The following is a 54,951-nucleotide window of genomic DNA, read 5'->3' on the forward strand; positions in this document are numbered from 1 at the left end:
AACCTACGCCCACCCCCGGCCGGCCGGGGGTGCGGGACCAGGGGTTTCGGCGGCCGGCCGGGGGTGGGCGTAGGTTCGTGTGGCCGTTGGGGAGCCCAGGCGTCCCATTCGTCGATGAGGGCTGGCCGGCGCTGTTCCCGACGTGGCGGGTCGGAGTGGGGGCGGGAGAAGCGGCGGCCTCGGGGCGCCTCCAATACCGCGCGCATCTCGGAGGAGATCGGGTCGGCGTTCACCGGTCGGCGCCCGTGGTGGTGAGGGTGAATTCAGCCCATACGAGGGTGCCCAGCCCGGCGCAGAATGGGAAGTCCACCACCGGTCGGCTCCCCCAGCGGGTAGCCAGGTGCTCGATGAGCAACAGACCTCGGCCGCGTTCGGCCTCCTCCCATTCGATGGCGGTGCGCTGGTGCGGGATGTGCGGGAGGGTGGGGGCTTCTTCGCGGGCACCGTCGTCGATGGTGGACACGCACAGGGTGTGGGCGGTGGGCATGGACAGGGTGCGCAGCACCCGACCGTCGTGTTGGCCGGAGCGGGAGTGATCGCAAGCGTTGGCGAACATTTCGCTCGCACAGAGAACGATGGTCTCGGACTGGTCAGGGCACAGACCTTCGAGGCGGTGCAGGTCGGCGCGCAGGTCTTCTCGAACCCAAGCGGCTTGGGCCAAGTCACCGGAGTAGACGCGACCGGCCCACCTTCGCCCGGCGAAGGGCGGGGTGGGGGTGTGGAAGGGCGCACGGGAACGCGGCACAATGGGCATGACGCACTTCTCCTCAGGCAAGAGGGACTGGTGTTGTCACTGGGCTCTGGAGGCGCTGCTATCGCCCCCAGAGCCCGTTTTCATGCGGTCACCTTGATCAACAACCGGCAGAGTTCCCAGCTCTGGTGAGCCGAGCCCCTTCCGTACCTGGTGACTACGGCCGCGACTGAGCCAGGTGACGCTTCTCAGTCATGACGAATCCTCCGGCACGGCGCTGCGCCACCAAAGGACTCAGCGAGCCACTGGATAGACTCATCCTCAACTATGAACTTCCTACTTTCAAGTCCAAAGTTGCTTTGTGTGGAATGTCGGATTCTGCGATCGGAAGTTCGTACTAGGATCAGCGACATGTCCCATTGCCCCCAGCCCCAGGAGGAACACTTTGGCCGCAAAGCCACCACCCCTTCCCACTGTCGGCAAGCGGCAGTTGGCTCGCGAGCTTCGGCAGAGGCGTGAAGCAGCCGGGCTGACACTCGACCAAGTGGCGACTGAGCTCGACTGGGCCAAGACAAAGGTCCACAACTACGAGAACGGGCGCTGGACCAGGGGAAACCTCACCGACCTCAGGGCGCTCTTGGATCTTTTCGGTGTCACAGATGCTGATCGCCGGGAATCTCTGGAGACCCTCATGCGCGACGCGAAGAAGAAGGGATGGTGGGTCGCCTACGGAGATGCGTTCGAGGGATCGCTTCCGGCCTTCGAAGACGAATCCGCCCAGATCAGCAGCTACGAACCGGTCTTCATCCCCGGACTACTCCAAACACCTGAATACACGGGCCGGCTCATGCGCGCCTACTCCTTCCTCACGCCAGACGACATCGAGCGTAGGGTCGAAGCCCGCATGCGACGCCAGGAGATCCTGAAGCGCAGCACCCCTCCAATCCTCTCGTTCGTCATCGAAGAGGCAGCTGTGCAGCGTCTCGTCGGCTCTCTGCGCGTGTTCGAGCCACAGATACAGCACCTGATCGACGTGGCAGAGAGTTCTGCCCAAGCTTCCATCCAGATCATGCCACTACGGTCAGGGCTCCACGGGACCTTGGGGTCTTCGTTCATGATCTTGGACTTCGACGGCGACTTCGATTTGTCGATCGTCCACTCTGAGACCGCCACACGCAGCGCTTATATTGAAAGCAAGGAGGAAGTAGCACTTCACCGAAACATGTTCACCCAAGCCTGCGGGAATGCTCTCTCCCAGAGCAGCTCATCCACGCTACTCAAGACCCTCCTCAAACAGCACAAATAATGGAACTAGGACTTGACAATGGACTCATCTGCCGCCACCTACTATCATCCCTTTCGCACCTCCAGCTATTCCTCGGCCTCCGACAACTGCGTTGAGGTAGCGGGCGGAGCGGCAGGCACAGCTGTGCGGGACACCAAGCACCGTGAGTTGGGCGCGCTCTCCTTCAACGCAAGTGAGTGGCAGGCCTTCCTCGGGACGGCGCGACACGATGTGGACTGAACGAAACGGATCCAGCGCCAACTGGCGTAAGTCCAGCTACAGCGGTTCGCACGGAGAATGCGTCGAAGTAGCCGGTCTAGGGCAAGAGAGAGCTATACGGGACACCACCCACCGTGAACTCGGCGCGCTCCTCTTCGACGTCCACGAGTGGCGAACCTTCATCGACTCCACCAAAGCACGACCCTGAGGGTCGGCCGCACCAACAGATCAGGCCCCACCCGCCTTCGGCGAGTGGGGCCTGATGCTCATCGATCCAGCAGGGTCCGCTATTCGGCGGCCTGCAACAGCACGTCCACCAAGCGCTCGGCGGCGTCCGGACGACCATGAGCGCGGGCGTTGGTGGCGATCTGCTCGCGCCGGGCGGGGTCCGTGAGCAACGGCTCGACCGCGCCCTGGAGGCTCTCGGGGGTGATCTCACCCAGCAGCGCCACCGCCGCGTTGGTCTCTTGCAGGTGGCGGGCGTTGTGGGCCTGCTCGTTACCGGCCGACGAAGCCAAGGGGATGAACACCGCCGCCTTACCGAGTGCGGTGAGTTCGGCGATGGTTCCGGCACCGCTGCGGGAGATCACCACGTCGGCCAACGCCAGCACGTCGGGCAGTTCGGGGCCGACGAAATCCGTCAGGTGGTATCGCTCGGCCAGACCGGGCGGAAGCTGCTGAGCGCTCTCGCGCAGGATGGCGACGTTGGCCGCTCCGCACTGATGAACCACGTTCGCCCGCGCCAGCAACCAGGGCAGGATCGCGCGGACGTTGTCGTTGATCTGGGCCGAACCCTGCGCCCCACCGGTGACGTAGACGGTGGGCAGCTCGGCGTCGTAGCCCTCGAAGCCCAGGCCCTTGGCGCCGAGTTCGGCCCGGCCGGTGAGGACCTCGGGGCGAACGGGGTTGCCGGTGACGACGGCGTCGTCCTGGGAGGAGTCGGGCAGCAGCTCCACGGAGGATTCCGCAGAGACCGCGATCTGGGCGCCGGCGCGGGCCAGGACCTTGTTGGCGAGCCCCAGGCGCACGGTCTGCTCGTGCACGACGAGGGGCTTGCGGCACATGCGTGCGGCCAGGCCGACGGGCACGGCGACGTAGCCGCCGGTGGCCAGCACGACGTCGGGTTCGAAGTCGGACACGAGCTTGCAGGCCTGGGCCACGCCCCGGGGCACGTTGGTCATGTCCTTGATGTTGGCCGGGGAAGCCAGTTTGAGGGGGTTCTTGGACCGGCGGATCTTACCGGTGGCCACCGCTTCGAACGCGATCCCGTTGGCGGTCGCCACCCTCTTCTCCAGGCTGCCCGCGGCGCCCACCCACAGCACCTCCAGAGAGTTTCCGGTCGTCTCCAGGCGCTTGCGCAGTGCGTTGATCGCGGTCAGCGCGGGGTAGGTGTGTCCGCCCGTGCCGCCGCCGGTGACGATCAGGCGCAGGTCTCGGTGGTCAGGGGTGCTGTTCACGCGGTTCCCATCCGGGTGGGTGATGAGGTGGTAGGGCCATGGTCGGTCGGCCCCTGAGCACGTTAGCCGGGTCCAAAGGCCACCGAGGCCTGGTATCGGGGCGAATCCGGCTTGAATCACCCGGGTGCCCGAACTACTGGGACGGGCGTCCGCCGGGTTCGGTTCACGGGTTCGTGGAGGGGAACGGGCGGACGCTCTGGGCGGTGTGGGGGTCACTCCCGGGTGAGGGCCGGTTCGAAGTCGACGCGGTCATCGTACAGCCACGTGTGCCCGCCGAACCTGGCGCTCAGCGCGAACACCACCCGCAGGACCGTATCCAGGTCAGCGGTGCAGCACCGGGTCCAGGCCGAAGAGCGGGAACAGGGTGGTGTCGAAGAAGAGCGAGCAGCGCCCGATCCCCTCGCCCTCCAACGAGAGCACGTGGATGCCGAAGGCCCGGTAGGCGCCGTCCTCGCCCCGCAGGTACATGGCGAAGGCGGGCTGTCCGTTGGCGGTGGTGGGCACCAGGGCGAGGTCTCCGGGCGCCTTGGCCGGGCACTGGGCGTGGATGAGCCGCACGATGTTCTCGGGTCCGCGCACCCAGGTGGCGAACGGTGGCATCTCGAAGGCCGCCTCGGCGGTGAAAAGTTCGGTGAGCGCACCGATGTCGTAGCTCTCGAACGCGGTGACGTAGCGCTCCAACAGCTCGCGCTGGTCGGCCCTGGGCGCGGGGACCTTCTCCTCCTGTGGCAGCTCCTTGGCCAGCTGGGCACGGGCCCGCTGCAACAGACTGTTGACGGCCGGGACGGAGGTGTCCAGGGTCTGGGCGACCTCGGCGGCGCTGAACCGCAGTACCTCGCGCAGGATCAGCACGGCGCGCTGTTTGACCGGTAGGTACTGCAAGGCGGCGACCAGGGCCAGACGGACGCTCTCGCGGCCGGCCACGACGGTGCCCGGGTCATCGGCGCCCAGCCCGAGGCGGTCCGGCATCGGCTCCAACCAGGGAACCTCGGAACCGTCGGCCAGGTCGGACTCCGGGCTGGTGGTCGGCCCGCCCAGGCCGGTGGGCAGGGGTCTGCGGCCACGTTTGTCCAGGGCCGTCAGGCACGCCGTGGTGGCGATGCGGTGCAGCCAGGTGCGCAGGCTGGAGCGACCCTCGAAGCGGTCGTAGCCCTTCCAGGCGCGTAGACAGGTTTCCTGGACCAGGTCCTCGGCGTCGTGCGCCGAACCGAGCATGCGGTAGCAGTGCGCGTACAACTCTCGGCGATAGGGACCGATGAGCCGGGCGAAGTCCTGGTCGATCGTCGTCTGCTCAACCATGATCGCCACGCTAGGCCGCACCTACGACAAAACGGCTCGGACGTGGTCGTTCCTTTACCGGATCTTCTTCCGGTGGGCACGCACGGACCCACAAGGGGCCGGTGGACGGCACCCCTCAACGAGCGCCGACCACCGGTGACATGGGACTCTATCGTTCTCAGGCCTCTTGGGGCGTGCTCTCCATAGCGGCCAGGTGCTCGGGACTGAGCTGAACGATCTGCACGTAGTTGCCGTCGGGGTCCTGTGCGGTGGCGAACAGGCTCCCATCACGGTCTTCCAGCGGGGCGACCCACGGGGTGCCCCTCTCCTCCATTCGGGCGGCGACGTCGCGCGCGTCGGCGACGTCGAAGTTGAGGATCATCCGGGGCGCGTCGGTGGCCTTGGGCCCGATGTCGTCACGACGGTCGATCATCATGTAGAAGTCGCCGAACTTGAGCACCCGGTAGTCGTCCATGGTGTCGTTCAGGACCGGGTCGAGCACGGCGGCGTACCAGTCGCGCAGGCGGTCGGGGTCGGTGCTGGCCAGGAGCATGCTGTCGAGGACGGTGTTCTTCACTGGGTTCTCCCTGTGGTGTCGCCGGTCTGGTCGTTCACCCGTACCGACTCCGCGGGCGCGGCGGATTCATCGGTGGGTGCTTCGCGGAGCAGGATCAGGGCCAGGGCGCCGAAGACCACCATGACGACGATGCCCACGCCGGCGGCGAGGTTGAGCCCCACGGTGAACGCCTCGCGGGCGGAGGCGAGCAGTGCCTCGGCCTGGTCGGCGGGCAGTGCGCCGGCGCTGTCGACGGCGCCGGCCAGGGTCTGCCCGGCGGACTCGTCGACGCCCTCCGGGACCTGGACGCGGTCGCGGTAGACGGCCGCGGCGAGGCTGCCGAGCAGGGCCACCCCGATCGCGATGCCGAACTCCCCGCTGGTCTCCGACATGGAGGCGGCCGCCCCCGCTTTCTCCCGGGGCGCGGAGCCCACGACGATGTCGGCGATGAGGGCCGCGCCGGGGCCGAGCCCGATGGAGGTGAGGAGCAGCCCCAGGACCACGATGCCGGTGCCGCCGTCGGCGGGGGCGAAGGCCAGGACGAGGAACCCGGTGGCGCTGACGAACATGCCGCCACCGATCACGCCGGCCCGACCCACGCGCTGAGCGAGGGCCGGCGCGGCCATGGTGCTGACGATCATGGCCAGGGCCGGCGGTACCAGCCACAGTCCGGCCCGGAGCGGGGAGTTGTCGGCGACCATTTGCAGGTACTGGCTGAGCAACAGGAACGTGCCGCCCATGGCGACGGCGCCGACCATCATGGTGCCCAGTGCCGCGCCGAAGGAGCGTTCGCGGAACAGGCGCAGGTCCAACAGGGGGTGGGTCAGCCGCAGCTGCCTGCGCACGAACCACACGCCCATGGCCACGCCGACCAGGACGGGGAGCAGGGCCATCGTGGTCGATCCGCCCTCGGCGGCGGTCTTGAGCCCGAAGACCACCGGCAGGATGGCGGCCAGGGACAGGGCGACGCTGAACAGGTCGAGGCGGCCCGGGTTCGGGTCGCGGTGTTCGGGCAGGAGCAGGGGCGCGCAGACCAGGAGCAGCAGCATCACGGGGACGCCGAGGAGGAAGACCGATCCCCACCAGAACCATTGGAGGAGCAGCCCGCCGACCACGGGTCCGATGGCGGTGCCGCCCATGAAGCAGCTGGTCCACACCGCGATGGCGACCGCGCGTTGGGCCGGGTGGCGGAACATGTTACTGATCAGCGCCAGGGTGGAGGGCATGAGGGTGGCGCCGGCGACACCCATGAGGGTGCGGGTGGCGATGAGCATGGCGGCGCTGGTGGAGAACGCGGCGGCGACCGAGGCCAGTCCGAAGGCGGCGGCGCCGATCATCAGGAGTCGACGGCGGCCGATCCGGTCGCCGAGGGTGCCCATGGTGATGAGGAATCCGGCGATCATGAAGCCGTACACGTCCATGATCCACAGGGTCTGGGCCCCGGTGGGTCGCAGGTCGGCGGCCAGGTGCGGTAGCGCCAGGTAGAGCACGCTCATGTCCAGCGAGAGCAGCAGCGTGGGGAGGGCGAGTACGCCGAGCCCGAGCCAGGCGCGGCGGTCGGCCCGTTCCGGGGGCGCGGGTGACGGGGACGTGTTCATGGAGAGCCTCCTCGGTCCGTGATTCGTTCATGTGTACGGACACGAGGAGGCGGTGGAACTCATCGCGGGCGTCTCACTCCTGGATGAGGCCGATGACGTTGCCCGCGGGGTCGGTGAACCAGGCGACCAGGGGTCCCCCGCCCTCGCGGACGATCCCCTTGTCGTCGTGTCGGAACGCCTCGTAGCGCAGCATGCTGATCCCGCGGCGGACGAGTTCGTCGACGGCGGCGTCGATGTCGTCGACCGGCAGGTTGAGGACGGTGAACACGGCGGGCACATGGTCGGGTTTGGGGTAGACGAGCACGCCGTTCTCCCTCCCCATGTCGATCTGGAACAGGCCGTGTTCCTCCATGCCCGGCACCGGCAGGACGTCCAGACCCAGGGTGGTGCCGTAGAACTCTCGGGCGGTGTCGGGGTCGGGGACGGCGAAGGAGCCGAAGGCCCGGGTGGTGTCGAACATGTGGTCCTCCTCGAAGGTCGTGTCTCACCCGTGTGGACCCGGGCGACGGACCGAACTCATCGCCTCGGCGGGCGCGGGCGGGTCAAACAATGCGGACGATTCCGTGCGCGACTCTTGGGTGACCCACCGTGATCGCCGGTGTTACGTTCGCGTGGGCGAGACGGCGTCTCACGTGGCCCGGCTCGCCGGTGTCCGACGGCGGGCACCGATCCTCCGTCGAGGGAGTTGGCATATGCGCGCAGTGGTGTTCGAGAACTACCAGGAGTTCCCCTCGCTCACCGAGGTGCCCAAACCGGAGCCGGGACCGGGGGAAGTCCTCTTGCGGGTGGCCGGCGCCGGGGCGTGCCACTCCGACATCAGCGTCTACCGGGTGTTCGAGAAAGGGCAGACCGGCGCCCAGAAACCGCCGTTCGTCCTAGGGCACGAGAACGCCGGGTGGGTCGAGGCGCTCGGTCCGGGTGTGAGCGAGCGGATCCAGGTGGGCGGTGCGTACATGGTCTACGGTCCGATCGGCTGTGGGCAGTGTCGCCAGTGCGCCCAGGGGTTGGAGACCTACTGCGAGAACGCCGCGACCCTGCCCTACCTGGCGGTGGGGCTGGGGCGGGACGGCGGCATGGCCGAGTACATGACGGCGCCCGCCCACCACCTGATCCCGTTGGGCGAGGCCGATCCGGTGGCCGCCGCGCCGTTGGCCGACGCGGGTCTGACCCCCTATCACGCGATCAAGAAGGCGCTGCCCCATCTGGCCGGCGGAGGTCGGTACGCGCTGGCCATCGGTCTGGGCGGCCTCGGTCTGGTCGGGGTGCAGATCCTCCGTGCGCTGACCGGCGCCACGATCATCGCCACCGACGTCAAGGAGGCGGCGCGCGAACGCGCCGAGGCGGAGGGGGCGCTCACCGTCGGGGCCGGGGAGGACCAGGTGGAGAAGATCCTCGCGCTCACGGGCGGAAGGGGTGTGGACGCGGCCTTCGACTTCGTGGGCGCGGCTCCGACGGTGTCCACGGCGGCGGCCTCCATGGCACCGGGTGGTCGTTGCACCGTGGTGGGCATCTCGGGCGGCACCCACGAGTTCTCGTTCTTCACCACCCCGTACGAGTCCTACGTGACCAACACCTATTGGGGTTCGGTCACGGAACTGTGGGAGGTGGTGGACATGTACAAGGCCGGGCAGATCCGCCCGGACGTGGAGCGGTTCTCCATGGACAACGCGTTGGAGGCGTACCGGAAGCTGGAGGCGGGCGAGGTCAACGGTCGGGCGGTCGTGACCCCCGACCCGAGCTGACGTCCTCACCGAGGCCCGCCTTGCCGCCGGGGTCGGGGTACCTGCCAGGATGCGCAGGACATCGCCGGACCGCAGTGGAGGAGACGAGATGGATCTGGGAATCGCCGGCAGGGTCGCGCTGGTGACCGCCGCCAGTTCGGGGCTGGGCCGGGCCATGGCGCTCGCCCTGGCGGCGGAGGGGGTGAAGGTGGCCGTGACCGGCCGTGACTCCGAACGTCTCCGGGCCACCGTCGACGCCTGCCGGGCCACGGGTGTGGCGGCCATGGGCATCGAGTGGGACCTGGCCGAGCACGGACGCGCCGGTGAGGTCGCCGACCGGGTCGCCGCCGACCTGGGGCCGGTGGACATCCTGATCAACAACACCGGTGGGCCGCCGCCCACGACGGCGCTGGGCCAGGACCCCGCCCTGTGGCGGGACATGTACGCGGCGATGGTGCTGCCGGTGATCGAGCTGACCGACGCGGTCGTGGGCGGGATGCGCGAACGCGGTTGGGGACGGATCATCACCAGCACCTCGTCGGGGCCGATCACCCCCATCCCGAACCTGGGCGTGTCCAACACGCTGCGGGCCTCGCTGCACTCCTGGTCCAAGACCGTGGCCAACGAGGTCGCCGCGGACGGGGTGACCGCCAACGTCATCGTGCCGGGCCGGATCGCCACCCCGCGGGTGGACTCGCTGGACCGCGCCCGCGCCGAACGCGACGGGTCGTCGCTGGAGGAGGCTCAGGCCAAGGCCCGCGCCTCGATCCCCGCAGGGCGTTACGGCGACCCGGCCGAGTACGGCGCGGTGGCGGCCTTCCTCGCGAGCGGTCAGGCCGCGTACGTGACCGGTTCGGTCATCCGGGTCGACGGCGGTCAGGTCCCGTCGGTCTGAGCCGGTGATCCGAACCGCTGTCCGGGGCGTGCCCGTGGCCCGGCACGCCCCGGCCCCGTCCCTTCAGGAATGGGTGTGGCGCTTGGGCGGTAGGGGGAAGAAGGCGCTGGTGCGTTCGGTGTACTCGGCCCAGCCGGGACGACCGGCCATGTGCTCCTCCATGAGCCGCCGGCCCGAACCCCGGGTGAGCAGGTAGGTCATCACCAGTGGGGCGGGCAGGGTGAGCAGAACCCACCACGAACCCGCGGCGACCAGGAACAGGCCCCACCACACGCACGCGTCGCCGAAGTAGTTGGGGTGACGGGTCCACGCCCACAGGCCACGGTCCATGATCCGGCCCTTGTTGGCGGGATCGGCCTTGAACCGGGCGAGCTGGGCGTCGCCCACGGACTCGAACAGGAACCCGATCAGCCACAGCAGCACGCCGAGCGCGGCCACCCACCCGAAGGCTCCGGAGGTGAACGCGCCCACCTGGATCGGTGTGGAGATCAGCCACACCAAGGCTCCCTGGAGCAGGTAGACCACGCGCAGCGCGTAGAGGTCCGGGTCTCCGGGCGCGTTCGACAGGAACCTCTCGTAGCGCGGGTCCTCGCCCTTGCCCCGGCCGCGCAGACCGATGTGCACCGCCAGGCGCAGCCCCCACACGGTGGTCAGCGCGACCAGTGGCCAGACGCGGGTGGGGTCGCCGTATCCGGTGGCGGTGACCACCACTCCGGTGGTCAGCGCGGTGGCCGCGAAGGCCGCGCCCCAGGCGGAGTCGACGACGCTGTGCCGGCCCAGCCGCACCCCGATCGCGAAGGTGGTGAGCATGACGGCGGCCAGGACCAGCGCGGTCACCCCCAGGTTGAGGGCCAGGGCCGCACCGACGCTCACGTGGTCTCCTCGGGGCGGTGGGCCAGGATCTGGTCGACGCCCATGCGCCCCTCCTCGAAGGCGAGCGCTCCCCCGGCCAGGTACAGCCGCCATACCCGGGCGGTCTGCGGGCCGGCGATCCGCACCAGTTCGTCGAACCGGCGTTCCAGCTCGTCGGACCAGGCGCGGGCGGTGCGCACGTAGTTCTCGCGCAGCGCCCGCACGCCTCGCACCTCCAGCCCGGCGTCCTCGATGAGCGTGACGGTCTCGCCGAGCGGGCGCATGTGCATGTCGGGGGCGATGTAGCGCTCGATGAACGGGCCGCCGCCGGGGTGGCTTCCGCGTCGGGACATCTGCTGGATCAGCAGGGAGCCGCCCGGACGCAGGAGGTCGTGGAGCCGGCGGGCGAAGGGCCCGTAGGCGTCGCGTCCCACGTGTTCGCCCATCTCCACGGTGGCCACGGCGTCGAATCCGTGCCCGACGGGTTCGTCGAAGGTGTCGTCGGCGATGTCGCGGTAGTGCAGCAGGCGCACGTCGACCAGGTGGTCCAGTCCCTCCGCGACGGCGCGTTCGGCCACGTGGTCGCGTTGGCGGGCCGACAGGGTCACCGCGTCCACCCGCGCCCCGTGCTCGCGGGCGGCGTGCAGGGTGAGCGAACCCCAGCCGCAGCCCACGTCCAGCAGCCGGTCTCCGGCGCGGAGTCCGAGGTCGGCGCAGATGAGTTCGAGTTTGGCGCGTTGGGCCTGGGCCAGGGTCTGCTCGGGCCGTTCGGGGTCCCAGTAGGCGCAGGAGTAGGCCATGGTCTCGTCGAGCAGGAGCTCGTAGAGGTCGTTGCCGGCGTCGTAGTGATGGGAGACGGCGGCGGCGTCGCGTTCGCGGCTGTGGAGTCGTCCGCCCAGGCGCGCCTCGATGGACGGCGCGGGCGGTGGCGGTCCCACCAGGCCCAGGACCAGGGCGACGTGGGCCGCGCGTGCCCAGTCGGCCGGCCCCGGCAGCGAGGTGCCGTGTTCGCGTACCGAGGCCCACACGCGTCGCAGGGCGTCGGTGAGGTCGCCCTCGACCTGCAGGCCCCCGGTGACGTAGGCGCGGGACAGACCCAGCTCTCCGGGGCGGGCCAGCACGTGGCGCAGGGCGTCGCGGTCCCGTACCGTCACGCGCGGCGCGTTCGCGGGGCCGTACTCGCTGCCGTCCCAGGTGCGCAACCGCACCGGGGGCACCCCGTTGAAGAAGGCGGCGACCAGGGGGCCCAGCAGGTGGGCCGCCCCTCGCGCGCCGGGGCCGCTCCGGGGTCGATCGGTGGCGGCGGTAGCGGATCGGGCGGTGGTGGTGGTCATGCGGGATGCTCCAGGGTGATCTGCTCGACGTCGATGATCCCGGATCGGAATCCGGCCTCGCAGTAGGCCAGGTAGAAGGTCCACATCCGGTGGAAGACCGGATCGAAGCCCAGGTCGGCGACCTGGTCGGCCGCGTCGACGAAGGTGCGGCGCCACACGGCCAGGGTGTCGGCGTAGTCGCGGCCGAAGGCCCGCCGTTGGGCGACGCGCAGGCGGGTGTGGGCGGAGAACTCTCTGCGCAGGGCCGTGATCGAGGGGATGAGTCCGCCGGGGAACACGTACTTGTGCATCCAGGTGTAGGAGCCGCGCGAGGCGCGCATCATGGCGTGCTCCATGGTGATGCACTGGAGCGCCACCCTTCCGCCGGGCCGGGTGAGGCGGTCCAGGGCGGTGACGTAGGCGGTCCAGTACTTCTCGCCCACCGCCTCGATCATCTCGCAGCTGACGACGGCGTCGTAGGAACCGGTGGCGTCGCGGTAGTCGCACAGCCGCACGTCGACGCGGTCGCTCATCCCGGCTTCGGCGACGCGGGCACGGGCCAGGTCGCGCTGTTCGGTGGACAGGGTGATGGAGGTGACGCGGGCGCCGCGTCGGGCGGCCCGAACGGCCAGTTCGCCCCAGCCGGTGCCGATCTCCAGGAGTTCGGTGCCCTCCTCCACCCGGGCGGAGTCCAGGAGCCGGTCGATCTTGCGTTCCTGGGCGCGGGCCAGTCCGTGGGCGTCGCGCGGGTCCTCGCCGCTGAACAGCGCCGACGAGTAGGTCATGGTGCGGTCCAGGAACAGCGCGAACAGGTCGTTGGACAGGTCGTAGTGGTGGCTGATGTGCCGGCGCGCTCCCGCCCTCGTGTTGCGGTCGGAGGCGGGTCGGCGCGGCAGGGTGACGTGTCGCAGCGGGTGCAGGGCTCGGGGGACGAGCCGTTCGTAGTGGTCGGCCAGGCGGGTGAGCAGGGAGACGAGGTCGGGTGAGTCCCACTCCCCCGCCATGTACGACTCACCGAACCCGATGAGGCCGTCGTGGGCCAGTCGGGCGTGGAAGGCGTCGGGGTCGCGCAGCCAGAGCACGGGGGTGTCCCCGTGCTCGTGCGGCGTGCCGGTACCGGTGTGCACACGGATACCGGCCAGTGGGAGGGCCCGGGCCGTGACCAGGCGTGCCACGGCGGTGCGCAGCCCGCTCCGCGGGATCCGGGCCACGTCGGGCCAGCGTTCGGCGTTCGGTGAGGTGGCTTCGACGGTGGTCATCAACGTGCTCCTCGCGGTTCGTGGTCCGAGCGATGGACGGGCCGGTCCCGTACGGGCAGGCCACGCAGGTAGAGCCGGATGCCGTGGAAGCGGATGCGCGCCGCGTCGACCAGTGGCGCCAGCGGGTAGCGCAGGTTCAGCCACAGCAGGGTGGCCCGGGTGAGGGGACGTCGCAGGCCGCGTACCGACGCGGTGAAGGGCGGATGTCCCTCGCGGTGCAGGGCCACGGTCAGGTCGAGCCGCTCGCCGGGTTCGGGCAGGGAGAGCCGGTAGTGGCCGTCGACGTCGTTGAACGGGGACACGTACAGGGCCTTGTCGGCTCGGGCCCGGCCGCGTTCGTCGGGGTGCAGGAGGTAGCGGTGGCGGTCGCCGTAGGTGTTGTGCACCTCGGCGACCACCGCACGCGGCGCACCGTGGGGGTCGTGGCACCAGTACACGGTCAGCGGGTTGAACACGTGGCCGAACACCCGGGCGTGGGCGAGCATGAACACGCGCCCGCCGGCCGCTTCCACGCCCTGGTCGCGCAGGTAGGAGTCCAGGTCGGCGCGGATCGTGGCCGCCCGCCCGGAGCCGTGGTCGGCGGGGTGGAAGCCGGCGAGCGGACGCAGGGGCCGGGGAAGGCGCGGCGGGTGGTCCAGGTCGATGAACCAGTAGAGGGTGCGGTGGGCGAAGGCGTACCGCACCGGGGCCGACCGCACGTGGTGGACGGTCGCCTCGTACAGGGCGGATGTGCGTCTCACCAGGTCCTCCCCAACGCGGCGGCGGCTTCCGCGCCGGCCCGGCACCCGTCCTCATGGAAGCCCCAGCCGTAGTGGGCGCCGGCGTAGGCGAGGGTGGGGCCGTCCAGGGAGCGCAGACGGCTCTGGGCCGCGACCGACTCGGGGGTGAAGACCGGGTGGGCGTAGTCCATGGCGGCCACCACCTTCGCGGGGTCCACGTCTGCGTCATCGTTGAGCGTCACGATGTAGTCGTACCCCTCGGGCAGGCCCTGAAGTCGGTTCATGTGGTACCCGACCCGCACGGGGGCGCGTCCGGGGGCGCAGGCGGGCAACCGTTGGTTCCAGGAGGCCCAGGTGGCGCGGTCATCGGGGAGTACGGAGGTGTCGGTGTGCAGCAGGGTGCGGTTACGCGTGTAGGTGAAGGCGCCCAGTACCTCGCGTTCGGTGTCCGTGGGCTCCTCCAGCAGGGCCAGGGCCTGGTCGGCGTGGGTGGCGACCACGGCGGCGTCGAAATCGGCCGTTCCGACGTCGGTGCGCACCCGCACGCCGCGGTCGCCCCTGGCCAGCCCGCGCACGGGGGTTCCGGTGCGGACCGAGTGCAGGTTCTTGGCCACCCGTTCGACGTAGGTGTACGAACCGCCCTCGACCGTTCGCCAGCGGGGTGATCCCCAGATCCCGAGCATGCCGTGGTGTTCCAGGAAGGTGAACAGGTGGCGGGCCGGGTACTCCAGGGCGGTGCCCGCCGGGCAGGACCAGACCGCCGAGACCAACGGAAGCAGGAAGTGGGCGGTGAAGTAGGGGGTGAAGCGGTGGCGTTCGACGAAGGCGCCGAGGCTGGGACCGATCGCAGCCCGCTCCCCGTCCAGGCGTCGGGCGGTCTTGAGCAGGCGGTGCGCGGCCCGGTGGAAGCGGGGAACGTCGGCGAGCATGCGCAGGTAGTCGACGCTCGCCCGGGAACGGTTCGGCCACATGGCCCGAAGTCCTCGGTCTCCCGCGTACTCCAGTCCGCAACCGGCGCAGCTCACCGACAGGCTCATCTCGGTGGGGCGGGTGGGGACGTCGAGTTCGTCGAACAGGCGCAGCAGGTGGGGATAGGTGCGGCGGTTGTGGACGATGAAGCCGCTGTCCACGCCCAGTGGTTCGCCGTCGGGTCCGGGAAGGCTGTGGGTGTGGGCGTGCCCGCCGAGCCGGTCGTCGGCCTCGAACAGCGTGACGTCGTCGTGGCGGTGCAGGACGTGGGCGGCGGTGAGTCCGGAGATCCCGCTGCCGATCACCGCTACTCGTCGTCGGTGGTGTGTGCTCATGCGACCTCTCGTGTGCGATGGTGCGGGCGTTACGAGGTATTCGGCGCAGAGGGTCGGGCGGATGGGTGGTATCCGGGGAAAAGATGCACGAAGGACGGGCGATCGCCGATCGGTGTTCCGACGGGACGGTCGGGTTCAGGGAACGAGGGCGTGGACGTCGGTGACGGTGGCGCCGTCGCTCAGGTAGGAGAGGACCGCGCCGGGTACCGCCAGCAGTCGATGCTCGTTCTCGGTGCCATCGGAGCCGGCGGTGCGGGAGGCGGGCCGGGGCTCCAGCCACGCGCCTCCTTCGGTTCCGGAGTCCATCCCGGCGGCGTACACCCGGGAGCGAGCGCCGTCGGCGTCCAGGTGCGGCACCAGCAGGGTGCCTTCCAGTGCGATCGTGCGGGCGAGGTGGTCGGCGGTGATCACTTCCTCCTCGACCGTAACGGAGGAGACGACCCGGCCCTGGGAGTCCACGCCCAGCGCGTCGAATGCCCACTCGGTGTCGGGAACGTAGGGCTCGTCGGCGCTGTCGACCGCCACGACCAGGCCGGAGGTGTCGGCGCGCAGTGTGCGCCCCGCGGGGTCGTTCGGAGCGTGGTCCCCGTCCAGGGCCTCTCGCGGGTAGCGGGCCTCTCGGCCCTCTGCCGCGTCGTTCACGAACGGTCGCGCCAGCTCGGGGCCGGATTCGACCAGGACCGCCGGGGGTTCGCCCGGCACCGGTGGGGAGCGGTCCAACAGGCCCAACGCGACCGGGTCGCCGGGGCCGCTGATCGGCCGCCGGTCGCTCCACAGAACGCGCCCGGTGCGAGGGTCCAGGGCGGTGACGTGGAGGGACAGGCTCTCGGCGCGACCGGCGAACACGAGCGGGTCCTCGGAAGGGTCGCCCAGGCTCAACTCGGCGAGTTCGGTCTCGTTCGCGCAGGCGTGCGCGACCAGCACCTGTCCGGATTCCCCCGCGGAGCGGAGCAGGGGCGCCCCCTGGAGGGTGCAGGACTCGGTCGGCCACGGGGGTCGGAACTCCCACAGGTCCGTGCCATCGCGAGGTGAGCGGGCCAGGACGACGCCGTGGTCGCCGCCCTCCGGCCCCGCGTCCGGGGAGTGCAACTGCACCAGCGGCGAGTAGGCATTCCACCCGTCGACCGTCTCCTCGGCGGCGACGTCGCGTTCCCAGGCGATCTCGCCGGTGGCGGCGTCCAGGGCGAGGAACCTGCCGGGGGCGTCGGGTCCGGGTGGGCGCAGGAAGTAGGCGTGTTCCCCCAGTACGCCCCAACCGGGCCCGGCGAAGACGTCCGGGTCGGGCGCGGACACGTCCATCTCCCGGTAGGTCCACAGTTCCCGCCCGGTGGTGCCGTCCAGGGCGACCAGGCCGTCGGTCAGGACCGCGACCGGCCCGTGGGTGCCGCGCACCAGGTCGATGACGTCGACGTCGCCCGGCGGCGACCAGCTCCACCCGTGCTCGTGCACACTCGTCGGGTGTTCGGCCGGGGCGCCCGGGTGTTCCCCTGCGGTCTCGTGGACGAGCCCGACCCGGTCCCGGTACCAGGACACCGTGGCCACCAGCGCGAGCACCAGGACAACGGCGCCCAACCCGAGCCAGATCCGCTGTCGGGCACGGCCGGCCCCGGTGGGCGGCGCGAACGCGGGGTTCAGCGTCAGACCTTCTCGGAGGGACGAGGCCCGAGTCCGAGGGCGGCACGCAGTTCGTCGCAGGTCTGGACGCAGTCCTCGTCGAAGGTCACCACCTCGACCGGGCCGCCCCGCGCCCACCGGGCGAGCTGGTCGTGCCACTCGCTCCGTGGCATGGAGACGGTGTCGGGCGGGCTGAGGTCCTCCCCGACCACGACCGGCGGGCCGTCGGTGAGGACGGTGACCCGGTGCTCGGGGTAGGTCCGGGCGAGATCGGTGTCCAGGGGGCGGGAGGAGTGCAGGACCACGACGTGGGTCTGTTCGGGGCTCTCGTTGGTCGACATGGACGCCTTTCCTTGGGGGAACGCCCGAAACCCTACTCGCCAGGGGCACTCTCCAAACGTGATCCACCGGGCCGGTTCCGGTCACCGACCCGGTGTGGGACCACGCGAGCCGCTCAGTACCCGCTGAAGGCGTCCGTGCGGACCGAGCGGGCCCCCAAGGCGCGCAGGAGGCGGCGCGTGGTCTCGACCATCACCGGGGATCCGGCCACGTAGGCGAGACGGTCCGCGTGGTCGGGCACGTGCTCGCGCAGCGCCGCCGCCGGGTCGGGTCCGCCGTACACCGCGCCTTCGGGAAGGTTCCCCGGAACGCGCGGACAGACCACGACGACCGGGATGCCCGCCGCGGCGAAGAGTTCGGTGTGGGTGAGGTCGGCGGGGTCGGTGACCAGGTGCAGCAGGACCGCGTCCCGTCCCGGGGTCTCCGCGGCCATGGAGGCGAACGGCGTGACGCCGATACCGCCGGCCACGAACAGGACCGGAACGGACGGGTCGGTGGGCGGCAAGAAGTCCCCGGCGATACCCGTGGCCGTGAGCTCGTGGCCGGGTTCGAGCGCCGCCAGGGTCCGTTTCAGGCTGCTGGCGGGCTCGGGCACGCGCATGACCAGGTGAATCCTCTCGGGGTCCGTGGGCGAGGAGGCGATGCTGAACATCCGGCGGGTGCCCCGGGAGTCGGGGCCGCGGTGCGCAACGGTGAGTTCCAGGTACTGGCCGGCGGAGAAACGCAGCGGCCGGGCGGAGGCCAGGACCAGTTCGATCGTCCCGGGCGCCGGCTCGCGGCGGTCGACCAGACGCAGCCGGAGCGCGTGGCGCTGACCGAACGCGAAGGCCAGGACATTGCCGACCACGAGCGCCAGCTCGGGTGAGGAGTACAGCGGGCCGATCGTGAAGGAGATCCCGTCCAGGACGCCCACGGTCGCGGCCACCAGCGCCCGCTGCCACCACCGTGGCGGGGTGGTGAGCGGTTCGGTGAGCATGAACGCGGCCAGGAACAGCAGTGGGGACGAGGCCACGACCGTCCAGGCCGCGTCGGTGAGCGTCGCCGTGGAACCGGCCGTGGCGTACAGGTTCAGACCCCCACTGACCAGGAGGAACACCCCGACGAAGGAGAACGCTCCGAGCCGGCGCACCACCAGGTAGCCGCCGACCAGCACCAGCGGCAGCAGGCCCGCCGAGCCCACCCACCAGGAGGGGGCGGCGATCCCGGCGACCCCGACCACGACCAGCGCGAACGCCGCCGGGTTGAGGACGTGCCTGCCGCGCCGGGTCAGTACGTACTTGGACAGGGTGGCCACGGCCGAGGCCACCGCGATCGCGAGCAACCCGGTCAGGGTGCTCTCCGGCCACAGGATCAAAAACAGGATCAGGCCAGTGATCAGGGACGACTCCGGGTGCGGGCGCACGCCGAGGGCCTTGGGCACGAGCAGACCGGTGAGCAGGGCCGCACCGACCGAGACCACCAGTGAGGCCACGATGTCCACGAGGCCGAAGGAGAGGAGGCCCAGGGCGGATTGGCCCAGGGCGGCCAGGGTGATCGTGCCCAGGGTGACCGACACCAGCCGGTACATGGTGATCTCCCCGGTGAACGGGGCCGACAGGCGTCTCATCGGAAGAACTCCCAGGATGTGGCGGGGCGGGCGCGGGGGCAGGGTCGATGTTGGAGGGTGCCGTCGGTGAACACCCGTGCGCAGCCGAACACGAAACCCGCGTCGAACAGGGTTTCGGGGGTGGTGTGGAACAGGGCGGTGGCCAGGCCGTCGGCGATGGCCGCGGTCTCGGCGACCGCCCAGGTGGCGGTGACACGGTCGACGGGCGTGCCGGTGCGGGCGTCCAGGACGTGGTGCAGCCCCTCACCCCAACGTCGACGGTTGGTGGCGGAGGAAGCCAGGGCGCCGTCGGTGAGGGTGAGGACGCCGATGGCCCGGCTCGGGTCCCAGGGGTGTTCGAGGGCGACCCGGATCGGTGCGCCGTGGGCGCGCAGGTCACCGCTGGCGTCGACCGACGCGTCGGTGATCCCGTGGTCGACGAGCAGGTCGGTGACCTCGTCCACCAGCCACCCCTTGCCGAGCGCGCCGATGTCCAGCACGGCCGGTGCGCCGGGGTCGGGTCGCAGGGTGAGGACGGTGCCGCGCCGGTGGAGGCGCCCGGGGTCGGGAGCGGGCAGCGGCGGACCCTGGGGGCTCAGCGTGTGGTCCGCGTCGTCACCGAGCCGGATCAGGGAGCCGCCGATCAGGGGGTCGACCGCTCCGTCGGTGGCCGCGCGCAGGCGTTCGTACGTCTCCAGGATCCCGACGACGTTGTCAGGGAAGGCGACCGGCCCACCGGTGGCGGCGAGTTCGGCGACCAGGGAGTCGGAACGGAACCGCGAGTAGGTCCGGTCGAATTCGGCGACGAGCCGGTCGACGGCGTCGACGACCTCCGCTGCGGGCGGTTCGGGGGTGTCCACGCGCCAACGGGTCCCGATGGCGGTCAGGTCCCAGCCGTGGGGTCGGGCGGACACGGCGGTGGTGGCGTCAGTTGTGGGCATCGCCGCGGATCCGGTTCAGGGCCTCCAGGAAGCCGTCCCCGGTGAGCGAGGAACCGCCGACCTTGTCCACCTCGATCTCGTCCAGCGGCACGCCGACCACCAGTTCGGGGATCTTCTCGGCGAACTCCTCCTGGTAGCGGGCGGAGTTGCCGCTCTCCGCGGTGCCGACGACCTCGACGTCGGTGACGTCATTGCCTTCCAGGGTGAGGGTCACGGTGATCTCGTTGTCGGCGCCGTGGGCGACGTAGGGGCCGGTGGCCGTGTACTCGCCGTCGGCGTAGTCGCCGTGGAGGACGGGTTCGGGTTCCTCGGTCGGCTCCGGAGAGGGAACGGGACGGGGTTCGGGCTCGGCCGCCTCGGCCGAAGCGTCGCCGTGCTGGAGATGGGCGGTGCCCAGTACCAGGCCGACACCGGCGACGGCCAGACCGGTTCGGACCAGACCATCACGGACCTGTGGAGCGGGGTTGGGGGGCACACGACACCTTTCGGGGGGAAGAACGGTCCGGACACGCCACGAACAGGACAAGGGTAGGCTAACCTAAATCACATCGGTGGGTGTCCCGGGGCGCGTACGGGACACCCACCGAGACGTGAGGAGGGACACTCGGTCCACTCTCGTCCGGCAGCGCGGTTTATGGACAACTCACCCGGTTCCCACCAGGCTGGGCCCATGCGAATCCTGCGTCGCCTACAACGCATCGACAAGAGCGTCTACGACAGGGTGACCCGGGTGGGCACCCCGCGGTTGGACGGGTACACGCCGCAGTTCGTCCAGGCCACCGACCACATGGCCCCCTGGATGATGGTCTCGGCCACCCTCGCGGTCACCGGCGGACCCCGGCTGCGGCGCACCGCGCTGCGGGCCATCGTCGCTGCCGGCCTGGCCAACGCCACCGCCTCCGGGATCAAGTACCTGGCGCGGCGACCCCGACCGGACAGTTCGGCGGTCCCCGCCGCGCGGTTCCCCTACCGGGCCTACCTGAGCTCCTCCTTCCCGTCCGGGCACACCGCCGCCGCCTTCGGATTCGCCGGCGGGGTGGCCGCCGACGCGCCCAAGTCCCTGGCGGGGTTGGTGACGGCCCTGGCCGGCACGGTCGGGTTCTCGCGGGTGCACAGCGGCGTCCACTACCCGGGCGACGTGCTCGGCGGGATGGCCGTGGGGTTGGCCTCCGCGATGGTCGCACGGGCGTTCATCCCGCCCCGACCCGAACTCGTGCACGGCGCGAGCACCGTCCCGGCGGGTGAGGCCGACGTGGACCCGGAGGGCGCCGGGGTGACGGTCGTGCTCAATCCGCGCTCGGCCGATGGCGCCCTGCCCACCTTCTCCATGTCCGACACCACCACCCGGGTGGCCCGGCAGCTGCCCCGGGCACGGATCATGCCGATGTCGGCCGACGACGACATCCTGGAGGTGATGGAAAAGGCCGCGCGCGACTGCGAGGTGCTCGCGGTGTCGGGCGGCGACGGCACGGTGAACGCCGGTGCGACCGCGGCCCTGGCACACGACCGTCCCCTGTTGGTGCTGCCGGACGGCACCCTGAACAACTTCGCCCGCACGTTGGGGCTGACCTCGGTGGACATCGCGCTGCGCGCCTTCGCCGACCGCCGTCTGGCGCGGGTGGACGTGGGCGAGGTCGACGGGCACGTCTTCCTCAACACCTCCTCGTTCGGGTCCTATCCGCACATGGTGGAGCGGCGGGACCGGTGGGCGCATCGGATCGGCAAGTGGCCGGCGTTCGCGTGGGCGCTGTGGCGGGACCTGCGGGAGGTGCGGCCCACTCCGGCCCTGGTGGACGGGCGTTCGGCCAAGGTGTGGTGGGCGTTCGTGGGCAACTGCCGGTACCGCACGCACGCCCGGGTGCCGGGGATGCGCGAACACCTGGACGACGGTCGTCTGGACGTGCGGGTGTTGTGCGCCCGGTACCCGTTCCCACGGCTGCGGGCGCTGATGGACGTGCTGCTGGGCCGGCCGCTGTCGGGCCGGGGCTACAGCGAACGTCTCGTCGAATCGTTGACCCTGGCCATCCCCTCGCAGCCGAGGCTGATCGCGGTGGACGGGGAGGTCATGCAGGGCTCACCGACGATGTCGTTCCACAAGCGCCCGGCGGCGCTACGGGTGTTCGTGCCCGCCGGGTCGGATCGCTGAGGTCTCTCGATCGGCCAGGCGGGCGAGCACGCCGGCCAGTTCCCGATGGGCCTGTTCGGTGTCGGGGGTACTCCGGTGCTCGGAGCCGAACAGGTCCACGAACTCCACCACGTCCCGCAGGTCCCAGCGCACCCGGTACAGGTCGAGCAGGTCGGGATCGGGAACGTGCCCGGAGGCCTCGGCGTAGCGGGCCAGGGCGTCGGGGTCGTCGGTGACCGGCCACAGGTCGCGCTCGGGCACGGCGACGCCGACGGTGTCCCAGTCCACCAGCAGCGGCCGATCCTCGTGCCACAGCAGGTTGCCCGGATGGGGTTCACCGTGGGTGGTGACGGCCCGGGCGAGGTCGACGGAGGCCGCCCGATCCTCGAACTCGGTCAGGCGTGCGCGCAGGGCGGCACCGTACTCGTCGAGGAGTTCGGTGACGGCGCCCGAGAGGGGGCCGTGGTCGCCGAGCCGGCGGGGGTCCCGCGCCAGGGCGGCCAGGTGTTCGGCGCCCTCCAGGGCGATCGGGAGCCTCCGTGCGGTCTCCGGGGGCCGGCACCGGTGCAGCGCCGCGAGCGTGTCCAGGACCCGGTCGCGGCGGACCGGTTCCAGGACCTGCCCGAACTCCCCGGACACGCCTTCCACGTGCGGGAAGACGCTCAGCGCGTAGCGTGCGCCGAGGGTGTGGACGGTGGCGCCGGACAGCGAGCGCAGCGGCGCCACCACGAACCCGAGCCCGGCGTCGTCGTGCAACCGCGTCGCGGTGTCCATGGCCCCTTCCAGCCGGTCCAGCACCGCGTGCGGGTCCTGGCCGAGGAAGGTCTTGTGCTCCAGGTCGGCCAGGGTGAGGAACCAGCGCCGGCCCACGGCGTCGGTGGCGCTCCAGTGGTGGTCGCCGAACCCCAGGGGCACGTGCGTGATCGCCACGGCGCGCACGCCCCAGTCGTTCAGGGCGTCCAAGAGATGCCGTTCGTCGAGGTCGGCGGGCTCGTCTCGCATATCGGGGACGCTAACATTCGCCGGGCCGGATGAGGCGAATCCCTTGCCCGAGGGCGTCCGGGCGGTGAAGATGGCGACCATGCCCACATTCGAAGCTCCCGACGGTGCCCGCCTGTCCTACCGGCTGGAGGGCTATGGCGAACCGGTGCTGTGCCTTCCCGGTGGGCCCATGCGCGCCTCCGCCTACCTCGGTGACCTGGGCGGCCTGTCCGCCCACCGCCGGCTCGTCATCCTCGACCTGCGGGGCACCGGCGACTCACAACCCCCCGAGGAGGACGCCGGGTACCGCTGTGACCGACAGGTCGCCGACGTGGAGGCCCTCCGCGTCCATCTGGGGTTGGAGCGGGTGGACGTGCTCGCCCACTCCGCCGCCGGGGACCTGGGGCTGCTGTACGCGCTCGCCCACCCCGACCGGGTGCGCACCCTGGTGCTGGTGACCGCGCGGATGCGGGCCCTGGGGATCGAGTTCACCGGTGAGCACCTCCAAGAGGCCGCCGTCCTGCGTTCCGGTGAACCCTGGTTCGAGGCGGGGATGCGGGGTTACGCCAACCTGTTGAACGGCTCCACCGCCGAAGAGGACTGGGGCGCGGTCATGCCGTTCTTCTACGGGCGCTGGAGCGAACGGGCCCGGGCGCACGCGGCCGCCGGTGTCGAGCAGTCGAACGAACACGCGGCCGCGCTGTTCTCACCACCGGAGGCCTTCGATCCGGAGGTGGGCCGCGCGGCGGTGGCGTCCTGGGGCGTGCCGGTCCTGCTCCTGGCCGGGGAACTGGACGGCGGGCCACGGCCCCGGGTGGCCACGGAAGCGGCGCGGCTGTTCGACGACGCACGCACGGTGGTGCAGCCGGGTGGCGGGCACTTCCCCTGGTTGGACGATCCGGCCTTCTTCAGCGAAGCGGTCGCGGGCTTCCTCGACCGGTGACCCTGAGGATCACTCGGTCTCGGCGGCGTGGATCAGGAGCGGGAGGGCCTCCGTGTTCCCGTCCACCTTGAGCGCGTCGGTGCCGGTCAACAGCACGGTGCCGACCGGACCCACCGGTTCGGCGGGCAGCCCCAGGAAGTAGGTGAGGAACTCGTCCACCCCGTCGGCGGCCATATCGGCGGGCAGCGGCTCGGAGCGGCCGATCGCGTCGAGCCCGTCCCAGGCGTGCACCATGGTCTCCTGGGCCATGCGCCTTGGACGAAGGAACCGTCCTTGCGCGGTGCCGTGCTCGCGCAGGGCGGTGAGGTATCGGGGGGTATCCATGCGGGAAAGCTAGCACCGCCCACCGACATTCCAGGGTCGCTCCAGGTCGAGAGCCGGGTCAGGGCACCAGGCCGGACAGGATGAGGGTCCCGTGCACGGTCGCCAGGGACAGGACCGCCCCCGGCATCGGAAACAGTTCGTGTTCGGGGTCGGCGTCCGGCCCCTCTCCCTGTTCGTTTTCGAGGACTTCGATCCACTCCGCGTCGACGGATTCCTCGCCTGCGGACAGAGAGAGCACCGAGTACCCGGCATCATCGGGCCCGCCCGTGAACGGTGTCAGGAGGGTGCCGTGGTCGAGGGCCACCGCATTCCACTCGTGGTCCCGCAGGTGCCATGAGCGCCGCGCCCCGTCGATCCGGTACGTGTGGGTGGATTCCCCGGACGGGTCGAACCACCGCACTTCGTACGCGGCGTACTTCTCCGTGGATGTCGGCCCCATCCGGATCGAACCGTGGGCATCGATATCCACCACGGACCGAGCGGGTCCCATGGACTGTTCGTCCGGCGGGTCGAGGTCCGCCACCTCCTCCCCGGTCCGGGCATCGATGACCACGGAGGCGCCGATCACGAACATCGTCCGGTCCTCGGGCCCCGACCGATCCACGACCCTGCGCGTTCGTGGGGCATCCGTGTGATCGGCGTCCTCGATGTGCCTCTCCCACCGCCAGACCTCGTCACCGGTGGCGAGGTCGGCCGCCACCATCCTGTGGACCCGCCCCGGATCGGAGCCGAGGTCCGGATGGGACGAGCCGACCATGGGCGCGCACACCATGGAAACGACGAGCGTTTCCCCCACCACCGCGTCGCGGTCCAACGCGTCATGGTCGACGGAACAGGACTCCCCCGCGTCCTGAAGGGATTCCAAGCTCCACAGATCCTCTTGGCCGAGTGTGGACCGGACGACGATCGGCCGGTTTCCGAAACCCCGGTCCTGGTCCAGGTGGATATCCGCCACCGCGGTGCTCAACACCCGGTTCCGATCGAAGAGGTCGCGCGGTTCCTCGACGTGGTCGGGGAGAACACCCCGATCGACGATCTCACCGGTCGCGGTGTCGAACACCATCAGTTCCCATTCATCCATTCCGGGGAGCGTCGTCTTCAGCATGTGGACGTGCTCCCCACCCGCGACCGACCTCAGCCTGGTGAAGGGCCGGTCCGCGCGTCGATAGGACCACAGTTCCTCGCCCGTGGCACCGTCCAGCGCCAGCAGTCCGTCCCCTGTGACCAACACCGGCCCTCGGGAACCTTCGAGGACGTCGTGCCACTCCATGTCTTCGGGCAAGGACCGACTCCATCCCACTCGGGTCACCTCCGAGGGCACCCGATCCGCTTCCCCGGGCTCGGCGACCGTGTGTTCGACCGGTGCCCGCAGGGACAGGACCACGACGGAACCGCAGATGATCGCCAGAGCCAGCACACCGGACGCGAACGAGAGTCCGCCCTTCCATAGAGAACGCCCTCGGGGGCGGCGCCCCACCACGGCGAAGGCCACGAGAAAGGGAACGAGCGCGATCGCGCTTGCCCACTGGAGCGCCGCGGCCACGGACGGACTCCAGCTGTCGGAAAACGCTGCGAAGCCGTCGAAGGGGAACAGGGTGAGCAGAGGCAGTGACAGGGCCGACAACAGGAAGACCGCGACTCCACGCCGTTCTCCTGGTACCTGCTCGGAGGAGGAGCGCCACGCGCGGTACAACGTGAGCCCCACCGCCAAGGCCGCCGATACGAAGACACCGAACCACAACGGCACGAACCCGTCACCCTCGTGGTCGAGCTCGGAGACGACACCCGCGAGCGAAAGGCCGCCGAGGACCACACCCGCCCCCGCCCAGACCACGGTGTCCTCCGAGCGCCACCGGCGGTCCTGACCCTTCGCACTGTCCATTTGTTCCCTCGGTGCCCGTCATATCCACTGTGCCGACGACACGCTAACAGTGCGCGCCCCGTGCACTTGGAGTGATCACCCCCTACGGCCGATGACCGCGCGTTACGCTGCCACATCGACGAACGAGCATCAGCGAAGGGGCGTACATGGGCGAAGCGACGGGCATCGGGCCGGAGTCGGGGGCACTGCACGAGGTCATCGCCGGGGTGTACGCCTGGGTGCAGCCCGACGGCACCTGGTGGGTGAACAACGCGGGCGCCGTCACCGGCACCGAAGGCACGCTGGTGATCGACACCTGCGCCACCGCCACCCGTACCCGCCGTTTCCTGGACGCGCTGGCGACCGCCACCGACGGCGCACCCGTGCCCTGGGCGCTCAACACCCACCAGCACGGCGACCACACCTACGGCAACAGCGTGCTGCCCGACACGACCGTGCTGATCGGGCAGACCAACATGCGCCAGGCCCTGGAGAACGACCCGCTGTTCGAGAACGTCCCACCCGTGTGGAACCCCGTCCCCGACTGGGGCGACGTCACCCGCAGGGTCCCCTCGGTGACCCTGGACCGGGAACTCACCCTGCACCTGGGCGGTCGCCGGGTCGACCTGCACCACCCCGGGTACACCGCGCACACCCCCGGCGACGTGGTGGCCTGGCTGCCGGAGGAGCGGCTGCTGTTCACCGGGGACCTGCTCTTCCACGGGCTGACCCCGCTGGTGTTCATGGGCTCGCTCGACGGGGCTCTGCGCTCACTGGAGTGGGTGCGCTCCTTCTCCCCCGAACACGTCGTGCCCGGGCACGGGCCGGTGTTCGCGGCCCCCGACCTGGACCGGGTCCTGGCCGCGCACGAGCGCTACTACCGGTTCGTGCTGGCCACGGCCGGGGACGCCGTGCGCGAAGGCCGCACCCCGCTGGACGCCGCCCACGCCGCCGACCTGGGCGAGTTCGCCGAATGGGCGGACGCCGAGCGCATCGTGATGAACCTGCACCGCGCCCAGGCCGACCTGACCGGCGAGACGATGGACCTGGAACGGGCCCTGAAGGACGCGGTCGAATGGAACGGCGGCCCGATGCCCACGACCCTGTGAAGTCCTCCCCGCTCACTCCTGAAGGTCGGGCCGGGTCACCCGGATCTTGGACTGTCCGTGTGGGAGCTTCTCCCAGTCGTCCATGAACCGCGCCCGGAGCCCGTGCCGCTCGGCCATGGCGACGAGGGTCTCGGTGCGGTAGTAGAAGTCCTCGCGCAGCACCTGATGCTCGGTACCTTCGGTGCGGTCGAAGGTGAAGTCGAAGAAGCCCCCCGGCGCCAGGATCCGCTCCACGTGGGCCAGGGCCTGCTCGATGACCTCCGGCGGCGAGTGCGAGAAGACGCTGTGCGCGTGGATGACGTCGAAGTGCTTCTCGGGGAGGAAGTCGAAGGTGAGGTCCTGGGTGATGGTCAGGTGCGGGAGCTTGTGCTGCAGACCCCGCTCGGCCAGGACCTTCTTCGCGGACATGAGGATGTCCGGGGAGATGTCGATGCCGTAGTAACCGCCCGGGTCCAGGTGTCCGATGAACCGCCACCCGGCGCGCAGGTTCCCACAACCGATGTCGAGCATGCGGTGTCCGGGCTCCAGACCGTGTCCGCGGAGGTACTCGAACTGCATCCGTCCCAGCGCGAGCCACCGGTCCTCGTTGCGGCTGCCGACGGCGGCCTTGGGGTCGCGGGCCACGTCGGAGGCCATGACGGCGCGGTAGTAGGAGACATGGTCACGGTGGGTCAGGCGCAGGCGCAGGTCGCGCATGGAACGCCGCACGTACGGCCCGACCTTGGCGGGGTTGCGCAGTGCGTAACGAATTCGGTGACCTAGGGAGGAACGGTCCCTGGTGAGGGCGTCGGTGTTCTTCGACATCGGCTCGCTGTGGCCTTCGGGTTCGGGGGTGCTTTCGGGCGATGGCATCCCATCATGTTCCCGTCACCATGCCAAGGGGACGTGCGGCGCGTTCCCAGGGTCGCTCACACGAATTCTCGCGCCGGCCATCTTCGCCGTGGTCACCGCGAGGGTCTCCCCCGGGCCGAAGTTCGGTGAAATCGTCGTAAACGTGTGCCAAGAACCGCTTTCCTCCTCTTCCCGCACGGTCCTTGATGTTTCGCTGGTGAGTACACACAGCGCAGCGAGGGGGCACGATGGTGGAGGAGAGCGAGACGCTTCGGCACGCCAGGCCGCGCGGACCGCGCGGCGGATGGTTCCCCTTGGGGATCGCCGCCGCCGTGGTCGCGGTCCTGGTCGGTGGGTGGACGGCGGTGAACGCCGCCCTGCCCGACAGCACGCCCGTGACGTCCGGGCACAGCATGATGATCGCCACCGGTTCCGGGCACGAGGCGAAGCTGTCCTTCGATGAAGGATGGGAGCTCCACCCGGGCTCCAGCACCGCCGGACAGCAGTACCGGCTCAGCAAGGGGCCGGTGCGGGTGCAGGTCAGCGTGGTCGACCCGCCCGAGAGGACGTCGGAGACCGAACTGTGGGAGGGCATGCGCGAGGTCGTCCGGGTGGGCGACCCCTCCGCCAGTCTCACCGATCCCCGACCGGTCACCTCCGAGTCGGGCGCCGAAGGACTGACCGGGGCCCTGCACAGCAACGAGAGCATCGGCACCGCGACCCTCTTCCCCTCCCCCAACGGAGGGTTCGCCGTGGAGTCCACGGCCACCAGCGGAGAGAGCGGGGCCGATCTCGCCGACGCCGAGAAACTCCTCCAGTCCATCAGGTTCGACCGAACGACAGGAGGGTCATGAGCCACGCACGCCCCGAACCCGAGATCACGTCCCACAAGGGCGCGCGCGTGCCCTCGCCCCGCGACGCGGTTCGGGGCCCCGAGGGCACCGCGGGCACCGAACCGCTGCCCGCCCCGCACGAGGGCCCGTCTCGACCTCAGCGCCTCCCGCGCCTGGTGACCGCGATCGTGTTCGGGCTGTTGTGCCTGGCCGGGTTCGCGATCATGGCCAACGGTCTCCTCGGCTCGGTCCTGGTGTTCTTCGGGGAGGCCGTGCTGTCGGCGCTGATGCTCACCGTGGTCGGCGTCGTCGGTTTCTGGGTGCTGCGCCGGATCCGCCCGGTGCGCTCGCCCTCGGCGACCTTCTCGTTCCTGGCCCTGGTCTGGGGCATGACCGCCGCCGTGGGGCTCGCGCTGGTCGCCAACGACAACCTGTCGGCGATCTGGAACACCCTCGGCGGGTTGTCGTTCGGCGGCGCCTGGGGGGCGGCGTTGACCGCCCCGCTCAACGAGGAGCTGCTCAAGGTCATCGGGGTCGTCCTCATCGCCGTCATCGCACCGCGCGTGGTGCGCGGACCCATGGACGGTTTCGTGATCGGTTCCCTGGTGGGTCTGGGTTTCCAGCTGGTGGAGGACTTCACCTACTCGATGAACGTGATCGCCATGCAGGGCGGCCTCGACGGTACCGCCGCGGTGGTCCAGACGTTCCTGCTGCGGGTGGTGCTCACCGGGCTGGGCTCGCACTGGGCCATGACGGCGGTGGCGGGCACCGCGGTCGGTCTGATGGTCGCGTCGGGGTGGCGGCCCGGTCGCCGTCACGGCCTGCGGGCGGCCTTGCTGCTCCTGACGGCGATCGGCGTGCACTGGTTCTTCGACTCGCCGATCATCGAAGGATTCGTCGGAGTCCTGCTCAAGTCCCTGCTGGCGTTCCTGGCGGCCGTGATCGTCTACTTCGTCGTGCGGCACACCTACCGTTCCCGGGTCCGGCGGGCGCTGGCCGAAGAAGGTGAGGAGTTGGGGATGCGACGTTCGGCCGCGATGTCCCTGGCGAACCGGCGCGGGCGTCGCGGGGAGCTGCGTCATGTGGCGCACCCGGAGCGGCCCGCGGTGGAGCGACGGCAGGAGCGGATGGTGGAGTTCGCCGAGGACCGGGCCTCGGAGTATCGCGTCCCGTTCCGGGAGTGAGCGAACACGGGTGAGGTCCTCGGCACGACGCCGGGGGCCTCCTTCTTTTCTCCACTTTTTTACCGGCGGACAAATAGGGACAACGAGCGTCCCATGCGCATCATGATTCCCATCCCTTTCTTCTTTCCCTTCTCCCAGATCTCGTTCCGATACACCCTGGATTCTCCGGGCGTGAAAAGGGGAACACCCCTACCCCGCCCGAAAAGCCCGGGGGAAAGTGACCGAACACCCTGGCATGCCCGACAAAAAACGGATAAGGGATATCCCGGAGCCACGTTGACCAGTACAGAAAGCGGGGACACGAACTCCAGCAGCAGAATCCTCGTGTTCCATTCGCCCCGGTCCGAAAGCAGCTGCACCACCTCCCTGGCGAATATCGCCTGGAACATCGCCAGTACCGGTCGCAGCGTCCTGCTCGTGGACTTCCACCTGCGCGCCCCGGAACTACGGGAGTACTTCGCACCGCTGTTCACCCTGCGCGGCGAACCCCAACACGGGATCGTCGACATGATCACCGAGATCATGGCTCAGACCCAGGTCCCAGGCACCGACCCGGCCCAGGTGTGCCGGCACGGCACCGAATTGCGTCACCGCGTCGACCGCCTGAGCCGGTGGACCGTCATCCCCGGGGTCCCCGAGGGGGAGATCGGATATCTGGGGCCCGGCGGGCGCGACCCCGAACAGCGGGTCCTGTTGCAGAACATCCACAACGCGCGCTTCGCGACCAGTGCGTCGGCCCGACACTTCCTGCGCGCGCTGCGCACCCACCTGCTCCAGAGCGGCTTCGACTACGTCCTGGTGGACACCGCCCCCGGCAACGGCCTGTTGGGACGCCAGTGCGCCACGCTCCTGGCCGACCAGGTCGTGCTGTGCCTGACCCTGAACCAGAACGCCGTGACCAAGGCCGTCGGAATCGCCGCCGACCTACGGGCCGAGGCGCCCGACGTCCCCGTCCACCCGGTGCTGACCAGGGTCGACCAGGACCTGCCCGACCTGGCCGCCCACCTGGACTCCGCCTACGCCCGATTCGCCCCCTACGTCGAGGTGCCCGAGAACGACCCGTGGCAGTACTGGGGACGGGCCGAGATCCCCTACAAGGCGACCATCGCCGAACGTCGCACCCTGGCGGCCTTCCTGGAACGGACCAGGATGCCCAATTCCCTGTTCCACTCCTATGAGCGCCTGACCTCCCTGCTCACCGACGGCGACATTCCCCGTGGGCGGCACCTGACCCAGGAGCAGACCGAACAGGTCCAGCTGGTCTTCGAGCAGATCCGGCACGGAACGGTCACGTCCGTGGTCCTGGTGGCCGACCCCCGCGACCGGGTATGGGTCGACTGGGTCGGCGCCCAGCTGGAATGGGTCGGCATCAGGGTGGTCCGACCCAGGACCGACCCCGACGCGCCGCCCCCGCACTCGCCCGCCAACAGTGTGGTCACGGTGCTGGTCTCCGCCCACCTGCGCGGCTCCCCCGCGCTGAACGTCCTGGCCCGGCTCCTGGAACGGGCGCCGGACAACGGTGGCAACGGCGCGCACCGGGTGCTCGGCGTGACCATCGGGGAGGGCGCCCCACCCGACGACTTCCCCGAGGCCGAGTGGCTCAACCTGCGTATCCGAGAGGAACGGGACGCCCGCCGCGCGCTCCTGGCCCGGTTCGACCCGGCCTTCGACAGCCGCCGTTCGCTGGGGCCCGAACACGGGCCGCGCTACCCCGGCGAACCCAACCCCGAGCGGATCAACAACGCACCCAGCGGCAACCCGAACTTCAGCGGCCGTGAGGGGCACCTGGAACGGATCCGCGACCTCCTCGGCCAGGGGATGGAGGACAAACCACCGGTGGTGCTGGTGGGCATGCAGGGCAGCGGCAAGTCGGAGATCGTGCGCGAGTTCGTCCGCAGGTTCCGTAGCGACTACGACCTCATCCGGTGGATCTCCGCCGACCGGTCGGAGAAGGTCGAGGCCTCCCTGACAGACCTGGCGGTCGAACTGAATCGCCGTGTCCCCGACGACCCCGACCGGCGGTCGGAGGGTCCGGACGACGTGTTGGAAACGCTGCGTCGGGGCCGACCCGTGCACCGTTGGCTGCTGGTCTACGACAACGCCGGGCCGCCCGGTGACCTGGACGCGCTCATCCCCCATGACAACGGGCACGTCATCGTCACCTCCTATCACCGGGACTGGGAGACCTACGGGCACCGACGCTGCCTCCAGGTCGGTCCCTTCACCGAGGAGGAGGTCGTGGAGCTCTTCGACGACCGGTACCCGGAGCTGGACGCCGCCACCGCGCTCGACCTCTCCCGGCGCCTGGGTCACCTGCCCGCCCTGTTGCACCGGGCCCTGGAGTGGCTGAACTCCGCCCAGCGCCGTGACGACGGGCGCCGGGCGGTGGCCGAGTACGTGCGGCTGCTCGACGAACGCGAACCGTCCGTCACCCAGGGCGAGGGGTCGTTCGAGGAACGGCTGAGCGGCTCCCTGGCCCTGGACGAGATCGAGGGCTACCACCCGGCGAGCCTGTGCCTGATCCGGTTGGTCTCGCACCTGGCCCCGGACGGCATCCCCGAGGACCTGCTGCGCTCGCCCCACGCGGCCGCCGAGTACGGCGACGCCGACCCCCGGTACCGCAGCGGGCTGATCAACTTCAACCACATCCATTACCAGCTCACCCGGGTGCTGTTGCTCAACCACGACCGGCACCTGAAGACCTTCTCGGTGCACCCGGCCGTACAGGCGGTGGTCCGCGACCGCATCCCCGAGGACGAACGCCCCCGGTTCCGGGAGGCGGCGCGTCTGCTCCTGGCCGCCTACGCGCCGCACGACGAGGAGGCCGACGACACCCGGCACGACCACCGGTACGAACACCTGCGCTGGCAGATCGCCCCCTCCGGCGCCGACCAGAGCGCCCACGACGAGGTGCGTCGCTGGCTCGTCAACCAGGTGCGCTACCACTACCGGCACAGCGAATTCGCGGTCGCGCTGCGCCTGGGCGCCCCGCTGCTGGAGGGCTGGACCGAGTCCTTCGGCGAACGCGACCAGCTCCGGCTCCGGTTGGCCACCCAACTGGCCAACGTCCACCGGTCCCGTGGCGAGCACCGAGCGGCGGACCGACTGAACAGCCGGACCCTCGACCTCCAGTTGGACGTCCTGGGCGAGGCGCACCCGTTCACCCTCCTGACCCGACGCGGGATGGGTGCGGACCTACGCGCGCTCGGCCGGTTCCAGGAGGCCCTGGTCCACGACCGCAAGACCTACGACGCCTACCTCGACGACCGAGGGCCCGACCACCAGCACACCCTGCTGGCCAAGCACAACCTGGCGCTGTCGCTGACCGCGGCCGGTGAGTACGGACCGGCCCTGGAGAGCGCCGCCCAGGCGTTCCGCAGCGCGCGCGAGCTGCTGTCCCAGGGGCACCCGCACACCTGGATCCTGTCCTCGGCCGCAGCGACCTACCGCCGGCGGATGGGCGAGTACGTGATCGCCCAACGCCAGATCCAGCAGGCCGCCCACCTGCTGCGCCGCACCGTCGGGGAACTGTCGTCGCACACCCTGCACGCCCGCAAGGAGCTCGCGGTCACCGAGCGCCTGGTCGGCGAACCCGAACAGGCGCTGCGTCGGATCGTTCGGACCAGGGAACTGCACCTGAACGAGTACGGCGAGGACCACCCGCGCAGTCTGGCGATGGGTCTGGAACTGGCCGCCTGTCTGGCCGCGTGCCTGGCCGCCGACGACCGTTTCGCCCAGGCCCGGCGGCAGGCCGAGGCCTGCGTGGACGGGTACGAACGGACCTTCGGTGAGCGGCACCCGTTCACGCTCGTGGCCCGGTCCAACCTGGCGGCCTACGCCTGCCGGGCCGGCGAGGTCGACCACGCCGTCGAACAGGCGCGGCTGGCGCACGAGGGCCTGACCGAGGACGACCAGGTGGGGCCGCTGCACCCCCTCACCCTGGGCGCGGCCGTCAACCGGGCCAACACCCTGGTGGCCGCGGGCGAGATCACCGAGGCGGTCGCGTTGGACGTGCGCACCCAGGAGGCCCTGCGCGAGTGCTTCGGCCCCCAGCACCCGCACACCGAGATCGCCTTCGCCAACTACCTCAACAGCTCCGCCCGGCACACCGGTGACCCGTTCAGCGCACGTGCCCACATCGACCTGGAGGTGCCGGAGATCTGAGTACGCAAGACGAACGTCCCGGCACCTTCTTCACCAGTTACGGCGGCCGTGAGGCGGACCGAGAGGAGGTGCTGCGTTTCCACAGTGACCTGGAGCGGACCGTGCGGCTGCACGCCGACGACCACGTCGTGGGCGTGAGCGGCCCCTATCTGGAGGAGGGCGGGGAGTGGCGGCCGGAGCTGCTGTGGCACTGCGGGACCGTCGCCACGATGGTGGTGCTCTTGAGCGACCCCCAACTCGACAGTGAGTGGTGCGCGCGGGAATGGGGCGTGTTCGAGGAGCGCCTGCGCCGGTTCCGACCAAACGGAGGGGCGCCCCACCCGCTGCTTCCGTTGGTCTGGCGTCCGTTGAAAGTCCCGCTACCACGCGCGGTCCGCAAGCGGCAGCGGCTGGACTGGGTGGAGCCGGTCGGGCACGCCGACCGAGGTGTTCTGGACCTGATGTACACCTCTCCTGACGACTACCGGGCCCTGTGTTTCCGGGTCGGCGGTCTGGTGGCTCGTGCGGCGGCCACTCCCCTGCCGCCCCTGTCGACGAGCGAGGCCGAGTCGGTAGAGCCGGCGTGGAAGGTGCGGGCGCGGGCCGACGGCGCCGCCAGGAAGGAGGACTTCACGGCGGGGCTCGACCACTCGGCCCCATGGGAGACCCGTGTGGCGCACGTCCTCTCCCGTGTCCCCGCCTTGGACGAGGAACACCTGTGGCGGGCCTTCCTGAGCAGGCTCGGGGAGCTGCGCGGCGGTCGCGCCCAGAACCCCCTCCTGTGGCCGGTCACCGAACCGGCGTTCGAACGCGCGAGCCGACTCGTGGAGCACCTCTCGCACCAACATCACGCCTCGGACACCATCGCCTGGCTCTCCCTGGCGGTGCGCGAGACCACCGGCGTCGACGGTGCCGCGGACGCCCTGGCGCTCCTGATCCCCGACCCGGACACGGAAGGGAGCCTCGACCCTTGAACCCGCCCTCCCCCGACGCCGTCTCCGCCACGGACAGTCGTCCCCGGATCGCCGTGGTGGGCAGCCTGGACGCACGGCGCGAGTACGACCCGCCGCTGCGCGACCTCGACCGGGCCCGAGCCGCCTGCCACGAACTGGGCCGCGCGCTCGCCCTGGCCTCCTACGACCTGGTGGTGTTCTCCGACCGCGACCACTACGCGGAGACCCTGGTGGTGCGCGGATACGCGGCGGTGGCCACCCGGAAAGGGCGGGTGGAGGCCCACCGCGCCCGGCACCAGGAGTACACGCCGGAGCTGCCCGAGGGGGCGTCGGTACGGATCACGACGGTGCGCGACATCGGTGATGAGTGGGAGGTCCCCTTTTACCGGACCCTGTTGGCGGCGGACGGGATCGTCCTGGTCGGCGGCGGCCGATCGACCCGGGTGGCGGGCATCCTGGCGTTGGCGCAGGGCATCCCGGTGACCCCCCTCGCCGCCTTCGGTGGCGCCGCCGAACAGGTGCGCGTCGACATGGCCCGTTCGGAGCACCACGCCACCGCCGAGCACGTGCAGGTTCTGGGCGAGTCCTGGTCCGCCGAGTCCGCGCGACGCGTCACCGGGTTGCTGCGCGCGCAGATGGAGCGTCGGGTCGAGAGCCGGCGGCGAGAGCGACGTTCGCGGCGCCTGGACCGATGGGCCGAGTCGGGTGGGCTCGTCGCGGCGATCCTGCTGCTGCTCGTCGCGCTCGCCGCGATCGTGCTCGTCCCCGGGCCCGGACCCGGACCGGCCGGGACCGCCACCCTGGCGCTGTTGCTCGGGGCGCCGATGTGCGCGGCGGTCTCCGGCGCGCTGATCCGCGACTCCTTCGGGGTCTCTCCCTCGGCGTTGCGTGCCTGTGCCCGCGGGTTGGGCGCGGGGGCCGTGGCGGTCCTGACCTACGTGGCGGCGCAGTTGCTGACCGCTCCGGAGCTGTTGGAGGGGCTGGACGCGCGGCGACTGCTGTTCTTCGTGGTGCCGATGGGGTTCACCGCGGGCTTCACCTTCGACCTGGTCTTCGAGCGGCTGCGTCGCGGCGACCCGAAGGGAACCACGTCGCCGCCCTGACCCACGGGGAGGGCCTCGGTCGGATTCGGTCAGATCTCGAAGACCAGGCAGGTGGAGGAGGCGGTGGCGACCACCTTGTCGGCGGCGTCGCGGATCTCGCCCTCGGCGAAGGCGACCCGGCGGCCGGGCTTGGTGACCCACCCGCGGGTGTACAGCGGAGCGCCGACGAACACCGGGCGCAGGTAGCTGACCTTGATCTCCACCGAGGTGTAGCCCATTCCGGCGGGCAGGGTGCTCTGCACGGCACAGCCCACGGCCGAGTCCAGCAGGGTGCACATCATGCCGCCGTGCACCGCGCCCATGGGGTTACAGGCGGACTCGTCGGGGGTGCCCTCGAAGCGGACCTCGCCCTGGGAGACCGCGCTCAACCGGAAGTCCATGAGGTGGCCGATCGGGGCGAAGGGGATCTCGCCGCGCATCCCCGCCTCCAGGTGTTCCAGGCCGCTGAGCCCTTCACGTCCCCCGACGGTGACTTTGGGGTCGTACCAGGTGACGGTCTTGCTGCGGGGTTCGCCCCAGGATTCGGGGACGCTGTCGTGAGTCTGCATGGGGCACACGCTACATGGTGAGTTTGGTTTTCAAACTAACGGCCCCGTGCCATCCTGGGAACATGTCGCGACGACCGCCCGCCATCACCGTCCCGGGTCGCCCCTGCCCGGCGGCGGCGACCCTGCAGATCGTCGGTGAGCGCTGGTCCCTGCTCGTGGTCCGCGAGCTGCTGTTCGGGGTGCACCGCTTCGACCCGATCGCCCGCAACACCGGGGCGCCCCGCGATCGGCTCACCGCCCGGTTGCGCTCCCTGGAGGAGACCGGCATCGTCGAACGCCGCACCTACCAGCAGCGCCCGCCACGGCACGAATACCACCTGACCGAGGCCGGTCGCGACCTGGCCCCGGTGGTGTTCGCCCTGTTCGGCTGGGGCGACCGGTGGTTGTTCGACGAATCACCGGCCACACTGCACCACCGCGCCGCCGACGGCCACGAGCACGTCCTACCCCTGGACGCCCCGCGGCACTGCCCGACCTGCGACGAACCCCTGCGCCCCGAGGACGTCGTCCCCCGTCGCAACCTCCCCGCCCAGGCGACCGAACAGGCCTGAACGGGCGCGCCCGGCCGCACCCTTCGTAGAGTGCGGGGATGGGACCACTCCACCGAGCGCGGACCGTGATCCTCGTCGAGGGCGACAGCGACGAGGCGGCCCTGGCGTCGCTCGCCGAGCGACGCGGCCTGGATCCGACCGCACGGGGCACCGTCATCCTGTCCATGGGCGGGGACGCCCCGGCCCTCGTGGAGGCGCTGTCGGCGACGAATATCCCCGAACCACTCGACAGAACCCTCGACCACGCGTAATGTCCGCACCACCACCCACAGTGACCTCTGGGAAAACCATGCCGACGCTACGCCGCCGCCTGCTCGACCTGTTGCGCCGCCGGGTCAACGTGCACGACCTCGGCCCGGGGGCCGCCGTGCTCGAACGCCGCGGCGACTACCGGGTCACCCCGGCCGGACCACGCACCTGGCTGGTCACCCGTGGCGAGAGCGACCACCGCCCCATCGTTCCGCCCCAGGGCTGGACCCGAACGCCGTTGGGGCCGGGCGCGGAACTGCTCGCCCGCGAGTCCATGAGCGACGCCGACGAGCTCGCCCTGCACAAGCGGGCGCAGAACCACCTGGGCGCCCGCCACGTGGCCTCGGTGCTGCGCCACTACCGGGTCGACTGTGTCTTCGACGTGGGCGCCAACATCGGCCAGTACGGCCGCGGCCTGCGCGAACAGGGCTACCGTGGCCGGATCGTCTCCTTCGAACCGGTCCCCGACATGGCGGAGAAGCTGCGCGCCGTGGCCGCCGAGGACCCCGACTGGCACGTCCACGAGATGGCGCTGGGCCGTGAGGACGGCACCGCGGAGATCAACGTCGTGCCGGGGTCGATGAGTTCGCTGCTGGGCGCCAGCGAGTTCGGCAACACCCGGTACAAGCGGTTCCAGAAGACGCGCACCGAGACGATCACGCTGGGACGCCTGGACGGCCTCATGGACGAGGCGCTCGCCGGGTTGGAGAACCCGCGCCCCTACCTGAAGATGGACACCCAGGGCTTCGACCTGGAGGCCTACGCCGGCGCGGGCAAGCGGATCACGGAGTTCGTGGGCTTGCAGTCCGAGGTGGCCCTGATGCAGATCTACGAGGGCATGCCCCGCATGGCCGAGGCCATCGCCGTGTACGAGGCGGACGGTTTCGAGGTGACCGGCATGTACCCGGTGACCCGCGAGGAGAGCACCGGTCGCGTGCTGGAGTTCGACTGCGTCATGGTCCGCGCCGAAGCCCTCTCCCCGACCACTCCCTGACCCGGTAACGCTGGCAGGGAAGTCGGGCGTTACCGGATCGAGGGGCGTGGATCAGCCGCCGTTGGACTGGCGAATCCCCTCGGCGAGCGCGTCGAAGGCGTAGACGAACCCGCCGTCCTCACCGCTCACCGTCATGTAGGCGTCGGTCGTGCCGGGGGCGATGGCGACGTTGGTGGCCGTGTCCAGTCCGGAGGCCGCGTCCTCGGGAACGTTCACCGTCGTCAGGTGTTCGCCGGTCGAGGAGTAGACGAAGATCCGGGGCTGCCCGTGGACCGCCTGGTAGAGGTTGCCGTCGGCATCCACCGCGATGGAGTCGATCCGGCTGGTGCCACCATCGAAGTGGATGGCCGCGTGCGAGGTCAGCACCTCCGTGCCGTCCTCGTTCAGCGCGTAGTGGTCGACCCGGTTGGCCCCGTACAACCCCACCCACAGACCCGAGTAGTCCGGGGTGAAGGCGATCCCGTTGGGCGCGGGCAGGTCTTCGGCCAACACGGTCGCCTCCGCCGTCTCCCCGTCGATCCTGACCACCCTGCCCTGTTCCTCCCAGGCGGGGGCGTCGAAGCCGGCGGAGTCGCTGACGTACATGTTCCCGGCCTCGTCGAAGGTGAGGTCGTCCGGGTTCATCGGGCTTCCGTCGACGTCACCGGAGAAGAAGACCTCGGGGTCCTCCCCTTCCGCGGTGATGGAGACGATCTTCCCGCCGGCGAAGTCGGTCAGGTACAGGCGGTCGTCGAGCGGGCTGAACTGGGCGGAGGTGTAGGCGCCGGTGTCGTCGGTGAACACCGTGGACACCTCCTCGGTCTCGGTGTCCACCCGCAGCACCTTGGGCTCCCCCGCGGGCGTGGGGACGTCGACGACGAGCAGATCTCCGTCGGGGCCGAAGACCGGACCTTCCAGCAGTGTCATGCCGGTCTCCTCGTGCACCGAGGTCACCTGGGTGAGGAGTTCGGCCGTGAGTTCGCCCTCCTGCGCGCCCTCCTGCTCGGTCCGCTCCGGTTCCGGGTCCGAGCACCCCGCCGCCACTCCCACGAGGAGGAGCGCCGCGAACGCACGGGTCGTGGTCGCCCTCATCTGTCGCTCACCGCCGTCCGCTGGACCAGGACCTCGTCCATGCGGGTGTCCCTCCACTCACGCAGGATCCGGTGGAACGCCACCGGACCCGGGCCGTAGGAGTTGCTCCCGCCCGTGGCGGTGCCCTCACGGTTGTAGTAGCCGGGCGTGCACTGGGCCTGGAAGTCGGAGTTGTCGTGGGCGCTCTCGCGCACCGTCCGCACCCACTCCTCGGTCGCCTCTTCGGAGGGTTCGACCACCTCGGCCCCGGTCTTGCCCGCCTGCTCGATGACGGCGGCGATGTGCTCGGCCTGCTCCAGCAGGATGTGCGCGAAGTTGACCGAGTTGGCGTTCTGCATCGACCCGAGGTGGAAGAGGTTGGGGAACCCGGGGCTGTAGAAACCGTGCAGGGTCTTGGGTCCACGGCTCCACGAGGCGAGGAGCTCCTGCCCGTCCCTGCCCCGCACCGGCAGGGCTCCGGACAGCACCCCGGAGATACCCACCTCGAACCCGGTGGCGAAGACGACGCAGTCGACCTCGTACTCGGTGTCGCCGACCACGATCGCGTCCTCGGTCACGCGGGTGATGCCGCCGTGGTCGGCGGTGTCCACGAGGGTGACGTCGGGCCGGTTGAACGTCTGGAGGTAGTGGTCGCTGAAGCAGGGACGCTTGCACATGTACCGGTACCAGGGCTTGAGCCTTTCGGCCGTGGCCGGGTCCTGGACGACCTCGTCGACGCGGGTACGGATCCGGTTCATCGTCCGCGCGTCGGCGATCTCGTCGAGGCGCTCGCGCTCCTCCGCCGAGACGGAGGTGTCCAGCGCACCGGTGATCATCTTGCGCTGGAGTCTGGCCGTGGCGGTCCAGCCGTCCTTGGTGAGGTCGGTCTCGACCGGTTCACCGGAGATGATCGAGAGGAAGTTCTCCATGCGCTCGCGCTGCCAGCCGGGCTCCAGGGACCCCGACCACTCCGGGTCGGTGGGGCGGTTGTCGCGTACGTCCACCGAGGAGGGGGTGCGCTGGAAGACGTACAGGTGCTCGGCGTCGCGGCCCAAATGCGGGATGACCTGCACGCCGGTCGCTCCGGTTCCGACGACCGCGACCTTCTTGTCGGCGAGGCCGACGAGACCGCCGTCCGCGTCTCCTCCGGTGTAGCCGTAGTCCCAGCGGCTGGTGTGGAAGGTGTGGCCGCGGAAGTTCTCGATCCCCGGGATCCCGGGGAGTTTGGGGCGGCTGAGGGTCCCGGAGGAGGTGATGACGTAGCGGGCGCGCATGTGGTCGCCCCGGTCGGTCGCCACCTCCCACACGCCTTCGTCCTCGTTCCAGTCCATCGAGGTCGCGCGGGTGTGGAAGAGCGCGTCGCGGTACAGGCCGAAGGTCTCGGCGATGGCGACCGCGTGCCGGCGGATCTCCTCGCCGGGGGCGTAGCGCCACTTCGGGACGTACCCGACCTCCTCCAGCAGGGGTATGTAGGAGTAGGACTCGATGTCGCAGTGGATGCCGGGGTAGCGGTTCCAGTACCAGGTGCCGCCGAAGTCGCCGGCCTCGTCCATCATCCGGATCGACTCCACACCGACCTGCCGTAGCCGGGCACCGGTGGTGAGGCCACCGAAGCCGCCGCCGATCACGAGCACGTCCACCGTGTCGTTCAGGGGCTCGCGTTCGGTGCGGGGGGTGTAGGGGTCGGTGGCGTAGTAGCCGAAGTCGCCCGTGGTGGAGCGGTACTGGGCCGTTCCGTCGGGTCGGATCCGGCGGTCCCGTTCCCGGGCGTACCGTTCCCGGAGAGATTCCAGTTCGACGTCCTCGGCAGGGGTTTCCTGGCTCTGCGTCGCGTCGGAGGGTGCGCTCATGGCCGTCCTCATTCGATGGTCGACGTGTCACCGTGGGTGCGCGAACACGTCGCCGATGGCGCATGTGCCGCAGGGATGTGTCACTCACTGTCACTACGTGTCGAGTATCTGTGCGCGACGAAGGTTAGCATGGCACTAAGCATTTTCGGCACGGGACGGTGGAAGCACCGATCGCCCTATCATTGCGACATGCCGCACGAGGGTGTTGAACAGGACGAACACGAGCGGGACCACCTCCTGCGCGAGATCGAGCGCCTGAACGGACAGATGGAGGAGGCCGTACTGGCCGCGCTCCTCCAGTACCTGATCCGCATGAACCTGACCATTCCGCAGCTTCGGGTGCTGATGCTTCTGGTCACCTCCGAGAAGGGTGCGACGGGCAGGGACCTGGCCGCCGCCTTCGACGTATCGATGGCGTCGATGTCGACCATGCTCGACCGACTCGTGTCCCAGGGCGTGGCCGCGCGCACCCTGGACCCCGACGACCACCGGGTCCGCCGCGTGCACGCCACCCCCCTGGGCACGTCGGTCACGCGCCGCCTGCTGGTGACCCGACCCTTCCGCTCCGACATCCTCGCCCACCTGCGGGTCGAGGACCTGCGCGCGCTGGAACAGGGGTTCCGGGCGGTCAGCGAACAGATCACGCGGATGGACGGTAAGGAATGACGACCCGATCGGGCACCCGCGACCGTATGTGACCGCACCGGAACTCGGCGCTCGCTATGGTTCGTTCAGTCCCTGAACCATCCTTCCCGAATCTCCTCACGCGGGGGCGGTACATGCGCCGTGGCAACGGTGAGCACATCCTTGTGGTCGCGTGCGACCCGGAGGTCGTGGACATCCTGTGCCCGACACTCGAACTGGCCGGATACCGGGTGGACGTCACCGACACCGGTGAAGCCGCCATCGACCGCATGGGGCGCGGCGGCCTGCACCTCGTCCTCGTCGACACGACGCTCCCCGACCTCTCGGAGATCCCACGTCGACGCCGTGGTGTCGACGGCCCGCCGGTGCTGTTCCTGGTGACCGGCGACTACCTCGACGCCGTCCTGCCCGAGGTCGGTCTGAGCGGCGAGGACTACATCGCCAAACCCGTCCAGATCACCGAGCTCCTCGCGCGGGTGTGGCTGCTGATCCGAGGACGGAGCGCGGGGCGCTCCGAACCCCTGCTCCGCTACGGGGACCTGGCTCTGGACGACACCTCGTGTCGGGCCCGCAGAGGAGAACGGGAACTGGACCTGACCTCCGCCGAGTACCGACTGCTGCGCTACCTCCTGGTCAACTCCGGCAGGGTGCTGTCCAAGGAGCACATCGCCGATCACCTCTGGGGCGAACTCCGCGGGGACAACGCGATCGAACGGCTCGTCTCGCGACTGCGCCGCAAGGTGGAGGGGGGCGGGCCGAACCTGATCCGCACCCACCGCGGTTTCGGCTACGCGATGGAGGGCGGGCACCGCTGAACCACGCCTCGCGCGTTCGCGCCCGGATGTGATCCACGCCACGTCAGCTTCCCGTCAGGTTCGTGTCCGCGCGTTGTCAGAACTCCTTGGTTGCCTCTCGATGAGGGTCGTTCCCGCACGACCCGCGTCGAAGAGCGATCAGAGGAGACGCATGACCGACACCGCCACCCCGCAGGGCGACGCGTCCGCGCGATCGGTGACCGAGTACCCGGCGGCCAGGCAGGAGGGTTGTCCCTTCAGCCCCGCCCCGCGACTGCGCGAGCTGACCGAGCAGGAGCCGGTCGCCAAGGTCCGAATCTGGGACGGGAGCACCCCGTGGCTGGTGACCCGGCACGCCGACCAGCGAGCCCTGCTCACCGATCCCCGGCTGAGCATCGACGAGAAACTCCCGAACTACCCGCACATGACCGCGGGCCGGGCCGAGATCGCGCCGCACCTGCCGGAGCTGATCACCAACACCGACGCCCCGGAGCACACCCGGCTGCGTCGCCTGGTCAACCTGCCCTTCACCGTCAAGCGCGTCGAGGCGCTGCGCCCGACCATCCAGCGGCTCCTCGACGGACTGATCGATGACCTGTTGGCCAGCCCCAAACCCGCCGACCTGGTCACCACGATCGGCCTGCCCGTCCCGACCCTGGTCATCACCTCACTCCTCGGTGTGCCCTATGAGGACCACGAGTTCTTCCACCGCCACAGCACCGTCGGGGTCAGCCACACCTCGACCCCCGAGGAGGTCCAGGCCTCCAGCGCCGCTTTGGGTCGGTACCTGGGCAAGCTGCTGGACAAGAAGATGCGGGACCCGGCGGACGACGTGCTCTCGGAGATGGCCGACCACGTCAACGAGGGCCGGATGACCCGTGAGGAGGCCGTGATCATGGGATCGGCCATCCTCATCGCCGGGCACGAGACCAGCGCCAACATGATCTCGCTGGGCACGCTCCTGCTGCTGCGCAACCCGGAACAACTGGAGGTCCTGCGCACCACCGAGGACCCCAAGGTCGTGTCCGGTGCGGTCGAGGAGTTGCTCCGGTACCTGACCATCGTGCACACCGGGATCCGCCGGGTCGCGCTGGAGGACATCGAGGTCGGTGGCCGGGTCATCCCGGCCGGGGACGGCATCATCTTCGAGCTGGCCACCGCGAATTGGGACGCCGAGGCGTTCCCGGAGCCCGATGCCCTCGACCTCTCCCGGCCGGCCCGCAAGCACCACGCCTTCGGTTACGGGGCCCACCAGTGCCTGGGGCAGACGCTCGCGCGCGTCGAACTCCAGGTCGTCTTCGGCACCCTGTACCGGCGCATCCCCACCCTGCGCTTGGCGGTGCCGTTCGAGGAGGTCGACTTCGCCTTCGAGGGCGTGGCCTACGGCCTGCGCTCCCTGCCCGTCACCTGGTGACACAGCCATTTCACGGAACAACGAGAAAGCGAGACCTCCATGCGAGTGGAACTGGACGAGCCCAAGTGCGTGGCGTCGGGGCAGTGCGCCGTGGAAGCACCCGACGTCTTCGACCAACGCGATGAGGACGGGGTCGCGGTCGTGCTCGACCCCACCCCGCCCGATGAGCTGTACGACGAGGTGAGCGAGGCCGTGGCCATCTGCCCGGCGGCCGCGCTGCGCCTGGTGCGGGATTGAACCGCGTCGTCGTGGTCGGGGCCTCGGCGGCGGGGCTGGCCGCCGTGGAGACCCTGCGCCGGGAGGGCTTCGAAGGAGACGTCACCCTCCTCGGGGACGAACCCCACGCACCCTACGACCGGCCACCCTTGTCAAAGCAGATCCTGTCGCGCACGTGGCGGGAGGACCGGCTGCCGCTCCGTTCCGACGAGGACCTGACGGCCCTGGACGTGGACCTGCGGTTGGGCACCGAGGCGGTCGGGGTGGACCCCTCCGCCCGCACCGTGCGGATCGCCTCCGGGGAGGAGATCCCCTACGACGGGCTGATCGTGGCCACCGGGGTTCGGCCGCGCGCGTTGCCCACCGCGCGCGGCCATGTCCTGCGCACCCTCGACGACGCCCTGAACCTGCGCTCCCGACTGGAACCGGGCCGCCACCTGCTGGTGGTCGGCGCGGGGTTCCTCGGTGCCGAGGTCGCCGCCGCGGCACGGGAGATCGGTTGCCGGGTCACCCTGGTCGAACCGGCGCCCGTCCCGCTGGCCCACGCCGTGGGCGAGGCCGTGGGGCGGATGCTCTCGACACTGCACCTGGAGCACGGTGTGGACCTGCGCACCGGGACCGGTGTGGCGGAGGTGACCGACGACGGGGTGCGGCTGGTCGACGGCGAGGTGATCGAGGCCGACGAGGTGCTGGTCTGCGTCGGTTCGGTGCCCAATACGGACTGGTTGGCGGGAAGCGGGCTGCGCTTGGACGACGGCCTCGTGTGCGACGAGTACTGCTCGGCCGCCCCGGGTGTGTACGCGGCGGGCGACGTCGCCCGCTGGCACAACCCGCTCTTCGGCACGTCCATGCGCGTGGAACACCGCACGCACGCGGCCGAGCAGGGCATGGCCGCCGCCCGGAACCTGCTCCGCGGCGCCCAAGGGCGTCCCTTCGCCCCGGTGCCCTACTTCTGGTCCGACCAGTACGACGTGAAGCTCCAGGCGTACGGATACCCGCGCGGTCACGACGAGGTCGCCCTGGTCGAGGGTGACCTCGACGAGCGTCGGTTCGTCGTCGCCTACCGCACCGGAGAACGGTTGTCCGGGGTGATCGCCGCCGGGATTCCGCCCAGGACCCTGCGGTCGTGGCGGCAGGCCATCGCACGAGGCGCGGCCTGGGACGAGGGTCCCCCGACCCCGTCCGCATCGACGAGGAAGGTGGCCTGAGATGTCGCACATGGAGGAACCGGACGAGGTGGTCGTCGTCACCGGGGCCGGAGGCATGGGCGAGGCGATCGCGCGTCGTCTGGGCAACGGTCGCCGGTTGGTGCTCGCCGACTACTCACGGGATCGGTTGGACCAGGTCGTCGCCGCGCTCCGGGAAACGGGGTACAGCGCCAAGGGCGTCCTCACCGACGTCTCCGACCGGTCCTCGGTGGAGGAACTGGCACGCGTGGCGAGGCGGGAGGGCAGGATCGTCTCGATCGTGCACACCGCCGGTGTCTCCGCCGCCACCGCGACGACGGAGGCGATCTTGAAGGTCGACCTGGTCGGCACCGCGCACGTCATCGACGTGTTCGAGACCGTGGCCGCGCGCGGAACGTCGCTGGTCTGCGTGGCCAGCATGGCGGGGCACCACGCCTCGCTGAGCACCGAGGACGAGCACGCGCTGGCCACCGCCCCCGCCGAGGACCTGCTGTCCTTGGACGCGGTGAAGTCGATCGGCGACGGCATCAGCGCCTACATCGTCGCCAAGCGGGCCAACCAGGTCCGTGTCCAGGCGGCGGCCCTGGCATGGAACCGTCGGGGCGCGAGGCTGAACACCATCAGCCCGGGAGTGATCGCCACCCCCATGGCCGCCGCGGAGGCCGAGGCCGCCACGGGTGAGCACATGACGGCGATGGTGCACGCCTGCGGGATCGGCCGGAGCGGCACCCCGGGGGAGATCGCGGAGGCCGCCGCGTTCCTCGCCGGGCCCGACTCCCGGTACATCACCGGAACGGACCTGCTGGTGGACGGAGGCCAGGCGGCCTGGATCCGCCACCACCGCCCCACCGGGTAGGTCCGGAAACGCCAGAGCGAACGCCCCGACACGCCTCGCCGCGCGTCGGGGCGTTCACGTATCTCCTGCCCTACCGCACACGATCCATTTGGGGAAGTAGCGAAAAGGGAAGCAGGACCTCACCGTTTCGGGCATTCACACCTCACCCTTCGTCCGAGAGGGAAGATCCGCGTCCTTTCCACGTCGACGGCCGATAGACGGCGGCGACATCATCCAACGCCTTGTCGAAAGCGGTAATTCGAACTGACTTTCGTACACCCCGGAGAGAACGATCAGCATTGATCCACAAAGGACACGGTCCTCACCAGGAATAACGGGGTAGTCCGATATATGTGGCAATGGATGAGCGGGCAAGGAGTACCGATGAGGCTGACCTTCGACCCGATGACGATCGAGCACCTCGGCTTCAAGATGTACTCCCATCTTCCGAACGCACTCGCGGAACTGGTCGCCAACGCATACGACGCCGATGCCACACGGGTCCGCGTCGTACTCTCCGACACTCCCGAACCCACGGTCACCGTGCACGACGACGGCCATGGAATGAGCCCGGACGACCTGGAACACAAGTACCTCAGGATCGGTCGGAACCGAATCCGTGCGGGCGATTCCCTTTCCGAATCGGGTCGCCGCCGGGTGGCGGGCAAGAAGGGCCTGGGCAAGCTCGCCCTGTTCGGTATCGGTCTCCAGGTGACGGTCCGGACCAAACGCCGGAATTCCGATTCCTGGACCGTCATCACCATGGACTGGAACGAGATGCTGTCGGCTTCCGGCGTCTACGAACCCAAGACCTGGGCGGATCCCGGGTCGGCAGACGAACACGGCACTTCGGTGACCATCTCGTCACTCAAGCGAAAGACTCCAGTACAGCTGAAATCGTTGGCGACCAGCCTCTCCCGGTTGTTCAACTACGTCGACGCCGGATTCCGCCTGGACGTTGAGTCGGCCAACGGAGCGATCGTCGAGGTCACACGCGAACTGCGCTATTCCGACATCGAGATCGAGACCAGGTGGAAGGTGCCGGACGATCTCGAAGACCGCGAGGAGCTCCGCCACGCACCGTTGATCGAGGGACAGATCTTCGCCAGCGTTCGGCCGTTACGCCAGGAACTGCGCGGAGTCACCCTCTACGTGAACGGTCGTCTGGCCAACGATCCGGAGTATTTCGGTGTCCCCGAATCGAGTTACGCGTTCTCCTACCTCACCGGCTACATCGACGCCGACTATCTCGATGATCTTTCAGAAGACGTGATCTCGACGGACCGACGTTCCATCACCTGGGAACTCCCGGAGCCGACCGCACTCCGGAACCGGCTGGAGCGGATACTCCGCGAGGTCGGGCGACGCAGGCGTGAGACACGACGCTCCGCCCAGAGGAACCGCATCAAGGAGACACTCGACGTCGATGCCGACCATTGGACCGGGACGATCCGCGGCCCTGAGTCGGGTGCCGTGGGAGACGTACTCGAAGTGCTCACCTCACCCGACAGCGACATGTCCGACGACGATCGACGCAGTGTCGTCGACGGGCTGCGACGGATCGCCCCGGAGTACGCCGACCTCCACTGGCGGCACCTGCACCCTTCGCTCCAGCAGGCCTGCGAGTCCGAGTATCGGGACGGCCACTACCTCGCCGCCGTGGTCGAGGCGATCAAGCGCTACGTCAACGACATCCGTCGGATCTCGGAATTCAATGACAAGGACATGGCCGTGCTCCAACGTGCCTTCGCGAACGAACCCGGGTTGGACGTGTTGCGACCGTGGCTGCACCTGAGCCTCTCTCCGGAAACCCAGGTGAACATGCGGTCATGCCAACGCGACCTGTCGGTCGGCCTCCTCTCGGGCTTCAGGAACCCCATCGCCCACGAGGAGCGGGTCATCCTGGAGGGCGAGGGGGTGTTCACCTATCAGGACTGTCTCGACGCCCTGAGCATCCTGTCCCACCTGCGCCGAAGGCTCGACGCGCTCGACGACGGTTCTCAGCGGTGAGGGCCGGCGTCTACCGCTTGCGGGCGAGGCCGCAGAACTCGTCCATCTCGCGGGCCTCGCCGACCTCGACGAGTCCGGGGTGCCACAGGGGGCACGAGACCACGCCGGGCTCGACGAGTTCCAGGCCGTCGAACAGGGCGGTGATCCGCTCCGGGGTGCGCAGGTGGTAGACGGCCGATCCCGCCTCGTTCCAACGGCGCACCGCTTCCTCCATGCCCTCGCCGGTCACGGCGCTGGTGCTGTGCACGATCGCCAGGTGGCTGCCGGAGGGCAGCGCTTCCATGAGGTGATCGATGATCCGCTTGGCCGCGTCGTCCTCGCCGACAAAGGGCAGCACCCCGAACAGGGTGATCGCGACCGGTCGTTGCAGGTCCAGGGTCCGGGCCGCGTTGGCCAGGATCGTGGCCGGCTCGCGCAGGTCGGCGTGGACGTAGGCGGTCGCCCCTTCGGAGGTACCGGTGAGCAGCGCGCGGGCGTGGGTGAGCACGAGCGGATCGTTGTCGACGTAGACCACTCGGGCGGCCGGGTTCGCGGTCTGGGCGACCTCGTGGGTGTTGTTCGCGGTCGGCAGGCCGGTCCCGATGTCCAGGAACTGGTCGATGCCCGCCTCCTCCACCAGGTGGGTGACCATGCGGGCCAGGACCGCCCTGGTGGCGACGGCGATGTCGACGATCTCGGGCAGGACGGCGACGATCCCGTCGCCCGCCTCTCGGTCGACGGGGTAGTTGTCCTTGCCGCCCAGCCAGTAGTTCCAGATCCGGGCGGAGTGGGCCCGCGAGGTGTCGATGGGGGGTGGGGAATCCATGGGGGGACCGTTCTTCGAGGGGGTCTGGTCCGGCTCATCCTAGGGGCGTGCGAGGGCGGCCCTCCTCCTTCGACAGCAGGTAGTCGACGACATCGGCGGCGGAGAAGTCCGTGCCTACGTGGCGCAGCAGGTCGGGGAGGAAGTCCAGGTCCTGGCCCAGCGTGAGCAGCGGGGGTTCGACGTAGCCCCCGGGGCGGTTCTGGTGCAGGCCCACGTTGGCGGTCAGGGCGTTGCACAGGCAACGGCGGCCGTCCGTGTCCTCCTTCTCCCCGCCCTTGCGGACGTAGGTGTCGACGGGTTCGGCGGGGCAGCGGTAGCCGATCGTGCCGTTGTCCTTGCGGAACGGGGTGCGCAGGTAACCGAGGTCGCACAGTCGGGGCCGCAGCGCGAACTCCCCCTCCTCCGACAGGGTGTCGGGCACCCGTGCGACCTTGAACGGGAAGCCGGTGGGCGAGGCCAGGGGGTCGTTGCGCACCTGAAGGGTTCCGGCCGCCCCCTGGGCCAGGAGGTTCCGCCGAAGGTCGGCGGTCAGTCCCGACTCCCGGGCCAGCGCGAAGACGGTTCCCGCCTGTACACCCGCCGCGCCCTCGCCGCGCGCCGCCGTCAGCCCCCCGGGTGTGGCCTGGCCGCCGGCGAGCCAGAAGGGAAGTCCGAGCGCGGCGACCTTGGCGACGTCGATCGCGTCGCGCGGTCCGTACACCGGCTCGCCCTCCTCGCTGAGCCCGTTCCGGCGCCGTGGCGGGGCGCTGTGGCCGCCGGCCCGGTGGGTCTCCAGGACGAACCCGTCGGGCCGGGTGGTCGGGGAACGGTGCAGGTACTGGGCGAGCACCGTGGAGGCGATGATCGCCAGGAAACGCGGTCGAAGGAGCCGCTCGGGTGCGGGACCGGCCAACCCGGTCGGGTCGAAGGTCACGGTGTGCCGCTCCTGCGAGCCCTCCACGGCGACCGCCAGTTCGGTCGCCGAGTGCGCGCTCAGGGCGTCGAGCAGCCCCGGGATCTCGCCGGGGATGCCCGCGCCCATCAGGACGTGGTCGACCCCCGCCAGCATCGCCCCGTAGGCGGCGGGCTGGGTGGCGAGCTGGATCTTCTCCATGTAGTTGACACCGACGGGTCCGTCGTGGCCCTCCTTGGCCAGCCACACCTCGACGAAGTTGCCCGCGACCGTGAGTTCGTCGCGGGCCCGGTGGGGGCGCAGTCCGAGTCGGGGCACCGGGCGGAACGGGCTGCCGTCCGGTATCCCGCCGGGCACGAAGTACCGGTCGAGGATCCGGGAGACCACCCCTTGGTCGGGGAAGCGGGCCAGTGCCCGGCGCATGTCCCCGTCCGGGTCGCCGAGTTGGAGTCGGCGGGCGAGCTGGGCGTCGAGGGCGACCCCCGAGACCACGCCGAGCTGGCCGGTCCGCGCGACGGCGCGGGCGAGCCGCCATCCGGACACCCCGACCCCCATGCCGCCCTGGATGACGGCGGGAAGTACGCCGGTGGTGGAACCGGTGGGCATGGTGGACACTCCTGCGGGTGGGAACGGGCGGTCCGACCAGCTTCGTCCCGGGACGGCTCGGAGGCGAGGGGCCCTCCGTCCCCACCGCCGGCGCGGAAGGTCCCCTCATGCGTGGGTCACCTCTCCCCCGCGGGCTCCCTCCGCACGCTCAGCAGGAAGACGCTGTCCTCCAGGGCCGTCACGGAGTGGCGTTCGGGCGGGATCGGCACGATCTCCCCAGCGGTGAGCTCCCACTCACGGCCCTTCCCGAACAGTCGGATCCTGCCCTCCAGCACCTGCAGCGTCGCCTCCGGTGGGCTGTCGTGCTCGGCCAGCTCGGCGTCCTTGAGCAGCGCCAACGCGGTCTGGCGCAGCAGGGAGTCCCGGTCGCCGTACACCGTGGTCGCGGCGCGATTGGCGTGCGCCTCGCGTGCCTTGCCCAGCAGGTCGCCGGCCAGGGTCCTCAGGTCGATCGTGCCGTTCGGTCGCGCGTGGTCGCTCATCGTGTTCTCTCCTCGGGCACCGCTCCGCGGCGCCCCGTGGTCACTCTCGGTTCGCGATAGGAGTTTATACAACTGGGGTTGGAAAAAATAGGACCCGTTCCACCACCCACGGAGATTCCGTCAGGTGTCGGCACCGGTGAACTCTGCGGCCCGCTCCCGCACGAGACCGCGGACGATGAGCGCCGCCGGCGAGGGCCGACCTTGGGAGCGCTGTACGAGACAGATCCGGACGGGTTCCGCGCCACGGATCGGGATCCAGCGCAGTCCGGGCACGTCGCCGGAGGTGTCGAAGCGCGCGAGCACGCCGATGCCCGCCCCGTGACCCACCATGACCTTGACCGACCGGGCCGACATCGTCTGCACGACGACGTCGGGGTCGGCGACGTTGTCGCGCAGCCGCTCCCACATCACCGTTCCGGCGCGCATCGTGACGATGGGCCACGTGGCGAGGTCGTCCCAGGCCAGTTCCTCGCGCCGGGCCAACAGGTGGTCCGTGCGCACCACCAACCCCAGGGGCGCGGACAGCAGCGTCGAGCGGCGCAGCCCCGCCGCGGCCGGTGCGGCCGGGGCCGAGATCACCCCGAAGTCCAAGTCGCCGTGCAGCACACGGCCCTCGATGTCGCCGGAGGAGGTCTCGGTGACACCGAAGCGCAGGTCGGTGTGTTCGGCGCGCAGGCGGGCGACCACCGGCGCGATGAGGGTCTCGACGACGACGGAGATCGCCCCGATCGCCACCCGCCCCTGGTAGGACCCACCCGATTCCGTGGCGGCCCGCAGGGCGGCGTCCTCGGCGGCCACCAGGCGCGCCAGGGGTTCGATCATCGCCTGCCCGGCGTCGGTGGGGCGCACGCCCTGGCGGCTGCGGGTCAGCAGCACCACGTCGAGTTCCTCCTCCAGGAGGCCGACCTGCTCTCCGAGCGTGGGCTGACTGACTCCACAGCGCGAGGCGGCCGACCGCAGGGAACCGGTCTCGACCGCCGCCAGAAAGTATCGTGCACGCTCGACTCGCATCGCGCCACCCTAACGGGTTCACCTATCACCCGTCGAAGGTGCTCCCGTCTTCCATGCAGGTACCCCCAAGGTTCATGATCGACGCACGTCATCGCATGAACCAGATCACACCCCAGGTGGAAGGAAATCCCTCATGGCCTCCCAGCCACTCGCCGGGATCACCGTGCTCGACCTGTCCACCATCCTGGCCGGTCCGCTCGCCGCGACACTGCTCGGCGAATTCGGAGCCGAGGTGATCAAGGTCGAACAACCCGGTACCGGCGACCCGGCCCGCCGCTACCCGCCACTGGACGGCGACACCTCGGCGAGCTGGACCCTGCTCGGGCGCGGCAGGCGCAGTGTCACGCTCGACCTGCACCGCCCCGGAGCGGCCGAGATCGTCGGACGTCTGGCGCGCGAGGTCGACGTGGTGGTCACCAATTTCCGTCCGGCGACGCTGCGGCGGTTCGGCGTCGACTTCGACGACCTGCGCGCCTACCGTCAGGACCTCGTGATGGTGCACGTCAGTGCCTTCGGCCGGACGGGACCGTACGCGGACCGCCCCGGTTTCGCCCGGGTCGCCGAGGGTTTCGCCGGTCTGACCCATCGGACCGGGTCCCCCGACGGTCCACCGACCTTCACCGGGTACCCGGTGGCCGACGGTGTCACGGGGATCTACGCCGCGTTCGCCACGCTGTTGGCCCTACGCCAACGCGACCAGACGGGAGAGGCACAGCTCGCCGACATCCCGCTCTACGAACCGTTGCTCCGGATGATGGAGGACTTCGTCGTGGACTACAGCGTGACCGGGCACAGCGTCCAGCGCCAAGGCAACCGGAACCCGCACATCAGCCCCAACGACATGTACCGCACCCGCGACGACCGTTGGATCGCCCTGCCGGCCTCGACCGACCGCATGTGGGAGCGGCTCGTCCAGGTGATGGGAGCCCGGGACCTGGCCGTCCACTCGACGATGGCGGCCAGGGTCGAACACCGGGACGAGATCGAGGGGCGGGTGGCGGCGTTCGTCGCCGAGCACGACGCCGCGGAGCTGCTGGCCCGGCTGGACGAGGCCGGCATCGCCGCCGGACCCGTCAACTCCGCCGAGCAGGTGTGCGCGGATCCGCACATCCGGGAGCGCGGCTCGATCGTCGAGGTCCAGGACGCTCACGGGCGCGACCGGCTGGTCCAAGCCCCCGCCGGGCGCTTCTCCGGATTCGAGGGAAGCATCGGCCGCCCCGCGCCGGAGCTGGGCGAGCACACCACCGAGGTCCTGAGCGACCTGCTCGGTATGACCGGAAGCGAGATCGACGACCTGCGCCACCGCGGCGTCGTCTGAGCGAAAGGGACCTCCCCCCGTGACCATCGCCGACCTCTCCATCGTCGTCCTACTCCTCCTCTTCGCCGCCACCGCGTTGCGCGGCTTCAACCTCGGATTGGGCGCCTTCGCCGCCGCGTTCCTCATCGGCACCGCCACGGGGATCCCCTCCGAAGAGGTCACGGGGTTCTTCCCCGCCGACTTCTTCATCCTGATCGTCGGTGTGACCGCGCTGTTCACCGTCGCCAAGATCAACGGCACACTCGACTGGATGCTGGACGGGCTGCTGCGACTGGTCAGGGGCAAAGTCCTGCTCGTGGCCCTGGTCCCGTTCGTCTCCGGGGCGCTCCTGGCGGCCTTCGGGACACTTCCCGCGGCGGCCACCGCGATCGTCGCGCCCATCGCCCTCGGGCTGTCGGCGCGCTACGGTCTTCCCCCGTTGATGATGGCCGTCCTGGGCATCATGGGCATCCTCAGCGGCCTGTTGTCGCCCCTGGCCGTGTACGGCGTGACGGCCCACCAGCAGAGCGCCTCGATGGGGCTCGGCATGCCCGACCACGCACCGGTCACCCTCCTGGCCGGTTCCCTGCTCGCCGGCGTGGTCGTCTGCGCGGGAGTACTGACCGTGACCCGTCTCCTCGGCGCACTGCCCACGAGCCGGAGCCTGGCACCGGCCGGCGGCCACGCGGGGCCCGCCGGTGGCGGTGTCGGCGGCTCGGCCGGCACCGGCCCGGACCCGGCCCAGGTGCCCGACCCACTGGTGCGCGTGGTCACCCTCGGTGGCATGGCCGCCGTCCTCGTCCTGTCGGTGGGCTTCGACATGAACATCGGCTACCTGGGCGTCACGGCGGCCTGCCTCCAGCTCGTGATCCTGCGCATCGACCCCACCCCGGCCGTGGCCCGCATGCCGTGGGGCATCGTCCTGCTGATCGGCGGGCTGCTGACCTACATCGGTGTGATGCAGGACCTCGGCGCGTTCGAGCGCATCAGTGACCTGCTCACGATCGAGGGTTCGGCGATGCTGACCCTGCTCCTGCTGTGCTACATCGCGGGGATCACCTCGTTCGCCGCGAGCTCGATCGCCGTCTTCGTCACGGCGATGCCCCTGTTGCCCGCGGTCGTCGAAGCGGGGGTCTCCCCCATCGGTGCCATCCTGGCGGTGGCGTTGTCCTCGGTGATCGTCGACATCAACCCGCTCGGCATCACGGGCGGGCTGATCCTCGGCGCGGCCCCGGAGGACACACGACCGGCCCTGTTCCGTCAGCTGCTGCTGTACGGACTGGTGTCGGTCGCGGTCGGTCCGTTGATCGTCTGGGCGGTCTTCGGCTGGTGGTGAGCCCTACCCGGTCAGGAGGTGGGTATCGGGTCCAGGAGCTACGAAAGTCCTGGCCCGCCGCCGATCGGACCGGTCTCCGTCTCCTCCTCGGTGAACAGCAGGGCCCGTAGGCGCCATCCGCCGTCGGGGCAGGGACCCGCGCTGACCTCACCACCGGCCAGAG

The 54,951-nt window shown here is 70.1% G+C and carries 53 protein-coding genes; 25 read left to right on the plus strand and 28 right to left on the minus strand.

The features are described from left to right. Both BQ8420_RS32525 and BQ8420_RS00005 read right to left on the minus strand, forming a co-directional pair. The coding region (locus BQ8420_RS32525) for a hypothetical protein (RefSeq protein ID WP_235005837.1) at positions 1-233 on the minus strand (233 nt) is incomplete at its 3' end. Then, positions 230-754, minus strand: a complete 525-nt coding sequence (locus tag BQ8420_RS00005; protein ID WP_087095706.1) for an ATP-binding protein — start codon at positions 752-754, stop codon at positions 230-232. The genes BQ8420_RS32525 and BQ8420_RS00005, both read right to left, overlap by 4 nt. Positions 755-1,052: 298 nt before the next feature. Here BQ8420_RS00005 and BQ8420_RS00010 point away from each other — a divergent pair, with 298 nt between their 5' ends. The 3 genes from BQ8420_RS00010 to BQ8420_RS00020 are packed head-to-tail and all read left to right on the plus strand — an operon-like array spanning position 1,053 to position 2,403. Further along, complete coding sequence (locus tag BQ8420_RS00010) at positions 1,053-1,997, plus strand: helix-turn-helix transcriptional regulator (RefSeq protein ID WP_087095707.1); 945 nt, start codon at positions 1,053-1,055, stop codon at positions 1,995-1,997. Positions 1,998-2,015: 18 nt separating this feature from the next. After that, complete coding sequence (locus tag BQ8420_RS00015; protein ID WP_087095708.1) at positions 2,016-2,216, plus strand: DUF397 domain-containing protein; 201 nt, start codon at positions 2,016-2,018, stop codon at positions 2,214-2,216. Continuing rightward, complete coding sequence (locus BQ8420_RS00020; RefSeq protein ID WP_087095709.1) at positions 2,206-2,403, plus strand: DUF397 domain-containing protein; 198 nt, start codon at positions 2,206-2,208, stop codon at positions 2,401-2,403. The genes BQ8420_RS00015 and BQ8420_RS00020 overlap by 11 nt, the downstream gene beginning before the upstream one ends. Before the next feature lie 79 nt (positions 2,404-2,482). On the opposite strand, the gene BQ8420_RS00025 is transcribed toward BQ8420_RS00020, so the two are convergent. The 5 genes from BQ8420_RS00025 to BQ8420_RS00045 all read right to left on the minus strand — a co-directional run bounded on the left by BQ8420_RS00025 (position 2,483) and on the right by BQ8420_RS00045 (position 7,544). Then, on the minus strand, positions 2,483-3,652 hold the full coding sequence (locus BQ8420_RS00025) for a glycosyltransferase (RefSeq protein ID WP_087095710.1): 1,170 nt from the start codon (positions 3,650-3,652) through the stop codon (positions 2,483-2,485). A 321-nt stretch (positions 3,653-3,973) separates the two neighbouring features. After that, positions 3,974-4,951: a sigma-70 family RNA polymerase sigma factor gene (locus BQ8420_RS00030; protein WP_087095751.1), complete on the minus strand. Its 978-nt coding sequence runs from the start codon at positions 4,949-4,951 to the stop codon at positions 3,974-3,976. A 157-nt stretch (positions 4,952-5,108) separates the two neighbouring features. After that, on the minus strand, positions 5,109-5,507 hold the full coding sequence (locus BQ8420_RS00035; protein ID WP_087095711.1) for a glyoxalase/bleomycin resistance/extradiol dioxygenase family protein: 399 nt from the start codon (positions 5,505-5,507) through the stop codon (positions 5,109-5,111). Next, a complete protein-coding gene (locus tag BQ8420_RS00040) occupies positions 5,504-7,084 on the minus strand; it encodes an MFS transporter (protein WP_087095712.1) in 1,581 nt (526 codons plus the stop codon). The genes BQ8420_RS00035 and BQ8420_RS00040 overlap by 4 nt, the downstream gene beginning before the upstream one ends. Before the next feature lie 73 nt (positions 7,085-7,157). Continuing rightward, complete coding sequence (locus BQ8420_RS00045; RefSeq protein ID WP_087095713.1) at positions 7,158-7,544, minus strand: VOC family protein; 387 nt, start codon at positions 7,542-7,544, stop codon at positions 7,158-7,160. A 232-nt stretch (positions 7,545-7,776) separates the two neighbouring features. Between BQ8420_RS00045 and BQ8420_RS00050 the strand changes: the two genes are divergently transcribed. Together BQ8420_RS00050 and BQ8420_RS00055 are read left to right on the plus strand one after the other, a co-directional pair. Next, positions 7,777-8,826 (plus strand): NAD(P)-dependent alcohol dehydrogenase, encoded by a 1,050-nt coding sequence (locus BQ8420_RS00050; RefSeq protein WP_087095714.1) that lies wholly within the window; start codon positions 7,777-7,779, stop codon positions 8,824-8,826. An 88-nt stretch (positions 8,827-8,914) separates the two neighbouring features. Continuing rightward, positions 8,915-9,700 carry an SDR family oxidoreductase gene (locus BQ8420_RS00055; protein WP_087095715.1) on the plus strand — a complete coding sequence of 262 codons (786 nt, stop codon included), beginning with the start codon at positions 8,915-8,917 and terminating at the stop codon, positions 9,698-9,700. A gap of 63 nt (positions 9,701-9,763) precedes the next feature. On the opposite strand, the gene BQ8420_RS00060 is transcribed toward BQ8420_RS00055, so the two are convergent. The 10 genes from BQ8420_RS00060 to BQ8420_RS00105 all read right to left on the minus strand — a co-directional run bounded on the left by BQ8420_RS00060 (position 9,764) and on the right by BQ8420_RS00105 (position 20,101). Next, the gene (locus BQ8420_RS00060) at positions 9,764-10,573 is read right to left on the minus strand and encodes a DUF1295 domain-containing protein (protein WP_087095716.1); all 810 of its coding nucleotides are present in this window, start codon (positions 10,571-10,573) and stop codon (positions 9,764-9,766) included. After that, a complete protein-coding gene (locus BQ8420_RS00065; protein ID WP_087095717.1) occupies positions 10,570-11,886 on the minus strand; it encodes a cyclopropane-fatty-acyl-phospholipid synthase family protein in 1,317 nt (438 codons plus the stop codon). The genes BQ8420_RS00060 and BQ8420_RS00065 overlap by 4 nt, the downstream gene beginning before the upstream one ends. Then, entirely contained in the window at positions 11,883-13,124 is a 1,242-nt protein-coding gene (locus BQ8420_RS00070; RefSeq protein WP_087095718.1) for a cyclopropane-fatty-acyl-phospholipid synthase family protein, read from the minus strand. The genes BQ8420_RS00065 and BQ8420_RS00070 overlap by 4 nt, the downstream gene beginning before the upstream one ends. Continuing rightward, complete coding sequence (locus BQ8420_RS00075; RefSeq protein ID WP_087095752.1) at positions 13,124-13,864, minus strand: DUF1365 domain-containing protein; 741 nt, start codon at positions 13,862-13,864, stop codon at positions 13,124-13,126. The genes BQ8420_RS00070 and BQ8420_RS00075 overlap by 1 nt, the downstream gene beginning before the upstream one ends. Beyond that, on the minus strand, positions 13,861-15,147 hold the full coding sequence (locus BQ8420_RS00080) for an NAD(P)/FAD-dependent oxidoreductase (protein ID WP_087095719.1): 1,287 nt from the start codon (positions 15,145-15,147) through the stop codon (positions 13,861-13,863). The genes BQ8420_RS00075 and BQ8420_RS00080 overlap by 4 nt, the downstream gene beginning before the upstream one ends. Before the next feature lie 135 nt (positions 15,148-15,282). Next, entirely contained in the window at positions 15,283-16,719 is a 1,437-nt protein-coding gene (locus tag BQ8420_RS00085) for a PQQ-binding-like beta-propeller repeat protein (RefSeq protein ID WP_160049255.1), read from the minus strand. Positions 16,720-16,784: 65 nt separating this feature from the next. Next, positions 16,785-17,102 (minus strand): hypothetical protein, encoded by a 318-nt coding sequence (locus BQ8420_RS00090; protein ID WP_087095721.1) that lies wholly within the window; start codon positions 17,100-17,102, stop codon positions 16,785-16,787. A 113-nt stretch (positions 17,103-17,215) separates the two neighbouring features. Next, positions 17,216-18,706, minus strand: coding sequence for an FAD-dependent oxidoreductase (locus BQ8420_RS00095; protein WP_087095722.1), 1,491 nt, complete (start codon positions 18,704-18,706; stop codon positions 17,216-17,218). Beyond that, positions 18,703-19,626 carry an FAD:protein FMN transferase gene (locus BQ8420_RS00100; RefSeq protein ID WP_235005839.1) on the minus strand — a complete coding sequence of 308 codons (924 nt, stop codon included), beginning with the start codon at positions 19,624-19,626 and terminating at the stop codon, positions 18,703-18,705. Before BQ8420_RS00100 ends, BQ8420_RS00095 begins: the two co-directional genes overlap by 4 nt. Next, the gene (locus BQ8420_RS00105; RefSeq protein WP_087095723.1) at positions 19,613-20,101 is read right to left on the minus strand and encodes an FMN-binding protein; all 489 of its coding nucleotides are present in this window, start codon (positions 20,099-20,101) and stop codon (positions 19,613-19,615) included. The genes BQ8420_RS00100 and BQ8420_RS00105 overlap by 14 nt, the downstream gene beginning before the upstream one ends. Before the next feature lie 195 nt (positions 20,102-20,296). Between BQ8420_RS00105 and BQ8420_RS00110 the strand changes: the two genes are divergently transcribed. Beyond that, on the plus strand, positions 20,297-21,772 hold the full coding sequence (locus BQ8420_RS00110) for a bifunctional phosphatase PAP2/diacylglycerol kinase family protein (protein ID WP_087095724.1): 1,476 nt from the start codon (positions 20,297-20,299) through the stop codon (positions 21,770-21,772). Here BQ8420_RS00110 and BQ8420_RS00115 read toward each other — a convergent pair. Then, the gene (locus BQ8420_RS00115; RefSeq protein WP_087095725.1) at positions 21,737-22,753 is read right to left on the minus strand and encodes a phosphotransferase; all 1,017 of its coding nucleotides are present in this window, start codon (positions 22,751-22,753) and stop codon (positions 21,737-21,739) included. The genes BQ8420_RS00110 and BQ8420_RS00115 overlap by 36 nt on opposite strands. Positions 22,754-22,832: 79 nt before the next feature. On the opposite strand from BQ8420_RS00115, the gene BQ8420_RS00120 reads away from it, so the two are divergent. Then, positions 22,833-23,675 carry an alpha/beta fold hydrolase gene (locus BQ8420_RS00120; protein WP_087095754.1) on the plus strand — a complete coding sequence of 281 codons (843 nt, stop codon included), beginning with the start codon at positions 22,833-22,835 and terminating at the stop codon, positions 23,673-23,675. A gap of 9 nt (positions 23,676-23,684) precedes the next feature. Here the strand turns inward: BQ8420_RS00120 and BQ8420_RS32135 are convergent, their stop codons facing one another. Both BQ8420_RS32135 and BQ8420_RS00130 read right to left on the minus strand, forming a co-directional pair. Beyond that, positions 23,685-23,999 (minus strand): hypothetical protein, encoded by a 315-nt coding sequence (locus BQ8420_RS32135; RefSeq protein ID WP_200815726.1) that lies wholly within the window; start codon positions 23,997-23,999, stop codon positions 23,685-23,687. 58 nt (positions 24,000-24,057) lie between these two features. Then, positions 24,058-25,881: a PQQ-binding-like beta-propeller repeat protein gene (locus tag BQ8420_RS00130; protein ID WP_087095726.1), complete on the minus strand. Its 1,824-nt coding sequence runs from the start codon at positions 25,879-25,881 to the stop codon at positions 24,058-24,060. A 146-nt stretch (positions 25,882-26,027) separates the two neighbouring features. Here BQ8420_RS00130 and BQ8420_RS00135 point away from each other — a divergent pair, with 146 nt between their 5' ends. Beyond that, positions 26,028-26,969 (plus strand): MBL fold metallo-hydrolase, encoded by a 942-nt coding sequence (locus tag BQ8420_RS00135; protein WP_087095727.1) that lies wholly within the window; start codon positions 26,028-26,030, stop codon positions 26,967-26,969. A gap of 12 nt (positions 26,970-26,981) precedes the next feature. Here the strand turns inward: BQ8420_RS00135 and BQ8420_RS00140 are convergent, their stop codons facing one another. After that, entirely contained in the window at positions 26,982-27,773 is a 792-nt protein-coding gene (locus tag BQ8420_RS00140; RefSeq protein ID WP_087095755.1) for a class I SAM-dependent methyltransferase, read from the minus strand. A 275-nt stretch (positions 27,774-28,048) separates the two neighbouring features. Between BQ8420_RS00140 and BQ8420_RS00145 the strand changes: the two genes are divergently transcribed. From BQ8420_RS00145 to BQ8420_RS00165, 5 genes are all read left to right on the plus strand, one after another. Beyond that, entirely contained in the window at positions 28,049-28,654 is a 606-nt protein-coding gene (locus tag BQ8420_RS00145; RefSeq protein ID WP_087095728.1) for a hypothetical protein, read from the plus strand. Beyond that, positions 28,651-29,817, plus strand: coding sequence for a PrsW family intramembrane metalloprotease (locus BQ8420_RS00150; protein ID WP_087095729.1), 1,167 nt, complete (start codon positions 28,651-28,653; stop codon positions 29,815-29,817). The genes BQ8420_RS00145 and BQ8420_RS00150 overlap by 4 nt, the downstream gene beginning before the upstream one ends. 276 nt (positions 29,818-30,093) lie before the next feature. Next, entirely contained in the window at positions 30,094-33,981 is a 3,888-nt protein-coding gene (gene fxsT, locus BQ8420_RS00155; protein ID WP_160049256.1) for an FxSxx-COOH system tetratricopeptide repeat protein, read from the plus strand. Positions 33,982-34,049: 68 nt separating this feature from the next. Beyond that, positions 34,050-34,934: a hypothetical protein gene (locus tag BQ8420_RS00160; RefSeq protein ID WP_087095731.1), complete on the plus strand. Its 885-nt coding sequence runs from the start codon at positions 34,050-34,052 to the stop codon at positions 34,932-34,934. Continuing rightward, positions 34,931-36,016 (plus strand): hypothetical protein, encoded by a 1,086-nt coding sequence (locus BQ8420_RS00165; protein WP_087095732.1) that lies wholly within the window; start codon positions 34,931-34,933, stop codon positions 36,014-36,016. The genes BQ8420_RS00160 and BQ8420_RS00165 overlap by 4 nt, the downstream gene beginning before the upstream one ends. A gap of 29 nt (positions 36,017-36,045) precedes the next feature. On the opposite strand, the gene BQ8420_RS00170 is transcribed toward BQ8420_RS00165, so the two are convergent. After that, complete coding sequence (locus BQ8420_RS00170) at positions 36,046-36,564, minus strand: PaaI family thioesterase (protein WP_087095733.1); 519 nt, start codon at positions 36,562-36,564, stop codon at positions 36,046-36,048. Between the two features lie 62 nt (positions 36,565-36,626). On the opposite strand from BQ8420_RS00170, the gene BQ8420_RS00175 reads away from it, so the two are divergent. Genes BQ8420_RS00175 through BQ8420_RS00185 form a run of 3 tightly spaced genes read left to right on the plus strand, consistent with a single transcriptional unit; the run spans position 36,627 to position 38,358 of the window. Beyond that, a complete protein-coding gene (locus tag BQ8420_RS00175; protein ID WP_087095734.1) occupies positions 36,627-37,115 on the plus strand; it encodes a helix-turn-helix domain-containing protein in 489 nt (162 codons plus the stop codon). A gap of 38 nt (positions 37,116-37,153) precedes the next feature. Beyond that, the gene (locus BQ8420_RS00180; protein WP_143847033.1) at positions 37,154-37,366 is read left to right on the plus strand and encodes a TOPRIM nucleotidyl transferase/hydrolase domain-containing protein; all 213 of its coding nucleotides are present in this window, start codon (positions 37,154-37,156) and stop codon (positions 37,364-37,366) included. A gap of 38 nt (positions 37,367-37,404) precedes the next feature. After that, positions 37,405-38,358, plus strand: a complete 954-nt coding sequence (locus BQ8420_RS00185; RefSeq protein ID WP_087095736.1) for an FkbM family methyltransferase — start codon at positions 37,405-37,407, stop codon at positions 38,356-38,358. A gap of 51 nt (positions 38,359-38,409) precedes the next feature. On the opposite strand, the gene BQ8420_RS00190 is transcribed toward BQ8420_RS00185, so the two are convergent. Together BQ8420_RS00190 and BQ8420_RS00195 are read right to left on the minus strand one after the other, a co-directional pair. Further along, positions 38,410-39,429 (minus strand): SMP-30/gluconolactonase/LRE family protein, encoded by a 1,020-nt coding sequence (locus tag BQ8420_RS00190; protein WP_087095737.1) that lies wholly within the window; start codon positions 39,427-39,429, stop codon positions 38,410-38,412. Then, positions 39,426-41,258 carry an NAD(P)/FAD-dependent oxidoreductase gene (locus tag BQ8420_RS00195; protein ID WP_087095738.1) on the minus strand — a complete coding sequence of 611 codons (1,833 nt, stop codon included), beginning with the start codon at positions 41,256-41,258 and terminating at the stop codon, positions 39,426-39,428. The genes BQ8420_RS00190 and BQ8420_RS00195 overlap by 4 nt, the downstream gene beginning before the upstream one ends. 189 nt (positions 41,259-41,447) lie before the next feature. Here BQ8420_RS00195 and BQ8420_RS00200 point away from each other — a divergent pair, with 189 nt between their 5' ends. From BQ8420_RS00200 to BQ8420_RS00230, 7 genes are all read left to right on the plus strand, one after another. Beyond that, the gene (locus BQ8420_RS00200) at positions 41,448-41,924 is read left to right on the plus strand and encodes a MarR family winged helix-turn-helix transcriptional regulator (RefSeq protein WP_087095739.1); all 477 of its coding nucleotides are present in this window, start codon (positions 41,448-41,450) and stop codon (positions 41,922-41,924) included. 113 nt (positions 41,925-42,037) lie between these two features. Beyond that, positions 42,038-42,718 carry a response regulator transcription factor gene (locus tag BQ8420_RS00205; protein WP_087095740.1) on the plus strand — a complete coding sequence of 227 codons (681 nt, stop codon included), beginning with the start codon at positions 42,038-42,040 and terminating at the stop codon, positions 42,716-42,718. Between the two features lie 151 nt (positions 42,719-42,869). Further along, positions 42,870-44,111, plus strand: coding sequence for a cytochrome P450 (locus BQ8420_RS00210; protein ID WP_087095741.1), 1,242 nt, complete (start codon positions 42,870-42,872; stop codon positions 44,109-44,111). A gap of 39 nt (positions 44,112-44,150) precedes the next feature. Then, a complete protein-coding gene (locus BQ8420_RS00215) occupies positions 44,151-44,348 on the plus strand; it encodes a ferredoxin (protein WP_087095742.1) in 198 nt (65 codons plus the stop codon). Beyond that, positions 44,345-45,535 carry an NAD(P)/FAD-dependent oxidoreductase gene (locus BQ8420_RS00220; protein WP_087095743.1) on the plus strand — a complete coding sequence of 397 codons (1,191 nt, stop codon included), beginning with the start codon at positions 44,345-44,347 and terminating at the stop codon, positions 45,533-45,535. The genes BQ8420_RS00215 and BQ8420_RS00220 overlap by 4 nt, the downstream gene beginning before the upstream one ends. A gap of 1 nt (position 45,536) precedes the next feature. Beyond that, positions 45,537-46,370, plus strand: coding sequence for an SDR family oxidoreductase (locus tag BQ8420_RS00225; RefSeq protein ID WP_235005840.1), 834 nt, complete (start codon positions 45,537-45,539; stop codon positions 46,368-46,370). Between the two features lie 363 nt (positions 46,371-46,733). After that, complete coding sequence (locus tag BQ8420_RS00230; RefSeq protein WP_160049257.1) at positions 46,734-48,359, plus strand: TIGR02391 family protein; 1,626 nt, start codon at positions 46,734-46,736, stop codon at positions 48,357-48,359. A gap of 10 nt (positions 48,360-48,369) precedes the next feature. Here the strand turns inward: BQ8420_RS00230 and BQ8420_RS00235 are convergent, their stop codons facing one another. The 4 genes from BQ8420_RS00235 to BQ8420_RS00250 all read right to left on the minus strand — a co-directional run bounded on the left by BQ8420_RS00235 (position 48,370) and on the right by BQ8420_RS00250 (position 52,155). Next, positions 48,370-49,164, minus strand: a complete 795-nt coding sequence (locus BQ8420_RS00235) for an SAM-dependent methyltransferase (protein ID WP_087095745.1) — start codon at positions 49,162-49,164, stop codon at positions 48,370-48,372. Positions 49,165-49,198: 34 nt separating this feature from the next. After that, entirely contained in the window at positions 49,199-50,662 is a 1,464-nt protein-coding gene (locus BQ8420_RS00240) for a nitronate monooxygenase (protein ID WP_087095746.1), read from the minus strand. Positions 50,663-50,778: 116 nt separating this feature from the next. Then, positions 50,779-51,144, minus strand: a complete 366-nt coding sequence (locus BQ8420_RS00245; protein ID WP_087095747.1) for a cupin domain-containing protein — start codon at positions 51,142-51,144, stop codon at positions 50,779-50,781. 120 nt (positions 51,145-51,264) lie between these two features. Next, a complete protein-coding gene (locus tag BQ8420_RS00250) occupies positions 51,265-52,155 on the minus strand; it encodes a LysR family transcriptional regulator (protein ID WP_087095748.1) in 891 nt (296 codons plus the stop codon). A gap of 133 nt (positions 52,156-52,288) precedes the next feature. Here BQ8420_RS00250 and BQ8420_RS00255 point away from each other — a divergent pair, with 133 nt between their 5' ends. Continuing rightward, positions 52,289-53,473 (plus strand): CaiB/BaiF CoA-transferase family protein, encoded by a 1,185-nt coding sequence (locus tag BQ8420_RS00255; RefSeq protein ID WP_087095749.1) that lies wholly within the window; start codon positions 52,289-52,291, stop codon positions 53,471-53,473. 19 nt (positions 53,474-53,492) lie between these two features. After that, on the plus strand, positions 53,493-54,788 hold the full coding sequence (locus BQ8420_RS00260; RefSeq protein WP_087095750.1) for an SLC13 family permease: 1,296 nt from the start codon (positions 53,493-53,495) through the stop codon (positions 54,786-54,788). The last annotated feature ends 163 nt before the right edge of the window (positions 54,789-54,951 follow it).

The sequence above is a fragment of the Nocardiopsis sp. JB363 genome, assembly GCF_900143625.1.
Taxonomy (GTDB): Bacteria; Actinomycetota; Actinomycetes; order Streptosporangiales; family Streptosporangiaceae; genus Nocardiopsis.

Bases quoted from the DNA above. Each gene is read 5' to 3' on its own strand.
- BQ8420_RS00055 (WP_087095715.1), top strand. From the start codon at position 8,915: ATGGATCTGGGAATCGCCGGCAGGGTCGCGCTGGTGACCGCCGCCAGT.
- BQ8420_RS00030 (WP_087095751.1), bottom strand. From the start codon at position 4,951: ATGGTTGAGCAGACGACGATCGACCAGGACTTCGCCCGGCTCATCGGT.
- BQ8420_RS00040 (WP_087095712.1), bottom strand. From the start codon at position 7,084: ATGAACACGTCCCCGTCACCCGCGCCCCCGGAACGGGCCGACCGCCGC.
- BQ8420_RS00095 (WP_087095722.1), bottom strand. From the start codon at position 18,706: ATGAGACGCCTGTCGGCCCCGTTCACCGGGGAGATCACCATGTACCGG.
- BQ8420_RS00065 (WP_087095717.1), bottom strand. From the start codon at position 11,886: ATGACCACCACCACCGCCCGATCCGCTACCGCCGCCACCGATCGACCC.
- BQ8420_RS00130 (WP_087095726.1), bottom strand. From the start codon at position 25,881: ATGGACAGTGCGAAGGGTCAGGACCGCCGGTGGCGCTCGGAGGACACC.
- BQ8420_RS00145 (WP_087095728.1), top strand. From the start codon at position 28,049: ATGGTGGAGGAGAGCGAGACGCTTCGGCACGCCAGGCCGCGCGGACCG.
- BQ8420_RS00090 (WP_087095721.1), bottom strand. From the start codon at position 17,102: ATGTCGACCAACGAGAGCCCCGAACAGACCCACGTCGTGGTCCTGCAC.
- BQ8420_RS00240 (WP_087095746.1), bottom strand. From the start codon at position 50,662: ATGCCCACCGGTTCCACCACCGGCGTACTTCCCGCCGTCATCCAGGGC.
- BQ8420_RS00200 (WP_087095739.1), top strand. From the start codon at position 41,448: ATGCCGCACGAGGGTGTTGAACAGGACGAACACGAGCGGGACCACCTC.
- BQ8420_RS00185 (WP_087095736.1), top strand. From the start codon at position 37,405: ATGCCGACGCTACGCCGCCGCCTGCTCGACCTGTTGCGCCGCCGGGTC.
- BQ8420_RS00235 (WP_087095745.1), bottom strand. From the start codon at position 49,164: ATGGATTCCCCACCCCCCATCGACACCTCGCGGGCCCACTCCGCCCGG.
- BQ8420_RS00115 (WP_087095725.1), bottom strand. From the start codon at position 22,753: ATGCGAGACGAGCCCGCCGACCTCGACGAACGGCATCTCTTGGACGCC.
- BQ8420_RS00215 (WP_087095742.1), top strand. From the start codon at position 44,151: ATGCGAGTGGAACTGGACGAGCCCAAGTGCGTGGCGTCGGGGCAGTGC.
- BQ8420_RS00135 (WP_087095727.1), top strand. From the start codon at position 26,028: ATGGGCGAAGCGACGGGCATCGGGCCGGAGTCGGGGGCACTGCACGAG.
- BQ8420_RS00190 (WP_087095737.1), bottom strand. From the start codon at position 39,429: ATGAGGGCGACCACGACCCGTGCGTTCGCGGCGCTCCTCCTCGTGGGA.
- BQ8420_RS00205 (WP_087095740.1), top strand. From the start codon at position 42,038: ATGCGCCGTGGCAACGGTGAGCACATCCTTGTGGTCGCGTGCGACCCG.
- BQ8420_RS00070 (WP_087095718.1), bottom strand. From the start codon at position 13,124: ATGACCACCGTCGAAGCCACCTCACCGAACGCCGAACGCTGGCCCGAC.
- BQ8420_RS00080 (WP_087095719.1), bottom strand. From the start codon at position 15,147: ATGAGCACACACCACCGACGACGAGTAGCGGTGATCGGCAGCGGGATC.
- BQ8420_RS00045 (WP_087095713.1), bottom strand. From the start codon at position 7,544: ATGTTCGACACCACCCGGGCCTTCGGCTCCTTCGCCGTCCCCGACCCC.
- BQ8420_RS00120 (WP_087095754.1), top strand. From the start codon at position 22,833: ATGCCCACATTCGAAGCTCCCGACGGTGCCCGCCTGTCCTACCGGCTG.
- BQ8420_RS00015 (WP_087095708.1), top strand. From the start codon at position 2,016: ATGGACTCATCTGCCGCCACCTACTATCATCCCTTTCGCACCTCCAGC.
- BQ8420_RS00110 (WP_087095724.1), top strand. From the start codon at position 20,297: ATGCGAATCCTGCGTCGCCTACAACGCATCGACAAGAGCGTCTACGAC.
- BQ8420_RS00005 (WP_087095706.1), bottom strand. From the start codon at position 754: ATGCCCATTGTGCCGCGTTCCCGTGCGCCCTTCCACACCCCCACCCCG.
- BQ8420_RS00050 (WP_087095714.1), top strand. From the start codon at position 7,777: ATGCGCGCAGTGGTGTTCGAGAACTACCAGGAGTTCCCCTCGCTCACC.
- BQ8420_RS00210 (WP_087095741.1), top strand. From the start codon at position 42,870: ATGACCGACACCGCCACCCCGCAGGGCGACGCGTCCGCGCGATCGGTG.
- BQ8420_RS00195 (WP_087095738.1), bottom strand. From the start codon at position 41,258: ATGAGCGCACCCTCCGACGCGACGCAGAGCCAGGAAACCCCTGCCGAG.
- BQ8420_RS00150 (WP_087095729.1), top strand. From the start codon at position 28,651: ATGAGCCACGCACGCCCCGAACCCGAGATCACGTCCCACAAGGGCGCG.
- BQ8420_RS00170 (WP_087095733.1), bottom strand. From the start codon at position 36,564: ATGCAGACTCACGACAGCGTCCCCGAATCCTGGGGCGAACCCCGCAGC.
- BQ8420_RS00140 (WP_087095755.1), bottom strand. From the start codon at position 27,773: ATGTCGAAGAACACCGACGCCCTCACCAGGGACCGTTCCTCCCTAGGT.
- BQ8420_RS00250 (WP_087095748.1), bottom strand. From the start codon at position 52,155: ATGCGAGTCGAGCGTGCACGATACTTTCTGGCGGCGGTCGAGACCGGT.
- BQ8420_RS00100 (WP_235005839.1), bottom strand. From the start codon at position 19,626: ATGCCCACAACTGACGCCACCACCGCCGTGTCCGCCCGACCCCACGGC.
- BQ8420_RS00175 (WP_087095734.1), top strand. From the start codon at position 36,627: ATGTCGCGACGACCGCCCGCCATCACCGTCCCGGGTCGCCCCTGCCCG.
- BQ8420_RS00020 (WP_087095709.1), top strand. From the start codon at position 2,206: ATGTGGACTGAACGAAACGGATCCAGCGCCAACTGGCGTAAGTCCAGC.
- BQ8420_RS00230 (WP_160049257.1), top strand. From the start codon at position 46,734: ATGAGGCTGACCTTCGACCCGATGACGATCGAGCACCTCGGCTTCAAG.
- BQ8420_RS00225 (WP_235005840.1), top strand. From the start codon at position 45,537: ATGTCGCACATGGAGGAACCGGACGAGGTGGTCGTCGTCACCGGGGCC.
- BQ8420_RS00255 (WP_087095749.1), top strand. From the start codon at position 52,289: ATGGCCTCCCAGCCACTCGCCGGGATCACCGTGCTCGACCTGTCCACC.
- BQ8420_RS32135 (WP_200815726.1), bottom strand. From the start codon at position 23,999: ATGGATACCCCCCGATACCTCACCGCCCTGCGCGAGCACGGCACCGCG.
- BQ8420_RS00245 (WP_087095747.1), bottom strand. From the start codon at position 51,144: ATGAGCGACCACGCGCGACCGAACGGCACGATCGACCTGAGGACCCTG.
- BQ8420_RS00180 (WP_143847033.1), top strand. From the start codon at position 37,154: ATGGGACCACTCCACCGAGCGCGGACCGTGATCCTCGTCGAGGGCGAC.